Genomic DNA, 56,504 nt, shown 5'->3' with positions numbered 1-56,504 from the left:
GCGGAATTGGATGTCCTTTTTGTTTCATTTTTCCTTCTAGTAAAGCTACAGAATTAATTTGCTCCTGCTTTTTATGATAGTGCCAAGCAAGTGTACGATAAGTTAACAGAAATACTTGTTTGGAGGTTCCGATAAAATCTTTATCTTCTATGTCTTGAAATAAGGTTTTATCATGAAAGGAGCAGAATCCACTAAATGTAGTTGCAATTTTTCTCCCTTTACTTTGTGCATCCTGAAAAATTAAATTTGAATTACCATCCATTGATATTACATGACCATCAACAGCCAATTTACTTAATATGCGGTTGTTTTGAATCGCATGGGCTTTAATTATATTTGATGAACATTCACTTTTAATAGGATGGAGGCATTGTTTAATCTTAGCTTCGCGTTTTAATGTATCTGATGCCTCAAATAATGCTTCCATGTAATTTTGTTCGAGACAGCATTTTTTATATTTCTTGCCACTGCCACAAGAACATAATTCATTCCTTCTATTTTTCATATTTTGACCTCATTTATATATTATGTTCGGGCAAATAAATTTTTACTGAGAATAGATAATGTTTCTATTGCATTTACAAATAAAAAATTAATTAGCTACTTGCTTTAAAATTCCAGGTAAATTTAAGAAACAATTAACATACGTGACTAAATCTCTACCTGAATTATTCATTCGTATTCTACTAGCTGTAAAAAAGACTTGCTTCTTTGCTCTTGTAACGCCAACATAAAAAACACTTAACTCTTCTAAAAATTTAAATTCAATTCTACTATTAATATTTATTTTGCAATTTTCCCCATCAATCAAATTATGCTTAAAGTTACATATTCCGCATAAACTTGGATAGTTCGGGAAACAATATTGCTCCATATCTGCCATTATCACATATTCCCACTCAAGTCCCTTAGCGGCATGTATAGTTGATAAAATAATCCTATTAGAAACAAACTCCATGTTCTGTTTTAAAGCTCTACTTTCAAGAGTATCTTTAACAAATAAAATCTTTTCTTCAGAGGTCAAAAATGCGTATTCTGTTATAATACGGTCCAAAAATATTTTTAATAATTCATATAACGAACTTATAACCAAATAATCTTTGTCTGTAGTTTTAATATTTTTCTGGATATCGGCTAAATACTTTTCAAGTCGCATCTTAGTGATTCTTTTATCAATAAAACTTTTTTCAAATTCATATAGACATTGGTTATGAAACTGAATATAATCGAAATCGTCTTCTTTAAATAATCCGTAGAAAAAATTGACGTTTTTTTGTTTAAGTTCTTGTATTAAGATATCGGCATTAGCATTTCTACCTCGAAACAATATGGCAAGTTTTGCTTTTTTATCATCGTTTAGCAAATTATCTGTTTTACTAGAAATCCATTCACCCTTCTCAATTTGATTATTAAAAACTCCTAAATGTACCCGAGCATCTTCAATACATGATGGCTTGTATGGATTTTCGGCATTTAAACGTAAGTTTTTATCTAATAATAACATATCTTGATTATCATGAAATCTATAATTCTTCTCAAGAGTTATTTTTGTCATACCAAATTTATTTTGAGCTTTATACATCAAATTAGGAATCGCACCGATAAATCCGTAAATTCTTTGCAAAGAATCACCGATTAATATAACTTTTGTATCTTCTCCTATTAATTTAATTAACAAATTCCAACTTAATAGATTCGTATCTTGAAATTCATCTATTAAAATTACTGGATAATATTGTTGATAAAATTTAAGAATCTCTGGATGTTCACAAAATAATTCATATACTAACAGTAAAATTGCATTAAAAGGCAAGTAATTATTGGGTAAAAAATGGTTGAAAATATACTCTTTATATTTATTTTTTAAGTTTTTTGCCTCTTTTCCATGAACATTTTTAATTGCACTATTAAATTCCGATATTTCTTGTGCCTGGTTAACAGATAATCCTATTTTTAATTCATATAAATATTCAGCATCACTATCATCAATATTTTTTATGTTATCAATATTTTTTAGGTTTTCATTTAATAAATAACCGTATAATTTTAAAATTTTTCGGCAGAATCCATGATAATTTGAAATAAAAATTTTATCATTTAATTTAACTGGAGAATAACCATCTATATCCATCATCTTTGGTATTTGTTCCGCTACATCTTTTTTTATCTTATATGCTGCATTAACACTAAAAGTAAGAGCTAGTACCCTTTTAGGACTAGGTATACTTTTACATGCTAATAAATATGCAATTTTACTAATCATAGTTTTTGTTTTTCCATAACCTGCTGGAGCTTCAATAATTAACCTATTAGCTTCCGAGAAAACGGCTTCCAATTGCTTTTTATCTCCGTCATGCAGATTAGTTATTTTTTCTTTAATAATATCTTGAATATCCATCACTGAACTAACTCCTTAGCTCTGGTGATTGCGTCGGCATATATTTTCGGTATTTCACTTTCTTCAATTACACTGCCAATCGCACGCCCTAAAACTGTCGATTTATTAATGTCTAACCAACTTAAATACATAATTTTTAGCAACTCGACGTTTGTTTCTTCAACTTGAGCAAATTTTGTATCTTCAGTCAGTTCAGGACATTCTAATTCATATTCCTGTATAGTTTTATTTAATTTCTTGAATTGAAGACTTCTTTCCTCACCTTTATTATCATATAAAACTAAAATCTCTTTTAACGTTTTAAAATCTTTCTTATCGTAATAGTATTTAACCAACTCTTCTTCAAAATCCCATTGTGCTGTTGAATATAAATTTGGAAGACGACTTAGTTTTGCTTTTTTTTCTTCATATTTATCTTTATCTATAACTCCAACGCTCATAATTCCAAATTTATCAAATAAACTCATTAATGGCGAAATCGAATCCGCTCCAGATGCCTTAATTATACTAATTCCTAATTCATCTAAATCTATATTCATTTTTTCCGCGAATAGCGGAAAAGCTCCAAATTCACTTTCACCTTCTACGATGATAACGCACTTTGAAAAAAATGCTTCTTTTACGTAATGCATGTTCATTAATAAATGTTTTTCTTCTTGCTGTGGAAGCGCAATTTCGTTTCCACTTTTAACTGTTATATTTCCAGTACTATCTTTATAAAATCTTATTATTTGTTTATAATCATCCAATATCATATTAGGAGAATGGGTTACAATTACTGTTTGACCTATAAACTCGTCAATATCAAAACATTTTTTTATTACTTTACTAAAGTCTTCATCGAGATTTTGAATTATTTTCATTAAATATTTTACTAAAGTTCTTTGCATATAAGGATGCAAATGAATTTCAGGTTCATCAATACCTAATAAAACGGGCGTATATCTTTTCCCATTTTCGCCTTCAAAAATATTCTTCTGCAATCTATACTTACTCACTTTTAATAATCTCTCTAATATTGATAATGTCATTAAAGCTGTAAATTGAATTCCACAACATCCCGAACCACTTAAATCAAATTTCTTGTTCTCTGTCAGAACTAATAACTTTGATAATACATCTTCTTTTTTATCATCAATAGAGGCTTCTACTGAAAAATCTTTTAATGGTTTTATTTTATTCAAAACTTCATTTACAGATAGACATAATTTATCTAGTTTAGTATCATCAATAACTTTATTGTCTTGACTTTGATTTTCTTTTAAATATTGCAAAATTAAGAAATTAAGAAAAGCCCCTACCCCACGTTTTTTATCAAAATTCAATTCATTATTTGGGTTTCTGACAGAATTATAGCTTATATAAATTAACGATTTAACTATATTAGACGGAATATTAAGATTTGTTTCCTTGTGATAAAATTTTATAGGTTCTTCTATTGTTTCTTGCTTGATAAGTAAATTAATAATACTGCTGTCCGTTGGGTCAAATAAATCTTCAAATACTCCTTTTTCAATATCTAATAAGGATAGTTTTATATTTACACTAATTGGTTTATTTATATCAAAAAAATCATTTTCTTTAAAACCAGTAGTATTAAAAATTATTTCCAATAAATCTAAAAGATTAGACTTACCTAATCCATTTTCACCAACTATAAAATTATTAGTATCATTTAAAGTTATTTTTAGATTGTTTAGGTTTCTAAAATTATCAATATTTATTTCCTTTAATCTCATGTAGCACCCAAACCTTTCATTTACTATAATTCCACTTATTTACATTTTATATTAAAAATCATAAAAATACTACATTATATATAAAAAATTAGCAAGCTTACTGCTTGCCTAAAATGGAATTTCAGTTTCTATATCATTATTACGCTCCTTCGTATTATCCTTTTGTTGCTTATTCATAAAGAAGGTATTATAAACTGCCGCTAAATTAATTGCCAACTTCGCATATTCTTCACTTATTTCAACAACATCATTTCCTTGTCCGTGTCCCGCAAGCCTATTCCGAATAAAGCCTAATGCCGTGAAAACATTATCACCAAAGCCCTTAATCACATCTGGTGGTAAATCATCAAAATATCCTTTTTCTGTCGCTTTATCTACTAACTGTTTCGCAGTACCTTTTTGCTCACTAAGTACAATCTTTAAGGTACTTTCAAAACTTTTACATGCATTATGAATTGCAGATTTGTAATCTTTCGCCATCAACGTGTTTTGAGCTTCGTTAAATTCTTTGATTGCACCATCAAAACCTTTTATTCGCATTTCTTCAACCAAAGGTGGTATAATTTCTTTTTGTATAAAAGAAAAATCAATCTTTATCATGAATCCATCCAATAAACGCCACGGAAATATATTTTCTTTAAAAGTTTCATTAATGGCTCTTTGAAATTCCAGTTGTTCTCCATTCGATAACATATCATGCCAATATTCAAGAATATCAAATAATTCTATCCAATCGCATCGCCAATAATAATCAGTATCAAATTGAGGATAATTTTCTTCAGGAAATATATCCTTTTCTTTAATTATTCTTTCTCGAACTTTATCAAACATATCTACTGTTATCGTGAATGTTGGATTATATCGCATCGGACTCTCTAATGAAGGTTCGTTAAATTCATTTAACAAGCTAAAAATCATCCGCTTTAGCCTATGTGCATCATCCTGTGATAAAGTATCTATTTCTTCAACAGGTATATTGTATCTTCTAGAAAAAGGTTTCATCATTATCACTCCTACTTCACGCTGCTCGTAACTTTATTTTCAGCCACTATTGTTCTTTATCTTTGACATTACGATAATTAAATAAAACAAAATCATATCAATTTACTTTATCGCAAGACTTCCCTCATTAAATTCAAAATCACTCATATCAACACCTCTTTAGAAATTAAAAGAAAAGAAGTACTATTTGATGCATTAATGCACTTAGGTTAATTTGCGAGTTTGTTATAAGCATTATACACCGTATAGTCATACGCCTTCTTAAATACACATATGGCATATATTTATTCAAAGTTCTTGCACTTCACATTCAATCCAGGACAAATTAATACTTTCTCAATATACTTTTCTATCTGCTCTGAATAACCTTTTCGAAGTCCTGCTATTCTCTCTATTTTCCACTTTACTAATATCTCATTTTTTTCTAATATGCACTTTACTCCCCAGCTAATTCTACGCATTTGAAATTCTTGAACAGATTCTGTTACCAGCTTTATATATTTTTCCGTCATAGGCATTTTACTTAATTTTTTTTCAATCCACGAAAGCATTCCCGACAGTTTACCAATCTTTGTTTTTGTTATTCTGATAGGTTTGCCATCCATCGCGAGCAATTTTGACACTACTGACCTTATTTTACTGTAGGCTAATCTATCCCGCTGGTTCCAATTGACCAGTCTATTTTTATGTTTTCTGTTGGTTATCGGAGAATTTTCATTGAGCCATTCCCTGTCATGTCGGTAAAGCCAAATATATGATTTGGGAATTATTCTTCGTATTTGTGTCTTTGTCAGTGATGGCTTTGTTGTCTGTTCATGTAACCAAATTGCACGATGAGTTGCTCTAACAGTTTCATCGCCAATTGTGACAGTATTGTTTAGCGATTCTAGCATGGAATTATTTCCTTTTGTTAGTCTGATATATTTTATTGCTGTATTGGTATCAACCTTTAAGGTACGAGCAATCTGCCTAAAGCTCATCCCCCTCGAATGAAGCTCTAATAACTTATTATGCCACACCTGACCAAACTCCTTAATTCTTCCAATTTTAAATCTATCCGATTCACAAACATCGGGTCCTCTTCGCGAGTAGACAAAGCCGCAATCGCATAAAAACGTTCCAACAGGCTTTTTGGTATCTTTACAGTATGTTATCTGACACTTATGTACAACGGGTTGAAGATAGTGGTCTGCCGCTCCATTAAGGCAAAGCCACGGAGCATTTCCAAACGGTTGATAAGGCTTAGTGGAAGTAAAAAATCGTTCTACCGAACCAAACAAATATCGAATTACAAGCAAATGGCGAATTGGATGAAAAGCTTTCCGTGGATATCTCACAATATTGGATAACCAATTTGTCCCGTTGGATTTAATTAAACTTTGCGCTTGTCGAAGACATTCGTCAGAATAATAATTACTAAAATCAAGAAGAAAATCATTTTGAAAGACCCTACCTTTTGGAGTTGCGAATCCTTTTTGCATAAGTACCTCAATATAACGTTCCTTAAACCATGATAATTCTCGACTTGTGAGCTTTGTATTCATCACCCAAGCCACATCTTTTGATAATTGGCTTAGTTCCTGCATAGCTTTTGGGGAATAAACAACGGCATTAGGTTTAATTGAACATACTTCGGAGGTACAAGCATGGTAGTTGTGAGGGTTTATGTCATGAATCGGAGCAAGACTATCTTGTAGAAGCATTACATGTAGGGGACATACAACTATTCCAGGTATTTGGTGGACACGGTGCCAATAAGCTTCGCCAAAAGTCTGTTCATCATCAACAAAACATTGTGGGCAAAACCGCAAAAACTTTGGAGCTTTGACTTTGCTCGCCGTTACTCCAATTGTATTATGAATGCCGCGTCCACCATTTGAAATCATTGCAGTAATCGCATGTTGAATTCTCCCTGGCGGTAAAAAAGGCGCAAAAAATGGGAACAGGGTATGCTTAAAGATTATTTCATCTGCTACATACTCTGCTCCCATTGGTAGCTGCTGTAAAAAAGTGGATAGGTTAGTTGGCACATCTAAAATGCTTCTATGTTTTTTTGAGCCGAATAAGTCTCCAACCGTAGCTTTGGGGCTTATTATTCCGCTTCGAATTTTATATCTTGCCATGAGGCTATAGAGTAATTCATCAGGATAAGGGGTAGGAAAGAAACCTAGCAAGTCAATTTCTCCTCTCTATAAAAACTCCTCTACGATATTCTTTATGTACCCCTGCTCATTTAGATATTCATAAGTAGGTCGCTGATTCGCTTTTGCCTGTTGTCCAATAAATCGCAGGTCGTTAACGTCTACTATTGGAGAGTGTTTTTTTGCTTTAGGCTTGTCCTTTTTACAGGTAGTCGAGTTACTAACACCTAAAGCAATTTTAAATGCTTCAATGACAATAGCGTTAATATCATCCGATTTGATGGATGTCATCACTTCTTGCGCCGCTTTTACGGCTATTTCAGGGGCGATACCTAACTTCATTAATTCAGAAATCACCTGTGTCGAAATTGATTGGGTATTTTTCGGCGTTATTATTTGGGGTTTTCCTTGCCCATTCAGACGTTGAGCTAACGCCCCTTTATAACGCTCGTAGAAATCTTCATATTTGAGAGGCTTTATATCTCCATACTTTGCGATTTCGTTTAAATCACCAGATTTTAATGCGTCTAGCATTGGGCGTACCAACGTTAAACTATCTTTAGATACCTCTCGTATAAGATTGGGGGTAATTATTTCATCGCCACCAATAGATATAGCTCTTAGTTGAGAAATAGTATATAGCTTTACTGCGATGTCAGTAATACCCTGGCTTTCCATATACAATGTATCCACCAGTTCTTGCGTTAGTATCGTCTTTGTCTTCGTCCACTGAAACGACCAAATTGCCTCCATAAGTATTTCCCAAAGTTCGTCGTTTTGCATACGTTCCCACACCATATCCCCTTGACCACTACCGCGCCGTGCTTGACGGAACTCACCTTGCAAGATGGGCATTGCTTTATTTGTCCCAATGAGAATTACTGGTACTCCGATGGTATTTACAAGGGTTACGAAGAAGTTTAGCATCTCCTCTGCTCCACCGCTTTTGGCTCGGCTTAGATGCTGAATTTCGTCAATGATTAATGCTCCTAAACAATGGTCTTGTGCAATTTGCCCCATGATAGGAAGCATGGTATTCACAGCAAAATTCCTTTTCGAACCATGTTTAGCAAAATAATTGGTTCCAAGTAGTCTGTCGATAGCCATAAAAAAATTTGTACATAATGCTCTTGTAGAACCGTCATGCGGACAATCAAGCTTGAGCCAACTTATCTGATAGAGGCTGAACGGTTGTTCCTTGTATTTAGAATGAATAATAATTTGTGGGTAAGAAGATAGAATTCGATTTATAGCTGTGCTTTTACCGATACCAGATATCCCGATAATGGTAAAGCCAGATGCTATATTTCTGGTGTTGAATGGTAATTTAGTGGGGATTTTTCCCTGCTTAATAGATTCATAACCTTGTTGGAGCCGTCTGGCGTAATCTGGGGTAAAAGGATTTCTTGAAACATATCCCTGTCTAATTGCCATCGAAAATCTTTGTTCCAAATCAAAATGCCTATCAAGAGGTTGAAAAACAGAAAAAATTCTTTGCACACAATGCAGCCGCAGATGTGGTTCCAGCAGTCGCTCCTCATCACTATAGTCAGCAGTGACGGCAAGCAAATCAAAAACTTCTTCGTAAGAGAAAATAGGCGGTAATGCCTCAATCAATGGGTTATTGCTATACTCTTTCAGAAATTGAGGAGAATATACGGCTCTTACCACATCTTTCCTTTTCGATAGATTAGTGTCTTCACTTATCTCCATCTTTTCTCTCCCGCATCTTTCGTTTTAGTAAATCGAGTTTTTTAGGAAAAGCATAACTTTTCTCGATACTTTCTTTCGAAGGGGATAAATTAATTATACTATCAATAGAACCTGATTTTTCTGCTGTTCCTTTAACTTCTTTCGGTACAAGCGAAAATTTTTCGGTTTTTCTATTTAGTTCCTTTTCATTTTTTCTGTTTTCTCGTATATTTCGCACCTGTGCCGCTTTGCTTTTATTAGTTTTCGGGACTTTATTCTTTGCTTCATGAATGATATGCCCAACAATAGCGTTAAGGTCTGACTGTGATTGCCGTGTTTCCTGCTCTAATTGAGTACGTTCATATTCTCTAAGGTCAAATAAATAATCAAGTTCATTTAAATCTTGATTATAATAATTCTTTTGGGATGGTGCCAGATTACAAATTTCAAATTCACTAGAACCAATATTCCAAATGTAAAGGTTATTCATGTTTCTTGGGTCATAAGAAATATTCACTTTCCAAGAACCTTTAATATTGGCTTTCAAATACCACTCTTCTCTAATTGCCTTTTCACAAGTGTAAAGAAGTTTTTTAAACCTTATCCCGTCTGCGGTTACAGTCGCGGTATCTCTTGGCATGAGACTCAAAATAATTCGTTTTTCATCGAACACTCTCGGAATACTTCTTTTTATGCTCCAATTCCATAACTCTCTCGGAATTGGGTTTACATCTTCTGCGATTAACTCGGTATTACGAGTGTAATTCTCCATGTAGTTATTATTGTTATAATGTAATATTAATTCAATAATGAGCCGATTAAAATCATACAGGTCTAACTTTGCATCAAGCCTATAATCTTGTCCCATACGAGTATTAAAATCAGGCAATACCGCGCCAGGAACTCGCCGCTTGATATATTCGTTAGTAGTTCTAAAATAACGCTCCACAATTCCTTTCCAATCAGCACGATAAGGCGCGGCATTTTCAATTCTGATATTCAAAGAGTGACAAGCTGTTTCAATAGATTTGCTTTCCCCTTCTCCTCTGTCACACATGAGAGCTTCTGGTACGAAATGACATGCCCACTCTTCTCGCGTAATTTTTTTTTCGTATTTAGCACAAAATGACACTTTGTCCGTCATGGCATTTGCAAGTGCCATTGCCATGCCAATCCACGAAGGCCCCTCCAATCCAACGTAATAACCAACAATCATTCTACTAAAAACATCAATCACAAAATAAATAACAGGACGACCTATGATTTCATTAGGATTATAGGCACTCCGTAAATAGATATCACCGATGGTCGCGTCAATTTGGTACTTATACGTCGCCCACAACCCCTCTTCGGCAGAAGAATTTAATATAGGTCTTTCATTTAGTTCAAAATTTCTGTCACCTTTTCTCGACCTTAAACTGCGCTCAATATCCAGTTTCTCATCAAACCAATACAAAAATTGGCGCAAGGAAGGAACATTGTTCACTTGTTTTAAAACAGGCAATTTCACCCCTTGGTCGTTATATCGAAAGTCATCAGAATAAAAGTCAGCTAATAATAAATTGTAGACTTCTTTTGGTGAGTAGCCCTTCTGGGCATAGTAGTATTTATCCAAGGCTTTCATAAATTTCTCAATGTCTCGGCTAGTAACATTTACTCCTTCACCCAAAGAATCTTTAAATTTTCGTGGTCTACCACGTTTTTTCTCACCCGCTTTTCTTGTTTTACCATTGGCTCCAGAGTTGAAATAATCAGGCAATAGAGCATTGAGAGTTCTGCCACGTTGCCAGTATTTTCGGAGATACTTATATACTGTCTTTCTTTGCACACCATGTCTTTCGGCTGTCTGATTGATAAGCTTACCTCTGGTACTACGATGATAAATTTCGGGTTCATTTTGTGGAGACACCAATTCTTGTATTACTTCCCATGCAGAACTACGAACCATTTTATAATTATCAGGTATTTTATCTTCTGGATAACTTCTTGCCATAGGGTCTTGTTCCACTTTTATGACCCGTTGCTCTTCTATTCCAAGTAGATACTCAGATATTGTTTTCTTCATGGGAATTCCTTTATTGGCTAAAACGTTAATAAAATATCCTATTTCTCCATCTGTCCACAATAAGCGTTCCGTTGTACCATCTGCCCATTTAAATATATCATTAGCGTATAACATGTTTAGTTTCTCCCGATTCTATATTTGGAACGTAACCAAATTTAATGAGCGGCACATGTATATCAATTTTTGTTTGTATGTTTACTTTGATTTCTTTTCTAGCTACCAAATAGCGAAATAAACTCATAGATGTACCGCTTTGTAGATTTTGGTTTATATCAAAACTATTGCAAACTTGCTGGATAGATATTTGATTGTCTATAGCAAATTGTCTCTTAAAAAGTGAAACTAACATTTCAAAGTCTGAACTACTTACGCCTTCTAATTCAAAATTATAAAGTGATTGAAACCATTGTATATTTTGAACCAATTCTAGTTGTATCTCTTTTTCAGTCACAATCCCCCAATCTATATTGCGCTCCGCCCAATATCGCCGTTCAATCTCGAATTTTTCCATAACCCGCTTTTTGTCAAGCTCAGAAGATGGTTTTACAGTCCTTGCAACATAACATATACCATCTTCATTCTGTATAGTTAAGAGAAAGTCCGTTGTCATGACTATTGGAAAATCAGTTTCACGGTCACGCGGATACGTAATACCGATTTTTTCCGCGATTTTTATAGTTTCTTCGAATTCCAGTAACGGAAACTGTTCTCGTATATCAATTTCTTTATTACTCCAATCAAAGATATAAAAACATCTTGTTTCAAGGTCAGAGAACAAAGAATGCACTCTTTGGGTTTTGATACCAGAAACTCTGGAAACTCTTCCGCGAGATGGGAAATCTTGAATTTTAAGCCAAGGAGTATAGTGATAACCTTCTCCCCGCCCTCTATTTTCTTTGATAAATCTATTATACTTTGATTCATTCCATCCGAAGGACCGTTTACTCACAGAAAAACCACCTTTCTGGTATCCTATGGAAATAGCATACCAGAAAGGTGGTTAGTGTACAACTTTATTTGTCGTGTACAACTTTATTTGTTTTTAGTGTACAACTTTATTTGTTTTCTACATTAAAAAATCAAACTCTATCTAATTCAACCTACTCAACCGTAACGCTCTTCGCCAGATTCCTCGGCTTATCAACATCAGCACCTCTGGTTACTGCTGCATAATAGGCCAGCAACTGAAGCGGAACGACGGCAAGGATCGGAGTGAGGAATTTGTCGGTGGCTGGTATATAGATGGTGTGATCGACATATTTCTCAATTTGTTTATCACCTTTGAGACCGACACCGATTACTACGGCGTCACGCGCTTTTACCTCTTTGATATTGCTGAGGGTTTTCTCATATACGTCATGCTGAGTAGCAAGCGCTATTACCGGTACCCCTTCGATAATTAGGGCTAAGGTACCGTGCTTTAGTTCGCCGGCGGCATAAGCTTCAGCATGGATATAAGAAATCTCTTTTAGTTTGAGCGAACCCTCCAAAGCGACTGCATAGTCTAAGGAACGGCCAATGAAGAATACATCTTCACAGAAGCCGTACTGCTGGGCAAAGGTTTTGATAGGTTCAACGTCTTCTAATACTTCATGAACTTGGCCAGGGAGGTTCCGTAAAGCCTGGCACAATTCCTTAGTTCTTTCTGGAGACAGTGTGCCTTTGATCGAGCCCATATAAATAGACAGTAATGCCATAACGATTAGCTGGGTTGTATAGGCTTTGGTGGAGGCAACTGCGATTTCCGGGCCAGCCCAGGTATAGATAACCTGATGGGACTCCCGGGCAATCGAAGAACCAACCACGTTAGTTACCGCCAAAGTACGGGAGCCTAAATTTTTAGCCTCTTTTAAAGCTGCCAAAGTGTCCAGGGTCTCCCCGGATTGGCTGATGACAATCGTCAGGGTTTGATCGTCAATAAGCGGCGAACGGTAACGGAATTCGGAAGCAACATCTACCTCAACCGGAATACGGGCCAGGTTTTCAATCATATATTTGCCGACAATACCGGCATGGTAGGCCGTGCCGCAGGCTACTATGGCGATTTTTTTGATTCCGGCTATATCATCTTTATTCCACTTTAATTCATCAAAGATAATACCGCTGTCATCTTTGGCCACACGGCTGGTCATGGTTTCGCGAACGGCTTTAGGCTGTTCATAAATTTCTTTGATCATAAAATGCTCATAGCCGCCTTTTTCGGCTGCTTCAGCATCCCAATTTACTTCGAATACTTTTTTGGTTACCGGTACGCCCTGGCGATTCATAACCCAAACCGAATCTTTAGTAACGACAGCCATTTCTCCGTCGCTTAGGATATAGGTTTTACGGGTATGGCTGATGATGGCCGGAATGTCGGAGGCAATGAAGTTTTCGCCGTCGCCCAGTCCGATAACCAGCGGATTATCCTGCTTGGTGCAGATAAGTTTATCAGGCTCGTCCTGGCACATAAATACCAGAGCATAGGAGCCTTCGATTTTCTCCAGCACTTTTTTGACCGCGGCTTCAAAATCTCCCTGGTAGAACTCTTCAACAAGATGAGCTACTACCTCGGTATCGGTTTCGGAAGTAAATTTGTGCCCTTTGGCACTAAGCTGCTCTTTGAGATGCAGATAGTTTTCGATAATACCGTTATGCACGACGACAAATCTACCGGTGCAATCGGTATGAGGATGGGAGTTGGCATCAGACGGACGGCCATGAGTTGCCCACCGGGTATGGCCAATGCCGACATGACCGTTAAGCGGGTGAAGTTCTACTTTTTTGGCAAGCACGTTGAGCCGGCCAACACTTTTATCTACATTTATGCCATTGCCGTCAAATACGGCAATACCTGCTGAATCATAACCACGGTATTCAAGCTTACTCATTCCATCCAAGAGAAAGGGAGCCGCTTGATCAGGGCCGATATAGCCTACAATACCACACATATATATAAGCCTCCTAAAAATCTTCGATTGTTCGTATGGGTTTTTATCCTGCCTGCTGCCGTTTTGTTCCGCAGGTCACCCTGCGGGTTTGTCGGCAAGCTTACGGTTAGCAGCAACCGAGAGGTATCCGCTGACTGCTCGATAAACCTCTTCCTCGTCTGCTTGGAACACCCAAGCACCAGCGCTTTTTAGACTAGTTTTTGTTGTATAGATAATTCTTATCCGGCTTTACTTGTCATTCCCACCTCCTTATATACTTAACCCATACATATGCAAAGGAGCACTGTTTAGTGCTCCTTCACCATATTCTATCTTATTGTAATATAGTTTACCATATTGGTCAATAACTCTTTAGCCCTGTTCTTGCTTAATAACGTCGGCAATTGTTGCCACAATGCGCTCAAGGTCAGGCAGAGACGGACCTTCGGCCATAACCCGGATAAGGGGTTCTGTTCCGGAAGGCCGTACCAGAATACGACCATTATCACCTAATTCATCATCGCTGGCCTTGATAGCTGCAGCTATCTTAGCATTCTGCTCCCAGCCCTCTTTGCTCTTCACTCGTACGTTAACCAGCAATTGTGGGAACCGGGTCATTACTTTAGAAAGCTCAGACATCTTTTTGCCGCTTTGTTTTAAAGCTGCCGCCAGTTTCAGGGCAGTAATCAGTCCGTCACCGGTTGTGCTGTACTGGCTGAAAATAATATGGCCTGATTGCTCGCCGCCAAGCACCAGGTTATGTTTAAGCATAGCCTCCAGTACATAACGGTCACCTACCGGGGTAACAAGAACCTTACCACCGGCTTTTTTCATTGCCTGGTGCATGCCAAGATTGCTCATGACAGTAGCTACCAGTGTTTTCTCCGGTAATGTATTTTGTTTAAGCATTTCGAGCGCACAGATGAGCATCATCTGGTCGCCGTCGATGTCTGTGCCTGTTTCATCAACAGCCAAACAACGGTCAGCATCGCCATCATTGGCCAAGCCTAAATCAGCATTATGCTGAAGGACAACAGCCTGTAGCTGCTCCAGGTGAGTTGACCCACAGCCTGCATTAATATTGGTACCATTCGGCTTGTCATTGAGGACAACCACTTCTGCCCCTAGCTTTCTTAAGGCAGCCGGTGTCGCTTCATAAGCGGCGCCGTTAGCGCAGTCAACTACTATCTTAAGTCCCTGCAGACTTGTTTCGACCGTATTTATCGCGTAATCTATGTATTCGTTCAACATGTCATGCTTGTTGGTAATAAAACCAACACCATCAGCCGTAGGTCTTGGCATGGCATCAGGCTGAGCTTCGATTAATTTTTCCAGTTCATCCTCTACTGCATCGGGCAGCTTGTAACCTGTACCGGCAAAAAACTTAATGCCATTATCAGGGAAAGGGTTATGGGACGCCGAAATAACAACACCGGCTTGAGCTCCATGCTTACGGGTCAGATAGGCAACTGCCGGAGTAGGTACAACCCCTAACAATACTGCCTCGCCACCGGCCGAACAGATACCTGCCGCTAAAGCCGCCTCCAGCATTTGGCCGGAGATACGGGTGTCCCGGCCAATATAAAAGGTAGGACGTTGATGCTCTTTGCCAAAATAATAGGTAGCAGCCCGCCCCATTTTAAAAGCGAGTTCGGGATTAAGTTCGGCGTTGGCCAAGCCACGCACACCGTCAGTTCCAAATAATCTTGCCATATATAGTAAAAGCTCCTTTCACTTGTACAGTAACACTATGCTTTGTATTCTTTGATAAAACTAATGGCTGCGTTCATTCCGTCGAGTGCGGCGCTCATAATGCCGCCGGCATAACCGGCACCTTCGCCAATCGGATACAGACCGGCAGTGCTGATCGAAGTAAAGTCCTGGCCGCGGATTATTCGAACAGGTGCGGATGTTCTGGTCTCCACACCGGTAAGCACAGCCCCCGGATGATCAAAGCCGCGAATCTTGCGGCCAAAATCAGGCAACGCTCTGGCCAATGTCGTTGTGACAAAGTCGGGTAAACACTGCCTAAGATCAGCAGGCTGTACCCCTGGTTGATAGGTAGGCGTAACAAGATATTTCCTGCTGCCCGTCTTATTGTTTAAAAAGTCTCCTACGGTCTGGGCCGGTGCGTTGTAGTTTTTGCCGCCCAGCGCAAAGGCCAGTTGCTCGTAACGGCGTTGAAACGCAATACCGTCAAGCACATGAGGCCCAAAATCAGCTGGATTAACCGTAACCGCCAAGGCACTGTTGGCAATACCGGAATCACGGCTAAATAAGCTCATACCGTTGGTGACTACCCCGCCTTTTTCCGAAGCAGCCGCAACCACCAGGCCGCCCGGGCACATGCAGAAGGAATATACCGCCCGTCCGGCCGCCTTATCTTGATATACCAGCGCATAGTCGGCCACTCCCAGTTGGGGATGACCGGCGCTAGCACCATATTGCGCCTGGTCAACCAATTCCTGCGGATGTTCGATCCGGACGCCGATTGCGAAGGCTTTGGCTTCCATCGCAACATCACTATGGTACAGCATTTCGTACGTATCGCGGGCACTATGGCCGATAGCTAAAAATAACGCCTCACAAGGCACATAGCGATCGTCATTAATTGTTATGCCGCTAAGCCGTCCATTCTCTGTCTTGACCGCGGTCAGCCTAGCCTCAAATTCTACCTGACCGCCCAGTTCCACAATCCGGGTACGGATATTTTTGACAACTTGCCGCAGCTTATCGGTCCCGATATGGGGCTTATGGAGATAGGCTATTTCCGGCGGAGCCCCGGCTTCTACCATGATTGCAAGCACTTCGGCCATCCGTGGATCATTAACCCTTGTAGTTAATTTGCCATCCGAAAATGTTCCTGCGCCACCTTCACCAAACTGGACATTACTGATCGAGTTGAATTGACCGGTCCGCCAAAAGTCGGCTATATCCCTGGCTCGTTGCTCGACATCCCGCCCCCGCTCGATTAACAGTGGCTTGTAACCGTGCTTCGCCAGCATAAATGCAGTAAACAGACCAGCCGGGCCGGCCCCAACTACTACCGGGCGATTTATTAACGGTTTAGTACCTGGAGTCAATTCCTCCGGCGTAACGGGAGTTAGCAAGGCAACATCTTTATCACCTGCCAGCCGGCTGAGCGTCTGACCAGGTGGGGTCTTAGTCTCAACTTCCAGAGTGTATACGAAGTTAATGTTATTTTTACGGCGGGCATCTACAGCCCGCCGGACAATCACCAATTGTTTTATTGCATCAGGCGGCAGTTTTAGCCGCCTGGCCGCCAGTTGCCTGAGCGGCGTAGCGTCGGTTAACGGTACACGAAAATTACTGATCTTAAGCAAAAGCTCTTATCTCCTTTAACGCGGCCCGACTTTGATGCTAACCGTTACGCTGGTGGTATTGCTTGTCAGACCCTCCGGTAATTGTAGTTTAACCTCTTTTTCCGTATTTGCTACAATGTCTTTTAAAACAATCGGTTCGGTATAAATTGCATCAATATTTTCGATACCTTTCCCGGTCTTGACTTCACGAACTTCTACTTTATCTGGGCGGGTAACGATACCCTTAATGGCAAATCCGGTCGGCAATTCTCCTTGCGTAACCGGCTTGATATCAATCATTTTTTTGGTTACGCCTTCTATTATGCTGACAGTTACCCGTGTTTTTTCCGGATAGATAGTAAGCCCTTCGACTTCCCGGCCATCCTTATTAATAGGAACAAGTGCAGCATCTGCGGTTATATCGGCAGTTTTTCCTGATAAATCAACAACAGCAATTACTTTTTCCACTGTCCCGACAACATTCTTGGGTCCCTCAATAGTAACAAGCTCGTTTCCGGCAGCTGATTTTCCTGCCAGAAAACCCTTGGCAAGCGTACCACTGAAGCGCACCTCAATCGGTATCTGCCGGGCAATAGTCGTATCAAGCCGTACGGGTACACTATCAGGGTTAACCTCGACGAGTTCCAGGCTAGTCGGCAAAGATGCCAAAACCTTAAGATTGTGCCGGCCTTCGGTCAAACCTTTGACATCTACATATGCCTTAAGATCGCGGGTAAGTATGCCGGCAACAACGCTGCGCGGCCCGCGCACCTTGACCTTGACAGTCTCGGGAACATCGGCAATTACAAAGCTTGTCGCCGCGTTGCGAACCTCCAAGGGTATCGTGAAGGACGATTCAATGGGCGGGTTCTGTTCATTCATCACATACAGCCATAATACCACAGCCAACACGATCGCAAAGATTTTAGGCGCTATATTTTTAGTTTCTCCCGTACCTTTAAAAAAGTTGTGAAACATTACGACGGCCTCCAGCTAAACAACTCATTAAGTGAAGAGGTTTTGGCCGCAAATAGTGGTACAAGTTGTTCTTTAAGCTTATCGGCATCCAAATATCTATGCAGCCTGCCGCCTCTGGCTAATGAAATAATTCCGGTTTCTTCGCTAACGATTATAACGACACAATCAGTCTGCTCACTGATACCAATAGCCGCCCGATGCCTTGTGCCGAGTTCCTTGGTCAGCGTCCTGTCGTCAGACAGCGGCAATAGGCATCCTGCCGCCTGCACCCTGTTGCCACGGATAATAACAGCGCCGTCATGCAATGGTGTATTTGGTATAAAAATATTAATCAAAAATTCGCTTGATACCAAACCGTCGACCTTAATACCGGTTTCAATATAGTCATTGAGTCCGGTTTCACGTTCCAGCACTAACAGCGCACCAATTTTATTCTTGGACAGCGCGGTTACCGTAGCGGCTAATTCTCCAAATAAAGTTGCTTTTTCTTCAGCATTTAATTGTGCACCATTATGGAAGAAGCGACCTCGCCCGAGCTGTTCAAGCGCACGTCTAAGCTCAGGCTGAAAAACTACCGGCAGCGCTACCAGCACCACGGTCATGGTTTTCTGCAGCAGCCAGTTGATAACATTAAGTCCCAGCCACTTGCTGACAAGAGTGGCTAGCAAAAGAACAACAAGTCCTTTTAACAAAGCAACGGCCCGCGTATCCCGAATCATGACATAGAGTTTATATAAAAAGTAGGCAACGATTAGTATGTCAACAATATCAAGGAAACTAATGGTCGAAAGTATTCCCCGTACCTGTAAGATCATCTGTACACCTCAAAAAAACAAGTAAAATTGCAGTCTAACCTATATCATTATTCTACCCAATAATAGGAAAACCTTTTAAACAAAAACGAAATATAAAAAATTATTTATAAGAGCAGAAATATTAAATTAGGCTTGTGCCCAGGGCACAAGCCTAATAGTTACCAGATGTCTGAGTTACAGTTTTGTAACTTCGCCAATCCAACCAAATTTATCAGCAACTCGTCCTTGCTGAATGCTGGTAATATGGTCAAACAGTTTCTGCGAGGTCTCGCCTGTTTGATTGTTGTTAACAACGATATTCCTGCCTTTCCAGGACAACTCACCCACCGGCGAAATAACCGCCGCTGTACCGGAACCAAATACCTCTTGCAACTTGCCTTGTTCGTGAGCCGCGAACACTTCATCAATAGAAATGCGGCGCTCAGTCACTTTCATACCCCAGTCTTTGGCTACCTGAATAACCGAACGACGGGTAATACCATTCAAAATACTGCCATTGAGTTCCGGAGTAATAATCTCATTGTCAATTTTGAAGAAGATGTTCATGGTGCCGACTTCTTCAATGTATTTTTGTTCTATAGCGTCAAGCCACAGCACTTGGGTAAAACCTTCTTTTTTAGCAACTTCTGAAGCTTTCAGACTTGCGGCATAGTTAGCCGGAGTCTTGGCTTCGCCCAAGCCGCCTTTTACCGCGCGGACAAAATGATCTTCAACCTTAATCTTGACAGGTTTGAAGCCTGAGGCGTAGTACGCTCCAACAGGCGAGGTAATAATAAACATAGTATACTGGTCGGCTACTTTAACGCCAACATACGGATCTGTTGAAATTACAAACGGACGAATGTACAGAGAAGTGCCCAAGGATTTCGGTACCCAATGCTTATCAATTTCGATCAGTTTGTTCAAACCAGCATTTAGTACTTCCGAATCCATTTGCGGAATCGACAAAATGTCTGCCGAAATGTTAAACCGTTTCCAGTGATCCATTGGGCGATACACTACAATTCTGTTATCGTCTGTACAGAACGCTTTCATACCTTCAAAAATTGCTTGTCCATAATGTAAAACCATGGCCGCCGGTGAAAGGTCAAAATCGCCGTACGGAACTATACGGGCATTATGCCAGCCTTTACCGCTAACATAGTCCATGACAAACATGTGGTCAGTAAAAATTTTACCAAAACCCAGTTTGTCTTCTGCCGTTAGTGTGCCTCGTTTTTCAGCCAGTGTAACCGCAATGTCAGTCATGTTAACAGGCCTCCTTGGATTGTATATTTATGGTTATTATAGTTTGCTTTTTGTATACATGTCAAGGCGTTTTTGTTGTTTTTCTAGAATTGACCTAGCAATATTCACTGATTGTCCAACCTGGGTGGGCGAAGTTCCACCCAAAGAGTTACGGGCAGCTACACACGTTTCGATAGTAATGGCATCAAGGATATCGCTATCGAACAACTGTGAAAATTCTTTAAACTCATTTAAACTTAACTCAGCTAAGGTTTTTTGCTCACTTAAACAATAGGCTACACATTTTCCGACAACTTCATGCGCCTGGCGGAACGGCAAACCTTTTTTCACAAGATAATCGGCCATATCGGTAGCGTTAGAGAAGTCGGTTTTGAGCGCCTGGCGCATGGCGCCGGCATTCACCTTCATACCGCGCAACATGGCCGCGTATACTGTCAGACTGAATTTCACAGTATCGATGGTGTCAAACAGACCTTCCTTATCTTCCTGCAAGTCTTTGTTATAAGCAAGTGGCAAGCCCTTGGCGATAGTCAACATGGCCATCAGGTGGCCAAATACTCTGCCGGTCTTACCCCGTACCAGTTCGGCAACATCCGGGTTTTTCTTTTGCGGCATTATGCTGGAGCCGGTGCAATGGGCATCATCGAGTTCAATAAAAGAAAACTCGGTGGATGACCAGAGAATGATTTCTTCACTTAGACGGCTTAAATGCATCATAAGAATAGACGCAAAGGACAGAAACTCCAAAATGTAGTCGCGGTCGCTGACAGCGTCCAGACTATTTTCATAGATACGGCCAAACTTCAATTCATGGGCCACAAACTCCCGGTCGATCGGGAAAGTCGTACCGGCTAACGCGCCCGCCCCCAGCGGCATAATATCGGCAGACTCCCATACCCCGCCCAACCGGCGGAAATCACGTTCCAACATGAAGAAGTAGGTCATCATATGGTGGGAGAAGAGAATGGGCTGAGCCCGCTGCAGGTGAGTATAGCCAGGCATAATGACATCAGGATATTTGTTCACAGTATCAAGTACAGCCTGTTCCAGGTCATACAGCAGTTTGCCGATCTCGGCTACCTGCTCTCTAACATACATATGGGTATCAAGAGCTACCTGGTCATTACGGCTGCGGGCTGTATGCAGCCGTCCACCGGCAGCGCCGATGCGCTCAGTCAGGCGTTTTTCAATATTCATATGAATATCTTCCAGAGACACTTCAAAGCTGAAGTTGCCGGCTTCGATGTCGGCTAAAATGCCTTCGAGGCCATCGATAATTAGTTTGGCGTCTTCCTGGCTGATAATACCGCACTTGGCAAGCATCTTGGCATGGGCAATACTGCCGGCAATATCCTGGCGGTACATGCGATTATCAAAAGAAATGGAGGAGGTAAACTCCTCCACCATTACATCCGTGCTTTTGGCGAAACGTCCGCCCCACAGTTTAGTCATTGTTTTTCTTGGCCTCGGCTTTCATCATGGCACGTACTTTGAGCGGCAGACCAAACAGGTTGATAAAGCCCTCTGCGTCGCCATGGTTATATAATTCTTCACTGTCACCAAAGGTTACGATTTTTTCGTTGTAGAGGGAGTATGGGGATTGGGAACCTGCACTCATGATGTTCCCTTTATACAGTTTCAAACGGACAGTACCGGTAACATTCTCTTGCGTGGAGTTAACGAAAGCATCAAGCGCTTCTCTGAGCGGAGCAAACCACATGCCATCATATACCAGCTCGGCATATTTGATAGCTACTTGCTCTTTATAATGCAAGGTAGCGCGGTCAAGGGTCAAATACTCCAGCTCGCGGTGAGCGTAGTACAGGATAGCTCCACCGGGATTTTCGTAAACGCCGCGGGACTTCATACCCACAAGGCGGTTTTCTACAATATCGGCAATACCGATACCGTTAGCGGCACCAATGTCGTTAAGCTTGGTTAACAGGGACACAGCATCCATTTTTACGCCGTCAACCGTTACGGGAATACCTTTTTCAAAACCAACTTCGATGTATAACGGAGCGTCGGGAGCTTTCTCCGGCGGAGTTGTAATCATATAAACGTCATCTTTTGGCGCATTAGCCGGGTTCTCCAGGTCAGCCCCCTCATGGCTCAAATGCCAGATATTACGGTCCATGCTGTACGGACGGGATTTGGTTACCGGTACTGGGATACCATGTTTTTCGGCATAATCAATGGCATCTTCCCGGGAACGGATATCCCACACCCGCCAAGGAGCAATGATTTTGAGGTGAGGTGCCAACGCCTTAACGGTAAGTTCAAAACGAACCTGGTCATTGCCTTTACCGGTAGCGCCATGACAAATAGCGTCTGCGCCTTCTTTAAGAGCAATGTCAACAAGTGCTTTGGCAATAATTGGCCGGGCAAACGAAGTACCTAACAGGTATTTGCCTTCATAAACAGCGCCGGCTTTAAGTGTCGGCCAAACATAACCTTCCACAAACTCAGCGGTTAAATCTTCAATATATACCTTGCTGGCGCCGGATTTAATCGCCTTTTCCCGTACAGGAGCCAGCTCATCGCCCTGACCAACATCAGCACACATTGCAATAACTTCACAACCGTAGTTTTCCTTAAGCCAAGGAATAATAACCGAAGTGTCGAGGCCACCGGAATAAGCCAGGACAACTTTTTTAATGTCACCCATTATATATTTCCTCCTTAAATTAAATAACTAATAAAAATACCAAAACAATGGATACTTATACCTATTCGCCCACTAGCAAGTTTTTCCTGCAAAGTTCCGCATAAGCGATTAATCACGCTCTAGCATTTCTCGAACTTCGTACTCCATACTCCCGTCACTCCGTGACCCAAAAAGTCACGAACTGCAGGAACTTGTTAGAAATGTCCAGATGCGAGGCACGACGAGGAGGCGCAGCGCGGCGTACGTCCGTACGTTAGCAAGCCCCCGCAGGAGTAACGAAACCGTCGCCTATGAGACTGCGATACGGCGATTTGTGGCAGTAAGCTTGTTGTAACAGCATCGCACAGATGGGCGTTTATAACAAGTTCTAATGCATCAGTCGGCCATAACTAAAGCCATGATGGCCTTTTGCACGTGCAGTCTATTTTCAGCCTCATCAAACACTACTGAATTTGGCCCCTCCAGGACATCCTCAGTAATCTCCTCGCCACGATGGGCCGGCAGACAATGCATAACAATAGCATCCTTCTTTGCCACTTGCATAATAGTACTGTTAATCTGGAAGCCGGCAAAGGCTTGTTTCCGGATTGCTTGTTCGCCTTCCTTGCCCATGCTTGCCCATACATCGGTATATAGCACATCGGCATCTTTGGCGGCGGCAAACGGGTCATCCAGAATGCTTATTTTGCTGCCGGACGTCTTAGCAGCGGCAGCCGCCTGCTCGACAATAGTAGCATCCGGCGCATAGTTTGGCGGTGTGGCAACACTGATATCCATACCGACTTTAGCGCAAATGTGCAGCAGGGAGTTGACCATATTGTTACCGTCACCGATATAGCACAGTTTGCGGCCTTTTAAATCACCTTTATACTCAATGGCGGTAAATATATCAGCCATCGCCTGACAGGGGTGCAAGAGGTCTGTCAGGGCGTTAATAACCGGAATTGAGGAATACTCTGCAAGTTCTTCCACTTCCAGATGGGAAAACGTCCGAATCATAATGCCGTCAAGATACCGGGACAGTACCCGCCCTGTATCTTTAACCGGTTCTCCCCGGCCGATCTGCAGGTCGTTGGAGGATAAGAACAAGGCCGAACCGCCAAGCTGGTACATCCCCACTTCAAAGGATACTCTGGTGCGGGTAGAAGATTTTTGAAAAATCATACCCAGTGTTTTCCCTTTCAGGAGTTGATGTGGTTCGCCGGCTTTTTGTTTTGCTTTTAATATTTTGGTAAAGTCCAAAATCTGATATATTTCATCAACACTTAAATCATGTATTGATAGAAAGTCTTTTCCTTTAAGACTCATTCCCTAACACTCCCCCATAAGTAAAGTTATAAAGTAGACTTAGCTTCAGGTGGGGTTTTAGCCCCATCTGAAGGTTAGTCGCCCTTATCCTGTGACTTAGTCGCTCGCCTGTGCCCGTAGGGGTATAACTCCCACTTATAAAAGATGGGGGTCTTAGAGCGTCTTAGTCACAGGGCACGGCCGCAAGCGTTTTATCTAATATTGCGATCATCTCGTCCACATTCTCTTTGGTAACGATAAGCGGCGGCACAAACCGGAGTACATCGCCGGCAGTGCAGTTAATAATGGCGCCTTGATTCATGCATTCGTTAACAATGTCTCGTCCCGGCTGAGTCAGTTTGGCACCGACCATAAGACCTTTGCCACGTACATTGCTGATCAGTGAGGGATATTTATTCTTAAGCTCTCCGAGTTTGGCGATAAGATATTCGCCAACAACTTGTGCATTCTCAAGCAGCTTCTCGTCTTCCATGGCTTTCAGAACCGCGTTGGCAGCGGCACAAGCCAGCGGATTTCCGCCAAAGGTCGAGCCGTGGTCGCCGGCGTGGAACGCTGCAGCGATTTTCTCCGAGGTTATAAAAGCGCCGATTGGTACACCGCCGGCCAACCCTTTAGCCAGAGTAACAATATCAGGGTTCACGCCGAAATGCTCATAGGCAAACATTTTTCCTGTGCGACCAATTCCTGATTGGATTTCATCCAGAATTACTAGCGCCCCATGCTTCTCGCATAAAGCTTTAACCTTGGCCAGATAGTCCTGGTCTGGAACATTAACGCCGCCTTCCCCCTGAATTGTCTCCAGCATTACGGCACAAGTCTTGTCAGAAATAGCGTTTTCCAGAGCGGCAATATCATTGAAAGGAATATAGCTGAAACCGCCAGGCAAAGGCTCATACCCTTTTTGGTATTTCGGCTGGGCAGTAGCCGTTAAAGTAGCTAAGGTCCGGCCATGGAAAGAGTCAAGGGCGGTAATAATTTCTACCTTGTCAGCGGCAATGGTTTTACCATATTTACGGGCAAGTTTGATAGCGCCTTCATTGGCTTCCGCACCGCTGTTAGCTATGAATACCCGGTTGAGGCCGCTAAGCCCGGCCAGAGTTTTGGCCAGAGTGGCCTGTTCCTCGGTGTAATATAGATTAGAGCAGTGAATTATTTTTCCGGCTTGCTCGGACACGGCTTTAACCAGCTTGGGATGAGCGTGGCCAAGCACGTTGACGGCAATACCGGCAAGAAAATCTATATATTTTTTACCTTCATTGTCATAGATATAGGGTCCTTCCCCATGGGTAAGGACAATCGAGTACCGTGCAAAGACCGGCAAATAGTTTTCCTGATCAAGATTAATTACAGTTTGTTTATCCACCGATATACCTCCTATATTTAACCACTTCAGTGCCAATGCCCTCGGTAGTGAAGATTTCTAACAGTAAAGAATGGGGCTTACGTCCGTCAATAATATGAGTTTTGGCCACCCCGGCAGCCAATGCCTTAACGCAAGCCTCGATTTTCGGGATCATACCGCCGTCGATGGTGCCTTCTTTGATCATCTCCTGAGCTTCGGCCAAAGAAAGGGTTGAAACAAAGGTACTCTTATCGTTGTAGTCGCGATAAATACCTTCAACATCAGTAATAAGTGCCAGTTTTTCAGCTCCCAGGGCTGCGGCCACTTCACCGGCCACATAATCGGCATTAATGTTGTAGGTGGCACCGTCCTTACCTACGCCAATTGGTGCAATAACAGGGATGTACCCTTCGTCTAACAGCTTTTCGACAATGCCGGTGTTTATTTTGAGAACGTCGCCGACAAAGCCGATATCGACTTCTTTGATTTCGCCATTTTCGCGAACTTTGGCCAGATGTTTGGAAGCAATAATTAGGTCGGCATCTTTGCCGCTCAATCCTATCGCTTTAGCACCAAGGAAGTTTAAGAATTTAACAATCTCGCTGTTGATCTTACCGACAAGCACCATTTCAGCAATTTCTACTGTCTCCTCGTCGGTCACTCTGAGACCGCTGACAAACGACGATTGTTTGCCAAGTTTTTTGAGCATACCGGTGATTTCCGGACCACCGCCATGAACAACTACCGGCCTAATACCGGCATATTTAAGAAAAATAATATCTTGTATAACGCTTTTTTTGAGTTCATCGTTAAGCATAGCGTTGCCACCGTATTTAATAACAACAGTGTTACCGGAAAAGCGCTGCAGATAAGGCAATGCCTGAATTAATACTGCGGCTTTTTCTACTGAATTAGTCATACAATCATCCCTTCCCACATGAAAATCTGTATTGTTCACCTATCAGGTGGTATATTCGCCGTTAATCTTGACATACTCATATGAAAAATCGCAAGTCCAAACAGTGGCCGAAGCTTCGCCCATTCCTAAGAAAACTGTTATTGCTATATCTTTGGCTGCCATGACTTCTTTCAGCTTATCAGTATCGAAGCCGGCTGCCCCCTGTCCGTTACTTACGATTGTCAAGCCGCCGATATCGAGGGAGGTTTTTTCCGGCTCAGATTTCGCGCCGGAATAACCAACAGCACACAATATCCGGCCCCAGTTAGGATCCTGACCGAAAAAAGCGGTCTTAACAAGTGGTGATTTAGCGATAGCCATTGCTGCCAGCTTAGCGTCAGCAAACGAACCCGCACCGGTAACGTTAATCTCCAGGAACTTGGTTGCGCCTTCGCCATCACGGACGATGAGCTGTGCCAGTTCAGTACACACCACTTTCAGGGCTGCATAAAACTCCTGATAAGCCGGGCTGTCCGTAGAAGTAATGAGTTCATTACCGCCCTGTCCGTTGGCTAGTACAGTCACCATATCATTGGTACTGGTATCGCCGTCTACGGAAATCATGTTAAAGGATAATTCCACCGCTTCGCTAAGCGCTTTTTTTAGAATTGCCGGCGCAATGGCGGCGTCGGTAGTAATAAAGCTGAGCATGGTTGCCATGTTGGGGTGGATCATTCCCGCCCCTTTAGCAATCCCGGCAATTTTGCAAGTTTTGCCATCTAGCTTAAATTCATAGACACAGGATTTTTTAAAAGTATCTGTTGTCATAATAGCCGCTAAAGCCGCCTCATGTCCGTTTTCAGAGAGAGCGGCGGCAGCCTGCGTAATCCCTGCTTTGACTTTATCCATTGGCAAAGGTACGCCAATTACTCCGGTTGAAGCCACTAGCACTTCGCAGGCGTCAATATTTAGCGCTTTGGCTGTCTCCAGCGCCATGACCTGAGCGTCCTTCAAGCCCTGTTCGCCGGTACAAGCATTGGCGCAGCCGGAATTGACGATAATGGCGCGGGCAGCGCCTCGCTCAATCGCCTGCCGCGAAACCTGAACCGGTGGGGCAGCCATCTTGTTAGTTGTAAACATGGCCGCGCCGGCGGCCGGAACTGTACTATATATAAGACCTACATCTTCGTTGCCATTCTTTTTAATACCGGCGTGAACACCGGCGGCTTTAAAGCCTTGCGGTGCGGTAATACCGCCTGCGATTTTGGTTAGCATTGCGATTCCTCCATAACTTGTATTAACCATGTCTGTTGTCGCGGTTAAGTGCTATCTCATGGATAAAGTGGTGCGTTATTTAATCCTGTCTTTTCCTCTATATTAAACATTACGTTCATATTTTGTACTGCCTGCCCTGATGCGCCCTTGACGAGATTATCAATGGCGGAAATAGCAATTACCCGGCCTGTACGCTTATCAACATGCCACCCTAAATCACAGAAGTTGGTGCCCCGTGTGTTTTTCGTAAGCGGGTAGCCGCCCCGCCCTAACAGACGGATAAAGTATTCCTTGCCATACAGGTTGTTATAGGCTTCATCAACAGCCTCCGCACTAACCCCATCCTTTAGTTTGGCGTAGCAGGTGCTTAATATGCCTCTGGCAACCGGAATGAGATGAGGGGTAAAGTTTATGATAAGTTCCTGACCTGCCAGCTCGCCAAGTACGCTTTCGATTTCCGGTGTATGGCGGTGACCGGCCACATTATAGGCCTTAATGTTTTCGAAAACCTCGGTAAAATGCGAACCCAGGTTGAGTCCCCGCCCGGCACCAGACACCCCGGATTTAGCGTCGATAATGATTGACGTTACATCAATTAATTTTTCCTTAACTAACGGCGCCAACGCTAAAATACTTGCAGTAGTATAGCAGCCCGGATTACCTATTATGGAAGCCTCTTTGACTTTAGTACGGTTTAATTCGGTAAGACCGTATATTGCCTGCGCTTCCTTGTGGGTATGGGGCAATTTGTACCATTGTTCATAGACGGCATGATTCTTGAACCGGTAATCGGCACCAAGATCAATGATTTTTACCTTCGGATTGATGGCTGTGGCTTTACGGCCCACTTCCATCGCGTGTCCATGTGGTAAGCCAATGAAAATAACCTGGCTTTCCGCAGCTATCGTTTCCAAATCGGCCATACTTACCAGCTTATTGGTATAGAATTTTGTAAGATGAGGGTAAATCTCATTAATAGCCGTACCCGGCTGACTCTCAGAGGTTATGTACAAGATCTCGGCTTCCGGATGAGTCGCCAGTATCCGGAGCAGTTCTGCGCCAGTATATCCAGTGGCTCCAACAATGCTAATTTTCATGGACCTCGCTCCTTTTTTAATAATTATACAATATAGTTGTATAATAATTCAAGTGTTTTTTGTGCATATGTATGCATAATTTTTATTGGATAGAATCCAATGTTTATTGTATTTCATATAGTGTGGTAAATACAGAGCAAGATTTGGATACCGTGGGATATACTGGATATATCAGGCTAAAAAAGAAAAAGAGAGGCCACAAATAATTAGTGACAGCCTCTGTTTAAAAATTAACTTTTCCAATAATATATATACTACGCCCACATTGGGGGCAGTTTTTTCCGGACCCATTTTCTGCGTCCTCCGCTAAATAGCTGTAGCCGTTTAGACGATCAATGACTTTATACCCGCACTCGGGGCAGTACGTGTTGTTAAATTCGCCGCCGATATTACCGATATATACATAGTGAAGATATTTTCTCGCTGTGTTATAAGCCATTGTAAGTGTGCTTACAGGAGTCGGCGGTTCATCCATTTTGTAGTTAGGGAAATACCGGGAAAAGTGCAGCGGTATATCGGCATTAATATTTGCCAGCCATTCGGCCAATGCCAATAGCTCTCTTTCTGAATCATTAAGTCCCGGCACAACAAGCGTAGTTATCTCTACATGGCAGTGCTTGGCCGCTTGCTCCACCGTACGTTTGACTTGTTCGAGTTGCCCGGCACACACTTTTTGATAAAAGTTGTCGCTATACGCCTTGATATCAATGTTCATGGCATCAATAAACGGCAGCAGCTCGGCTAAAGGCTGTTCATTGATAAACCCGTTGGAAACCAAGACATTTTTAAGGCCTGCGGCTTGTACCAGCCGAGCCGTATCCAGAATATATTCATACCAGACACTGGGTTCGGAATAGGTATAGGCTATCCCGATATTGCCGCGGCCGGTAAGTTGTGTTGCTAAGTTGGCAGCCTCTTGGGGCTCAAGCGAACCTGTTTGCGGCTGTTCCTGCGCAATATGCCAATTCTGACAAAACTTGCAGGCAAAGTTACAACCCCAAGTTCCCAGTGACAAGATGGTACTGCCGGGATAAAAATGATATAACGGTTTTTTTTCGATAGGATCAAGCGCCTGCGCAGTAGTTTGCGCATAATTTAAGCTATACAGCTTTCCGCCCGTGTTGGTGCGAGCCCGGCAAAAGCCGGTCCGCCCTTCGGCAATAGTGCAGCCTTTAGGGCATAGCCTGCACATGACGGCTTGTCCCTGCGGTTCGTAGTAGAGTGCCTCATGCATCTTAGCTCACCTGCTTTAGCTTACTTATACCGCGTTACCGTAAAGCGATACAAATCTACCTCTTCCTCAGGCCGGATACCGGCTTTTTGCATAGCAATACTAAGCTGTTCGTCAATCGTATCTACCCCTTCGAGATCAGGCAACAGCAAGCCGGAACGCCGCCCTTTACGAACAATGACTCCGTATTTTTTCGGATCAAGCTCATTAACGCTGTCAATTTGTTCCGGTGCACCCAGCACATCAACCGAGACTTCCAGGTCCGGCAATTCATCCAACTCAATTGGCCAAAAGCGCGGATCTTCTGTGCCGGCACTTACAGCATTGCGAATGATTTCTTCGGCTATTGTCGGTTGGGTAGGAGCAAAGGTTCCGATACAACCGCGCAGCTCGCCGTTTTTTTTAAAAGACACAAATACGCCTGCCCGTCCAGGTAAGGGTTCCGGGAGTTCTGCCGGTTTAGCAAGAAAAGCACCCTGTTTTAAATAATATGTAAGACTCTCCCGGGCAAGCAATGTTGGTGTTAGTGCACCCATAAGTAAGCTCCCCCCCTACTTCTTGCCTTTTACTTTATAAAGAGTAACTGCATAGCCTACTCCAAACGGGCCTTCATACGAAGACAGTATGGTTTCGGCATCCAGCCCGCCCATTACACCCAGCAAGAAGAAAATTGGCCTGAGACCACATTCTCCGGCTTCCTCTATCAGGTTTCTGTCCATGTTAAGCAAGGCTTTAACATCAATACGTTTAAGTGCCTCTACTACCTGCCGGTCAAATTCTGCCCCTTTCGGGCTGTAACCGGCCGGTGCACCTGGAATAAGACGGTGCGACAAATCACCGGAAGCGATAACGGCCACCCGCTTGTCCACATTACCAATCGCCGCTTGGACGGCTTTACCAAAGGTATACATCTCTTCGTAGGGCAGTATCCCCATTGTCAAATGTACAATTTGCCCCTTGAACCCGGCCTTAGATAAATAATATAAGGGCACAAAGGCGCCATGATCCAATCGTAAAGCGACCCGGTAGTTTTTGGCAATATCATCCGTTAACTCTTGCAGATTTATTCCCAGGCGCTGACAACTCCGAATTATGTGCTTAATTAATAAATTATCTGTCTCAAACCCGAGAGTTACATCCGGAGCACCAAACTGTGCCATATTCCCTTTAAGGCGGGGATGAATACTGACAGTTACGGAATCTTCAAACACCGGACCATGCGGTGTGATAATAACAACCGTTTGCGGATTGCCTTCTCTAAGAAGCTCGGCCGCCTGGGTAACGGCTGAAACAGTAGCCTTAACCTGATCAAGTTCGTTTTTGCCTACTTCCGGGACCATAATCGGCGGATGCGGCATAAGCGCACAGCCAACCAAATTGTCCATCAAATCGCTCCCTTCAGTTAGTGGTGCGTACTAACTACGCTTTATCTTCCCACATTCTGGCTGAAATGATACGCGATTGCTTTCGCTATATATTCGGCCAGTTTCTGCTGATAGTCTTGACTGTTTAAGCGTGCGGCTTCAGCAGGATTGCTAATAAACCCGGCTTCAACAAGGACACCAGGAACATTTACAAATTTCAAGACAATAATATCAGAATCCTGCTTGGTTTGCCGCTTGTTGCCAGGGGGGAAATTTTTAAGGGCTTGCTGCATAGTATCAGCCAGCCGCTTATTTTCTTCTACTTTGGGATTGTAAAAAACCTGCGCCCCCGACCAGTTATTGCCTTTGATGGCATTGCAGTGAATGCTGACAAATAAATTGGCCCCAGAATTATCAATAATTTCGACACGTTTTAGTAAATCATTCTTCTTGCCGCCCTTACCTTTGGTATAATAATCTACATCACCTTCACGAGTCATTACCGGTGTTGCCCCGTTAGCGGTCAAAACCTCGGCAAGCTTTTGGGCAATCGCCAAATTTATATTTTTTTCGTCAAGGCCATGCCATTTGGCACCATCATCGATACCGCCATGCCCGGCATCTATGGCTATCGTCTTGCCGTTAAGTACGGCTAAATTGACCTTTTCAATATCATCAAGCACAAGATATCGCAATGTAAGCAGATTTAGCACCACTACCGCAATACTAACCATTGCTACACTGAACAATCTCCGGCGCCGTACCGCCAATACCCGCACATTCATCCCCTGCCTTTTTATTAACGGTCTGCTACTGCTATTTAAACTGTATTCTCTATTTCGCAATTAAATGCTAAAATTAATACGTAAAGCCTTGCTTTAAGGAGTGATTTGCTTGAAAACTATGCGTTTACGAACAGGGCGGGTTGTGGTCTTATTACTAATAATTTTTCTTGTAGCTTTTATGTGGGCTGGCGGCGGATTGTTACTCCGTTCCTATACATCTAAGATTCAAGTGCCAACAGAAGCAGTTACTACGGTAACAACCGTCAGCAGCACCTGGGAACGGATACATAGAATTATCTTTCTCAAAAAAGCCGTTACCGCCAAGCTTGACAAAAAAAATTATATCCGCTTATCAGATGTTCCTCTGGCTATGCAGCAAGCCATTATTGCGGTGGAAGACAGCCGGTTTTATCAGCACAGCGGCTTCGATGTTGAAGGTATCTTACGCGCAACTTTAGTGAATGTGCAAACAGGTTCGTTTGCCGAAGGCGGCAGTACAATTAGCCAGCAGCTGATAAAGAACCTTTTTCTATCGCAAGAACGCACCCTTGGGCGTAAAGCCGAAGAGTTTATCCTGGCTATCGATATTGAAATGAACTATTCCAAAGAAGAAATTTTGGAAATGTACTTAAATACCATTTACTTTGGCTCTGGAGCTTATGGTATTGGTGAAGCATCAAACATATATTTCGGCAAACCGCCGTTCCACCTTAACCTAGCTGAATGTGCCATGCTTGCCGGTCTGCCCAACGCGCCCTCCCTGACCTCCCCGTATGTTAGCTTCGAGGCCGCCAAGCAGCGCCAGGCCGTAGTCCTTGCCGCCATGACCCGCAACGGTTATATCGGCCCGGCCCAAGCGCAGGATGCTAAATTAACACCGATATTACTGGCAAAATAGACTGTTAAATTAAGAGGAGGCTGTGCTGAAAAATATGCTTCAGCACAGCCTCCTGTCCGTGGAGATGCTAGGCTAGCATCTCCTTATCCTTTTCGGTTTGAAAAGAAGGACCATAAATCAATATTCCTAACGCCGTCAGGGTAATGTTGATTGCACAGAATTCGTCATGATCCTGCAGGCGGCAGTTATCACAAATCTTGCTGACGGCGTCATAAGCTGCCAGAGCTTTAAACCGATCAACCCGGCCATCAACAACCGGCAAAGAACGGATTAGATCCAAAATATCTTCCGGAATTTCGTCATTAAATTTCGCACCTGTCTGCGACATATACATTAAAGTATCTTTAGCGATCCCCACATGACAGCGACTTTTAGCACAGTTTTTACAATTGCCGCACGCTTTGTTGGTGCCGACAAACGCTACAAATGCACTTTCTTTGGAAAAGCTCATGCTTCCACCTCCTCTTGTACTGCAGTAATAAACTTGTCTATACCTGCTTTCGCAATTACGTGATATAGACGCGAATGTTCCGGCAGATCGCCACCGGCCTTAAGCTGAGCAGCCAAGTCCATATACAACGCCAGAAGCCGCATAATTACCGGCACCACTTTTTCCCGCGGAACTTTGACCGGTAATACCTGCCCGTGAAGGGGAGTTGTACCGCTTTCTTTGCCACCCAGGGCAATAGTAAACTTCCCCCGTGGTTCGCCAATCAGGCCAATACACTGACACAAGGCCGCCGAACAATTACGCGGACAGCCGGAAATTCCGACTTTAAAATCCCACGGCAGTTTTGTGCCATACACTGCATCGTTAATTTCTTTGGCCAGTCCCAAGGTTTCCTGGCGAGCATGAACACACAGGCCTTTTCCAGGACAAGCTACAATGTTCCTGACACTGCCATGAACGTTAGCCACTTTTAAACCGCCAGCCGTCAATTTTTCCAATGCCCCTGTCACTTTATCCTTAGGCACTAGCAAAATTGGCAGCTGACGTCTGGTAAATTTAACAGCAACACCGCCGTCAGCCATTATGTTAGACAATACGGCAAATTGTTCGGCTGTTAAAACACCACCCGGTGCATCCACCAAAATTGCCCATGCTCCGTTGGCTTGTTCAACAATTCCCCACAAAGCATCTTTTTCTTCTGCAAATACAACCTGTTCACCATTCCAGCTCCAGGTATTTGTTCTGCTAAGCTGTTTCATTCTACCCGCTCCTCATTCTATGCGATACTAATATTGTGTTAATATTTATTATTAATTAGCATTCTGCCTTAGATGAAAAAATCCTGCTAGTTTATGGAAGAATTTTATATCATTTAATACAAAAAACGAATGAAAACTATTTGCTTTTTTGGGCATAACAAAGCCTCCTATAGTAGGTAGTGCTTAACCTAGCATAGGAGGCTCACCTAACAATATGTATTCTAGCCGCCTTCGGAGACTTATCCGTTTTCGGTATAATTAAAACTTAGTATTTAGCATAATGAACTTTCGTAAAATCAAGATTCGACTCGTCATAAGCTTTTAATGTCTCATCCTTATGACCTATAGCTATCATGCTTAAAACCCCATAGTGAGCAGGTATGCTCAAGATTTTTCTAACCGCATCTTCGGAATTCTCTCCTGTTTTGCTTTTTCTTTTGTTGCATTGTATCCAGCAAGAACCAAAACCCAAGGCTTCCGCTTCTAGCTGGATAAGTACGGAAGCAATGGAGGCATCCTCTATCCAGGTATCACTTTTTTCAGGATCACCAATAACCACAATAGCCAAGGGAGCTGTTTTCAGTGCAACTGCCCCAGGCTGCTTACAAGTTTCTAGTTTTAGCAGAGTTTCCTTATCTTCAATAACGACAAACTCTAGCGGCCTTATATTTTTTCCGGAAGGGGCAAGCAAGGCTGCTTTTAGAATTTTATCGAGTTCTGTTTTGGCTACCGGCAATTCTTTATATTTCCGGGTACTTCTTCTTGTCTTTAATAATTCTAGCATAGCAATCATCCTCCCAAAGTAATTTAATTTTATATAAAAACCCTGCCGGATACCCGGCAGGGTTTTGAACAATATAACACATGGAGAACCGGACACCCTTTAAATCCGGGGGTTAACCCCTCTCCCCGGCTACTGCTGGGGTTCTTTTATTCTTTGCTCGAAGTGGATTCAACCACAATAGTTTTAATCTGCCATCGACCATTAACGTACTCAATGTATTCAGCATTCTTGAAATGTTGCAAAACCTGGTTAAGAGCTTCTTTAGCCGCGAATAACTGCAGTTCCCTGGCCGATGCCGTGCTGGGATGATTGATTTCCTTATCAAGAGCATAATAATCATTTATCATTGCTTGCAGAGCTGTTTTTAACTTTCTATCCATAGTCACCCCTCCCGCTTTTTCCAAATGATTTCATAGCCACATATACTGGCAATCTTCTCAGCTTCCGTGTATTTTAATGTTCCCCGGCTCAATTTCTGACTAAGGTTTTGTAAGCTGCCGAAATCATCTTGCCGGTTTAATTCCTCTACTACCTGAGACATGGTTTTACCGGATTCAATTATTTTGGCTTTGACTATATTAATCGCCACATCCACCACCTCAATATCATAATAACACTAATTTAATTATATGGCAATATTATTAATTATATAGTTAAAAATTATTATTTAAATCAATTATGAAGCTTATAATTTAATTATATAGTTAAATAAATGCAGACGACAACGATGCTACAAAGAGAATTTCAGGAATTGATTGGCCGGAAAACACCGGCAGAAGTCTACACAAGATGTTTGATTTTTCACCAGACGAAAACGGGATAAGGGTTCATGTGCTCTTAAGTAAATATGATTCGCAGAGTAAGCCGGGAAACCGGCTTATTTTTCTGCCCAAAAAATATAAACACCCAGCAGCTACAGCCACTGGGTCTCACGGCTAAAAGCAATAAGTTTAAAGTAATAGCCTTGTACAGCGTGGCATACAGTGATGTCTATGACAGCAGCCCACTTTCAACACCTCCGTAATACATTATATGTAAAATAATGACAAAATAAAAAAGCCCCACGGTTGCAGGGCTGTGAATAAGACATCAATCCCCTTGGCTCTCTCCCTCTCCCTCTTCTCTTCTACGAACTATTCGGAGAATCTCGCTGACATTTCTATCTATTTCTCCGATTTGATTTTCCAACCTTTCCAACCGCTTTTTAAATGCGCCAATGACATCACGATTTTCTTCAGACACAATTCCACACCTCCTTTTTTACATAATATGTTATGCAATGTAGTAAAGTGACAAAAAATGCCGCCCAGGTTTCCCGGAGCGACAAAATAGAAAAGCCCATCCCTCAACTAGTGAGAGATAGGCTTTTTATGATTATGCAATTTAACTCCTGCATTCCCTATTGCATATTATGTTATATATAAATCTAAGGAGCAAACATATGAAACGTAAAAGCAATAAAATAAGGGAGTATCCCGAACTAACGGAATGGGACGAACAGCACAATACACGCCAGTGTTGCATTCCTTTTAATTGCGGTCCATTCCATTGTAGGCCATACTATTGCCGGCCATACCGCTTATGCCGACCATATGACTGTTGTAATCCGCACGTTATCTTATGGCCAGCGCCATACAGAAGATAGTGCTCATTTATTTCCTTCTTTAGCCGCTGGACCGCTTGCTTGCACTGCTCTAAGTATATTGATATTTAGTCAATTCTGTTGAAGTTGCGTCACTTGCTCTTTGAGTATTATCGAGTTGTCGAGCAAAACGACACAGCAAGTAGCTGAGCACAATAAATTTAATATAATATTTGTTACTAGTGTGTTACTAATGAATATGTTTTTAGCCATTTTTAGACGCTTTTAAATAACAAAAACCCCTGCAAACACTGAGTCTGCAGGGGTTCCGCTTTTGATAAAATTAACGTTTGGAGAACTGAGAAGCTTTACGAGCTTTTTTGAGGCCGTATTTACGACGCTCTTTTTCGCGTGGGTCACGAGTTAAGAGACCGGCTTTTTTCAGCGGCAGACGGAATTCACCATCTACTTTTAAAAGAGCGCGGGCAATGCCGTGACGAACCGCACCAGCTTGGCCGGATACGCCGCCGCCCTCAACTTTTGCTAATACATCATATTTTCCGACAGTGTCGGTGATGTTAAGAGGTTGAGTAACGATAAGCTCAAGAGTTTTTAAACCAAAATATTCGTCCAGCGGACGCTGATTCACGATGATCTTGCCTTCTCCCGGAACCAGACGAACTCTGGCAACCGAGGTTTTTCTGCGGCCTGTGCCGTAGTAAGTAACCAATGCCATATATATGTTCCTCCTTTCCGGTATTACCTAATATTAAGTTCCAGCACTTCTGGCATTTGAGCCTCGTGCGGATGATTAGGGCCGGCATATACGTTAAGTTTGCGATACATTTGACGACCAAGGCTGTTCTTAGGAAGCATGCCTTTTACTGCCATTTCAATCACACGTGCAGGCTTTTCAGCAAGCATTTTGCCAGCAGGAGTGAAGGTGGTGCCACCAGGATATCCTGAATGACGAAAATATTCTTTTTGCTCCAATTTTTTACCAGTTAATACAACTTTGTCAGCGTTAATCACAATTACGTGGTCGCCGGTATCAACATGGGGAGTGAAGATCGGTTTATTTTTGCCGCGAAGAACTTTCGCGACTTCAACGGCCAATCTACCAAGGGTTTGACCCTCGGCATCCACAACATACCATTTACGCTGGATGTTGGCCGGGTTTGCCATAAAAGTTTTCATTGTCTATCCTCCTCGTACAAGCTAAAGGACTATCTTAACTATCGATACATACTATGATGTTTAACCTTGAATTCCGGGGCTAATGGAATACATGGCAAAAATCTCATAAAGTTATTGTAATAAATTAGTTGATTGATGTCAAGCGTTATACCTTGGCAGATCGAAAATATTTTGGACAATCCGCATTTAGTATTTCACTTCCATTAAATAGAGACCTTGCGGCGGCGCGGTAATACCTGCTGCTTTACGGTCACGGCTCGCTAGCACGGTGGCAAACCCTTCCAGGCTCATGCGGCCTTGCCCGACTTCTACCAGTGTTCCAACCAAATTCCGTACCATATGATACAAGAACCCATTACCGTAAAATTCCAATTCCAAAATGGCGTTACCCGCTTCCCGGCATGCCGCAGACATAATTGTCCGTACCGGGCTTACCGGTGCGCCGCCAGCTGCCCGGAATGCGGAAAAGTCATGAGTGCCAACAACAATCTGAGCGGCTTCATGCATTAGCTTGGGTTCAAGGCTGGCGGGAAAATGCCATGCATAATTTCGTTCAAAGGGATTGGCTAACCGCGTATTTAATAGCCGATAGCGATACACCTTTCCTTTTGCCGCACATCGCGAATGAAATTCCGTGGACTCCTCGCTGGCGCTTACCACTACGATATCAGGCGGTAATAACCCTTTAGTCGCCAAAGGAATACGCTCAGTGGGAATTGTACCATGGCTAAAGAAGTTGACTACCTGCCCATACGCATGAACCCCGGTATCGGTACGGGCTGAGCCAGTAAGTTTTAATTCATGTCCAAAGATTTTAGCCAGCCGTTCTTCTACTAGCTGCTGAATGGTCATGGCATTGGCTTGGCGTTGAAACCCGTGATAAGCGGTGCCATCGTAGGCCAGTATGAGTTTAATGTTTCTCATATCGTGATATTGTATGCCTTTACGACTGCCAATACAGCTATTAATATGGCGAAAGTTCCGGCGACAACAAGATCGCGTGACCCCATTTTCAATTCTTTCATGCGGGTACGGTTTTCGCCTCCACGATAGCATCTGGCTTCCATAGCTACGGCTAATTCATCTGCCCGGCGGAAAGCGCTGATAAACAACGGTACTAACAGAGGAACCATATTTTTGGCCCTGTTTAACAGATTACCGGAAGTAAAGTCAGCTCCCCGTGCCATCTGGGCTTTCATTATCCGGTCGGCTTCTTCTAACAAGGTAGGTATAAATCTAAGCGCAATTGTCATCATCATAGCCAGTTCATGGGCTGGTACACCCAGTCGCCGAAAGGGGTTTAATAACCGTTCAATGCCATCCGTCAGGGCGATGGGGGAAGTAGTAAAGGTTAATAATGAGGACACAGCAATTAAGAGTATCAGTCTTAAAGACATAAGTATACCCATTCGGCATCCTTCTTGTGTAGCTGTAAGAGGCCCTAGCTGAAGAATGACCCTGCCAGGGGTACTAAAAACATGAATTGCCAAGGTTAATAAGATGATAACCCATAGCGGTTTTATTGAGCGAGCTACCATCCGGAAGGGAATACCTGATATGCCGACAGCAAGCGCGGCAAAAGCGATCAATATGGAATACGCCAGATAGTCTTCCGCTAAAAAGATTGTGCAGATATAGGCGACAACACCTAGTATCTTAGTGCGGGGATCAAGAAGATGGATGGGTGACTTTCCGGGAAAGTACTGACCCAGAGTAATGTCATTAAGCATGCTTGTGCCCCCTAACGGCTTTAAGGATTTCCTTAACCGCGGCCTCCGTCGTCATAGCACCATTTTCTATCGGCAGGCCGTTAGCCTGAAGCTTATCAATGAGCGCTGTTAAGGGTGGCACGTCTACGCCGGCGCCCTGAAGTTCCTTGCGTCCGCTGCCAAATATTTCACTCGGCGGCCCATCGAGGCTGACTTGACCACCGTTCATAACTAATACCCGACTGGCAAAGCGGGCTACATCCTCCATATTGTGTGACACGAGGATAACGGTAATGCCTGTTTTCTGGTGCAATTTAACAATTTGCCCAAAAATCTCGTCACGCCCCCGGGGATCAAGCCCTGCAGCTGGTTCATCAAGAGCCAGGTAATCGGGTTCCAGTGCAATCACACCGGCGATAGCTACCCGCCGCATTTGTCCGCCACTTAAGTTAAAGGGTGAGCGGTCTTTGAAGGTTTCAAAATCAAGTCCTACAAAGTCCATAGCCCGACGGACTCGTTTTTCCATTTCCTCTTCTGGCACACCCAGGTTCTTGGGGCCAAAAGCAATGTCTTGATAAATGGTTTCCTCGAATAACTGGTGTTCAGGATACTGAAAAACCATGCCAACCCGCCGCCTGGCATCACGGGCTGCCTGGTTTTTTAGTTTTAAATCGACTCCATCTACTGTTACTTGTCCGGAAGTCGGGTTAATTAAGCCGTTCATATGTTGAACTAAAGTCGATTTACCCGAACCGGTGTGGCCAATTATGCCAACGAACTCGCCTTTATTAATAGTTAGATTGATATTTTGGATAGCTGTTCGCTGGTATGGCGTATTTGGCATATACGTATAAGTAACGTTTTCAAAGATTATGGACATAACGCCACCACCAGTTGTTCATCACTTATTATATCCTGCTCAAGTTTTATTCCTTGCTCACGTAAGCAAGCGGCCACTTCGGCGGCTACGGGAACGTCAAGCCCCATTGCCTTTAGTCTGTCTACCTGGCTAAATATCTCCACCGGTGTTCCCTGGGTAACAATTTTACCCTGTTCCATGACAACTACCCTATGAGCAGTAACTGCTTCTTCCATAAAATGAGTAATATATATGACGGTAATTCCTTCTTGGTTTAGGCGACAGACGGTTTCCAACACTTCTTTACGGCCACGCGGGTCAAGCATGGCCGTTGGCTCATCCAGGACTAAGCACTTAGGGCGCATTGCCAATACGCCGGCAATGGCTACTCGTTGTTTCTGTCCGCCTGATAAGAGATGCGGACCATGATGGCGGTATTCTTCCATGTTAACAAGTTGCAATGCTTCTGTTACCCGCCTAACAATTTCTGCTGGTTCAACACCAAGGTTTTCGGGACCAAAAGCTACATCTTCTTCTACAATGGCGGCAACTATTTGATTGTCGGGGTTTTGAAACACCATACCGACTTGTTGGCGTATCTCCCATACCTTATCAGAATCTGCAGTATCCATACCTGCCACTATGCATTTGCCGCCTGTCGGCAAAATAAGGGCATTAAGATGTTTGGCCAAGGTAGATTTGCCTGATCCATTTGTACCAATAACAGCGACAAATTCTCCTTGGTTGACTGTCAGATTAATATCAGTAAGCGCCGCAACTTCCTGTCCGTCATAACCAGGATACGTATGACGCAAGTTTTCAATTTTAATAAGTTCTACCATGGTGAGGCTTAATGCACCCCCGTAAGAATAAAGGCGACCCGCCGGGCCGCCCTCGTCTTTTACTTGTTACACTAATTCGATAATCGCCATAGGTGCCGCATCACCACGACGCGGACCAAGTTTCAATACCCGAGTATAACCGCCTTGGCGCTCGGCATATTTAGGAGCAATTTCATCAAACAGCTTTTTCACAACTTCTTCGTCGTAGAGGCTTGATAACACTTGGCGGCGAGCATGCAGGTCGCCACGCTTAGCCAAAGTAATCATTTTCTCGGCAAGGCCGCTGATTTCTTTTGCCTTAGCTTCCGTTGTTTCAATACGCTCATATGCAAAGAAGGAAGTTAACATGCTACGAAACAATGCTTTACGAGCACTAGTGTCCCGTCCTAACTTTCTGTAGGCCACAATTCTTCCCTCCCTTTACTCTTCGTGTTCTGCTAATTCCAAACCCATCTCTATAATCTTCTTCTTAACTTCTTCCAATGACTTACGGCCTAAGTTGCGAACTTTCATCATATCTTCTTCGCTCTTTTGTACCAATTCAGCCACGGTGTTAATTCCGGCCCGTTTTAGACAATTGTAAGAACGCACTGAAAGATCAAGATCTTCAATGGTCATTTCCATTGTCCTGTTCTTTCCTTCAGCTGGTTCTTCAGATACTAAACCCTGACCCTCATCCTCTTCGGGAGGTTCTCCGGCAATATTTTGAATCAATTTCAGGTGCGACACCATTATGCCAGCAGCTTTGCTGACCGCTTCCTCGGGACGCATACTGCCATCTGTCCATACTTCTAATGTTAGTTTGTCGTAGTTGGTTACGTTACCAACACGGGTGTCGGTAACATTGTAATTGACACGTACTATCGGTGAGAAGATGGAATCAATAGGAATAATCCCGATTACATGGTCGGGTTTTTTGTTTTTGTCAGCCGGTACATAGCCTTTGCCCTTTTCAACCATTAGTTCCATGCGGAGCTTGCCACCAGCACCTACTGTCGCCAGGTGGAGTTCAGGGTTTAAAATATCAATATCGGCGTCAGCTTTAATATCGCCTGCTTTGACGTCGCCTTCTTCAAACGCCTCAATCAGTAAAACTTTGGGCTCGTCACTATGCATTTTAAGACATAATTCTTTTAGGTTCAGAATAATGTCGGTGACGTCCTCCCGAACACCAGGAATAGTAGCAAATTCATGAAGAACACCATCGATTTTCACTGAGGTTACAGCTGCTCCCGGCAAAGAGGAAAGGAGTACGCGTCTTAGACTGTTACCTAGTGTAATACCAAAGCCCCGGTCTAACGGTTCCCATACAAATTTGCCATATCGGCCATCTTCACTTACTTCCACTACTTCGATTTTCGGTTTTTCGATTTCAATCATCCGGAAAAACCCTCCTCATTTGCGCAAACTCTTGAGTTACGCCATCGCCACGGTTTGAGGGCAGATTATCTCGAGTACAATTCTACAATTAGATGTTCCTGGATAGGAATATCAATTTCCTCCCGGGTGGGGTAGCGCATAACTTTACCACTCATATCAGCAGCAGTCATTTCAAGCCAAGCCGGAGCTGTCTTGTGACCAAGTGCCTCAGCGATTTTTTTCATGATTGGTGATTCTTTTCTTTCTTCCCGTGCGGCAACTACGTCGCCAGCTTTAACCAGGAAGGAAGGAATATTTACACGGCGGCCATTTACGTTGAATAAGCCGTGACGAACCAGTTGTCTTGCTTGGTTGCGGCTTTCAGCCAAACCCATGCGGAAAACAACATTGTCAAGTCTTCTTTCCAACATAACTAAAAGGTTTTCACCGGTAATGCCTTTTTGGCGTTCAGCCTTCTCAAAGTAGTTACGGAATTGGCGCTCAAGCACACCGTAAATACGGCGGGTTTTTTGCTTCTCACGAAGCTGAATGCCATATTCAGAAACTTTTTTACGGGCTTGACCGGCACCATGTTGGCCGGGAGCAAATCCGCGCTCTGTGAAGGAGCATTTATCGCTATAGCATCTGTCGCCTTTGAGGTATAGTTTTGCACCCTCACGACGGCATAATCTGCAAACAGGACCTGTATATTTTGCCATTCTTATCAAACACCTCCCAATTCCTTAAACTCTTCTTCTTTTTGGCGGACGGCATCCATTGTGCGGAATGGGTGTTACGTCTTTAATCATATTAACTTCAAGGCCTGCAGCCTGAAGGGAGCGGATAGCCGCTTCACGGCCAGCACCAGGACCTTTAACAAATACTTCGATTTGTTTCAGGCCATGCTCCATGGCAGCTTTCGCAGCGGTTTCGGCAGCCATTTGAGCAGCGAACGGAGTGCTTTTTCTGGAGCCTCTAAAGCCCAGTCCACCGGCGCTTGCCCAGGAGATGGCATTGCCTCTGGTATCAGTGATTGTTACGATGGTGTTGTTGAATGTCGATCGAATGTGAGCAACACCATGTTCTATATTTTTACGTTCTTTACGTTTTGGTCTTGCAGCTTTCTTTTGAGCCAAAGGTTAACCCTCCTTTACTTTTTCTTTTTAGCGCCGACAGTCTTTTTCGGGCCTTTGCGGGTACGAGCATTGGTCTTTGAACGTTGTCCACGTACAGGAAGACCCATGCGGTGCCGCTTGCCACGATAAGAGCCGATCTCAATGAGCCGCTTAATGTTAAGTGCTTCTTCACGACGAAGGTCGCCTTCTACGCGATAGTTTTTATCAATGTTCTCACGCAGTTTAGCAACTTCTTCTTCTGTGAGGTCACGAGTTCTGGTATCAGGATTAATTCCGGTATTTTTTAAGATTTCTTTGGATAATGTCAAACCAATACCAAAAATGTATGTTAATGCAATTTCGATGCGTTTGTCACGCGGTAAGTCTACACCGGCAATACGTGCCATGTATTAATCCACCCCCTTGTTCTTAGCCTTGTTTTTGTTTATGTTTAGGATTTTCGCAAATCACCATTACTCTGCCATGCCGTTTGATGATTTTGCATTTTTCACATATAGGCTTAACTGATGGCCTTACTTTCATAATTAAACCTCCTTATCGTGCGTCCGGTAGCCCGTCAGTCCGCGTTCGCTCATCGACTTGACTAACGAACTTACGAACCCACGAACACAAGCTATTTAAACCTATAGGTAATACGGCCGCGTTTTAAATCGTACGGTGTCAGTTCAATCGTAACTTTATCGCCCGGTAAAATCCGGATGAAGTTCATGCGAATCTTACCCGACACATGAGCCAGTACAATATGACCGTTTTCCAGTTTAACCTGGAACATGGCGTTTGGCAATGCCTCAATGACCGTACCTTCCACTTCAATTACATCTTGTTTGGACATGAGCTATCCCTCCTCGTCCGCTTTTAAGCATATCCGGTCACCTCGATTTGGGCGAGGGCCTGACGGATATTTTCGTCGGTAGGGTTTGTTCCTCCGGCTAGTATCTCCGCCAAATTAGCAGCAATAGAATGCCTTGTGACGTGCTTAACGTTTTTTTTCTTAGGACTAGCGACTTTACGTCCGCGTCCGTCAGCTACCAGAAGAGTTTGCGGCTTATTCCACCCGAGCACCACATAAGCGTGGCCAGCATCACGTCCTGCTGTTGATCTTACAATCTGCCCAGGGGTAATAGTTCCATTAGGCACCAGCCGTCTCCTCCTATAGTTTTGTTAATATCTCCGGACCATCGGCCGTAATGGCAATGGTGTGTTCAAAATGGGCCGAACGCTTGCCATCAGCGGTCACTACTGTCCAGTTATCGCCCAAAGTCTTGACCTCATGAGTCCCTGCGTTAATCATAGGCTCTATTGCTAAAGTCATACCAGCTTTTAATCGCGGGCCGCGTCCGGGAAGTCCATAGTTGGGTATCTGTGGGTCTTCGTGCATGTTTCTGCCAATGCCGTGCCCAACAAAGTCGCGCACGACACCAAAACCATGCTCCTCGGCGTAGGCTTGAACGCTATGGGAGATATCGCCTAAACGATTACCCTCCACAGCTTTTTCAATCCCTTTATATAGTGACTGTTCGGTAACTTCGATAAGTTTCTTGAGTTCTTCGTCGACTTCACCAACCGGCACTGTAATTGCAGCATCGCCGCAATAACCGTTAATGAAAGCGCCAATATCAATACTTACATTATCTCCATTTTTTAACCTTTTTAATCCAGGAATGCCATGTACTACCTCTTCATTTACCGAGGCGCAAATACTTCCGGGAAAGCCATGATAGCCTTTGAAGGCGGGTGTGGCTTTCTTGCTTTTTATATATTGCTCGGCAATCCTGTCTAGTTCAAGCGTAGTGACTTCAGGTTTAACCGCTTTTTCAACTTCTTTTAGCGTTTCGGCCACTATTCGCCCAGCATCACGCAGGTAATTTATCTCCCTTTGTGATTTTAATATTATCATACTTGCCCGCCTCGCAGGCTGTTGATGATATCCTTCAGAACGGCATCAATGGGTTGAAGTCCATTGATTTCGGTATAAAGGCCTTTATCCTGATAGTATTCAATGAGCGGTTGCGTCTGCACTTGATATACCGACAAGCGGTTAACGACTGTTTCTTCTGTGTCGTCATCGCGTTGGTAAAGTTCGCCGCCGCATTTATCGCAGACACCGCTTTTTTGCGGAGCATTAAACGCTACATGGTAGGTAGCGCCGCAGCCTCTGCAAATTCGGCGGCCAGTCATACGACCTACCAGTTCTGAACTTGGGGCAGTAATGTTAACAACCCGGTCCAGTTTGATAGCAAGTTCTGCCAACGTTCGATCAAGAGCTTCGGCTTGGATAGTGGTGCGAGGAAAGCCGTCAAGGATAAATCCTTTTTTGCAATCCTCTTTAGCCAAGCGCTCTTTTACGATACCGATTGTAACGCTATCAGGTACCAATTGTCCGGCATCCATGCAGGCTTTAGCTTGTTTGCCAAGTTCAGTGCCTTCTTTAACGGCTGCGCGGAACATATCCCCGGTTGAGATATGGGGGATATGAAATTTTTCTACCAGTTGAGCCGCCTGAGTACCTTTACCAGCACCAGGCGGTCCCATTAACAGAATGAACATGACCACTACCTCCTACTTCATGAAGCCTTGATAGTGACGCATTAAGACCAGCGCCTCGATCTGCTTCATGGTATCCAGAGCCACACCTACTACGATTAAGAGGGCAGTACCGCCAAAGTAAACACCTTGGAGATTAGTCGCTGCACCAACAAAATTCGGCAGTATTGCGATGATGGCCAGGAAGATTGATCCGGCCAGGGTAATTCTGGTCATCACTCGGTCTAAATAATCGGCGGTAGGTTTACCCGGTCTAATTCCGGGAATAAACCCGCCGTGTTTTTTCATGTTCTCTGCCATATCTGATATGTTCATAGTAACCGCAGTGTAGAAATACGTGAAGAATACGATTAGGAGCGCATACAAAGCTGTTTGCAGCGGCGTACCCCACGCAAACCACCCTGCCACTGTTTTTACCCAGGGAACATCAATAAACTGGGCAATGGTTACCGGGAACATCAGCACAGATGACGCAAAGATTATTGGAATAACGCCTGCCTGGTTGACTTTAAGCGGGATATGTGTGGAATGACCACCATACATTTTCCGACCAACAACCCGTTTGGCGTATTGTACTGGAATTCTGCGTTGGCCTTGCTGTATTGCGATTACGAATACAATCATGGCAACTGCAATTATTAAGAATAACAGCACGTTGAAAACGTTAATTGTTCCGGCTTGCATATACTCATAAATGGTATACATGCCACTCGGAAGTCTTGAGACAATACCGGCAAAGATTATCAGAGATATACCATTGCCAATACCTTTTTCGGTTATCTGCTCACCAAGCCACATCAGGAAAGTTGTTCCTGCGGTCAAAGTAAGCGCGATTAGTAAGATTGAACCAATTCCAGGGTTAATTATCGCAACTTTTAAGCCAAATGCCATGCCGAGTGCTTGGATAAAACCAAGTACTACAGTACCATAGCGAGTAATTTTGGTTATTTTTTTGCGACCTTCATCGCCTTCTTTGGCCCACTGTTCTAATTTCGGCACAACTACAGTAAGTAGCTGCATGATAATCGAGGCGTTGATATATGGCGTAATACTCATTGCAAATATTGAAAACTTGCTCAAAGCGCCGCCGGAGAACATATCCAGAAGCCCAAACAGATTACCTTGTGTAAACAGCTGCTCGATGACAGAGGCATTTACTCCCGGTACCGGGATATGTGTGCCCATTCTGAATACCAAAAACATAACTAAGGTGAATACAACCTTCTGCCTTAGCTCTGTAATCTTTAGAACGTTCGAGAGCCCTGCCAGCAATTAAATCACCTCGACTGAACCGCCGGCTGCTTTGATTTTTTCAGCGGCCGACTTAGTAAAGCCATTAGCTTTAACTGTTAAAGCCTTGGTAAGCTCGCCATTGCCTAAGATTCTAAGACCGTCAAGAACTTTCTTAATTACGCCGGCTTCTACCAAAGCTTCAAGATCTACAACCGCGCCGTTATCAAAGCGATTGAGCTCAGCTACATTAACTTCGCTGTATTCTTTGGCAAAGATATTGTTGAAACCGCGCTTGGGCAGTCTTAAGTACAAGGGCTTCTGGCCGCCTTCAAAACCTGGACGCACACCGCCGCCTGCACGGGCTTTTTGACCTTTGTGACCTTTACCGGAAGTTTTACCTAAACCGGAACCAAGACCACGGCCTACACGAGTGCGTTCTTTTTTTGAACCAGGCGCTGGAGCTAATTCATGTAATTTCATTAACAGCACCTCCTTGAACTAGTTTATGGGATATTTCTGCAGCAAATTATTCTGCAACTTGTTCTACAGTAACGAGATGCTCGACTTTGCGAACCATGCCTCTGATTACTGCATTATCTTCTTGAATTACCGAGCTGTTGGTTTTTTTGAGACCTAAAGCCTTAACAGTTGCGCGTTGGTCTTCTTGTCTACCAATCAAGCTACGGGTAAGTGTAATTTTAATTTTAGCCATATTAATTTCCTCCTTAGCCCAACAGTTCCTGAACTGTTTTGCCACGCAGACTGGCAACTTCTTCAGCCCGCTTGAGTTGGCTTAAGCCGGCGATGGTAGCACGAACCATATTGTTGGCATTAGATGAACCGAGCGATTTTGTGAGGATATCATGAATACCAGCAAGTTCAAGCACAGCACGAGCTGGGCCGCCAGCGATTACGCCAGTACCTTCGGAAGCAGGTTTTAAAAGCACTTTGCCTGCGCCAAATACACCCATGATTTGATGAGGGATGGTGGTGCCGACAATAGGAACTTTTATTAAGTTCTTTTTAGCGTCTTCTACGCCTTTACGAATAGCTTCTGGAACTTCACCAGCTTTGCCGAGGCCGAAACCTACGTGGCCGTTGCCGTCACCAACAACTACCAGTGCACTGAACGAAAAGCGTCTACCGCCTTTAACAACCTTAGCAACCCGGTTAATGAATACAACTTTTTCTTTTAGGTCAAGACCGGTGTGATCAATTCTAGCCATTAATTTCCCTCCTTTTCTTAGAATTCAAGACCAGCTTCGCGTGCAGCAGCTGCAAGTGCAGCCACGCGGCCGTGATAGATATAACCGGCGCGGTCAAATACTACTTTAGTGATTCCTTTTTCGAGGGCCCGTTTAGCGATTGCCTCGCCTACAGCTTTGGCTGCATCAATATTTCCACCGTACGAAAGCTTAGCACTGATTTCTTTATCCAGTGTGCTGACTGCTACTAAGGTAGTACCAGTTTTATCGTTGATAATTTGAGCATAGATATGCTTCAAACTGCGAAATACGTTCAGACGCGGGCGTTCAACGGTGCCAATCAGAGTTTTCCGAGCTCTTAACTGCCGCTTTTGGCGCGCGATGTTTTTGCTTGGTTTACGCAGCAAGGTGTTCACTCCTTTCGCTTGAATTACCTTTTATGAGTTTATTTCTTGCCTTTACCGCCAGCTTTACCAACTTTGCGGCGGACAACTTCGCCTTCATACTTGATGCCTTTACCTTTATACGGTTCTGGTTCACGATAGCCGCGAATCTTTGCAGCCAGTGCGCCAACTGCTTCTTTATTAATACCGGAAATTACGATCCGGTTAGGTTGCGGGACATCAATTGTGATACCTGTAGGCGGCTCAACTTCTAATGGATGTGAGAAGCCTAAGGTTAATGCGAGTTTTTGACCGGATTTAGCGGCACGATAGCCTACGCCGGCAATCTCCAGAGTTTTGGAGAAACCTTGGGTTACACCTGTTACCATGTTGTTAACAAGGGTCCGGGTTAATCCATGGAGCGAACGGTGTTCTTTGTTATCTGTAGGCCGTTTAACGTTAATGACATTGCCTTCCATTTCGATAATCATATCTTTATGGAGCTGGCGGGTCAGTTCGCCTTTAGGGCCTTTAACTGTTACGACATTGTCATTACCGATTGTTACGGTAACGCCAGCAGGAACAGTGATGGGACTCCTACCAATTCTAGACATATTGCACCTCCTGTATCACTAGATTACCAAACGTATGCGATTACTTCGCCGCCAAGACCAGCTTTGCGGGCGGATTTGTCGCTCATAATACCTTGGGATGTTGAGATAATCGCAATACCAAGACCTCCAAGTACGCGAGGTAACTGCTCTTTTTTAGCATATACTCTAAGACCAGGCTTAGAAATACGCTTAATACCAGTAATTACCTTTTCGCGGTTCGGTCCATATTTTAAACTTACACGAAGCATTCCTTGTTTGCCATCGGCAACCATGTCGTAGTCTCTGATGAAACCTTCTTCTTTCAGGATCTGAACTACGGATTGCTTAATTTTCGATGCCGGAATTTCGACTTTATCGTGAAAAACCGAGTTTGCGTTGCGAATGCGAGTAAGCATGTCGGCAATCGGATCGGTCATTACCATGTGTTGTAAACCCCCTTCCTATATGTTGCTGCTACTACCAGCTGGCCTTTGTTACTCCAGGAATGGCGCCTTTGTAGCTCAGTTCCCGGAAACAAATCCGGCACATTTCAAATTTACGCATATATCCATGCGGACGTCCGCAGATTTTGCAGCGATTGTACTTACGTACTTTAAACTTAGGCTCGTTTTTCCATTTTTCTATTAAAGCCTTCTTGGCCACCGAATTCCCTCCTTTTCTTACTATCCAACTTTAAACTGTTCTGTAACTGGACAGTTTTGACTAGGCGCTGAAGGGCATGCCCATCAGTCTTAACAGCTCGCGTGCCTCTTCATCAGTCTTTGCAGTGGTAACAATGATAATATCCATACCACGGATTTTATCAATTTTATCGTATTCGATCTCCGGGAAAATCAGTTGTTCTTTAATACCAAGGGTGTAGTTGCCGCGACCGTCGAATGCTTTCGGGCTTACACCGCGGAAGTCACGCACCCGGGGCAAGGAGATATTGAACAGTTTATCAAGGAATTGATACATCCGCTCTCCACGCATGGTAACTTTGGCACCAATCGGCATTCCTTCACGAATCTTGAATGCGGCGATTGATTTTTTTGCTCTAGTTACAACCGGTTTTTGACCGGCGATTAAAGTCATATCGTTTACTGCCGCATCGAGAACTTTGGGGTTGCCAACTGCTTCACCAACACCCATATTAATTACAACTTTCTCGACTTTGGGAATTTCCATGACGTTTTTGTAGCCAAACTTTTCCATCATAGCTTGAGCTACTTCTTGTTTATATTTCTCTTTTAATCTTGCAGCCATGAGTTAACCTCCTTTCAGGAAAGAATGGTTTTACTTATCTTTATCAATAACTTCGCCGCATTTTTTGCAGGCACGGGCATATGTGCCGCTAGCTATCTGTGATTTTTTAATGCGGGTAGGTTTGTCACATGCAGGGCACACCAGCATAACTTTGGAGGAAGCTAAAGGAGCTTCTTTAACCAAAATGCCGCCTTGCGGGTTCTTTTGGCTCGGCTTGGTGTGACGCTTAACTTTGTTTACACCTTCTACAACAACTTTGCCTTTTTTCGGCAGAGCTTCAACAATTTTGCCTTGTTTGCCTTTATCCTTGCCTGACAGCACGACAACTTTGTCGCCTTTTTTTACATGCAATTTTTCAGCTTCTGACACTTAAGGACACCTCCTTAATCTAGATAACTTCCGGTGCCAGTGAGATAATTTTCATGAAATCTTTGTCCCTAAGCTCTCTAGCTACTGGTCCAAATATCCGTGTACCTCTCGGGCTTTTATCTTCTTTAATAACAACTGCGGCGTTTTCATCAAACCGGATGTACGAACCGTCCGGACGGCGCAGTCCTTTACTTGAACGAACAACAACGGCTTTAACTACATCGCCTTTCTTGACAACGCCACCGGGTGTAGCGTCTTTAACGGCTGCTACGATAACATCGCCTATGTTGGCATAGCGGCGGAATGAGCCACCCAGTACGCGGATGCACATAATTTGTTTGGCTCCGGTATTGTCAGCAACATTCAGGATGGTCTGTTGTTGAATCATAGTGCTTATCCTCCTTCCTCATAGGGCTCGCTGCCAAGCTTTGGCCGTCGAGCTTTAGAAGCTTGCTTTGGGTTTTAACGCTATCCTATTTTGCTCTTTCGAGAACTTCGATTACACGCCAGCGCTTTTCTTTGGAAAGCGGACGGGTTTCCATAATTTTAACGGTATCTCCGTTATGGCTTTCGTTATTCTCATCATGAGCTTTGAATTTCACTGTTTGCTTAATAGATTTATGATACAACGGATGACGTACTAAGCGTTCAACCGCTACTACTACAGTTTTGTCCATTTTATCGCTTACTACTTTACCAATACGGACCTTGCGCTCGTTTCTTTCAACGGTCACTTACATTGCCTCCCTTCATACTCACTACATTTGGCCAATTATTGAGCCTTAAGTTCACGCTGACGCTGAACAGTTTTGATGCGGGCAATTGTTTTTTTGACGGCAGGAATCCGCATAGGGTTATCCAATTGGCCGGTAGCATGTTGGAACCGTAAGTTAAACAGCTCTTCTTTCAGCTTGTTCAGTTTTTGGTCAAGTTCGGCTGCACTTAAATCGCGGATATCATTAGCCTTCATTTACTTCACCACCCAGTTTAGCATTGACGCCCGGTGCGTCCATATCCAAATGAGCGGTATCCTCCCGCTTAACGAACTTGGTTTTAATCGGCAGTTTATGAGCTGCCAGACGCATAGCTTCACGGGCTACTTCTTCAGCGACACCGTCCATTTCAAACATAACGCGGCCTGGCTTAACTACGGCTACCCAGTACTCGGGTGAACCTTTACCACTACCCATGCGGGTTTCAGCCGGTTTTGCAGTAATCGGCTTGTCAGGGAATATTTTAATCCAAACTTTACCGCCCCGTTTGATATAACGGGTCATGGCGATACGGGCTGCTTCGATTTGACGGTTGGTGATCCAAGCCGGCTCGAGAGCAACAAGACCGAACTCGCCGTGGGATACAACGTTGCCTTTTGTGGCTTTACCAGTCATACGTCCGCGGAATTGTTTGCGATGCTTTACTCTTTTTGGAATAAGCATTATTGTTCGCCCCCTTCAACGGCGGCAGCGGCTACAACAGTTTTCTTGGCTTCAGGCAGAACTTCGCCTTTGTAAATCCAAACTTTTACGCCGATACGGCCATAGGTGGTGTGTGCTTCTGCAGTACCATAATCGATGTCGGCACGCAGTGTGTGAAGAGGAATACTGCCTTCACGATAGCTTTCGCTACGAGCAATTTCAGCGCCGCCTAAACGTCCGCCTACCATTACTTTAATACCTTTTGCACCCATACGCATGGTACGAGTTACGGATTGTTTCATAGCCCGACGGAAAGCAATACGCTTTTCAAGTTGGGCAGCAATGTTTTCAGCAACTAAAGTTGCATCCAACTCAGCTTGTTTGATCTCGGCAATGTTAACATCGATGTTCTTGCCAGTAAGATCTTTCAGGGATTTTTTAATATTTTCAATCCCGCTGCCGCCACGGCCAATAACCATACCCGGTTTGGCAGTGTGGATGGTAACTTTCACCCGATTAGCCGCACGCTCAATAATGATTTGCGACACATTGGAAGTGTAAAGTTTTTCTTTTAGCATTTCACGGATTTTGATATCTTCATGCAGATTTTTAGCATAGTCTTTATCGGCATACCATTTGGCGTCCCAGGTTTTGATAATGCCAAGACGGAGACCATGCGGATTAACTTTTTGACCCACTAAATTTCCCTCCTTCGTCCGAGCTTATCTTTCTTTAACAACCAGTGTTACGTGGCTGGTGCGCTTTAAAATTTTGAAGGCCTGTCCGCGTGAACGCGGGTGAATGCGTTTCAAAGTTGGACCTTGATCAACAAACGCCTGTGAAACAAACAGGGCATCGGTATTCAGGTCATAGTTGTGTTCAGCGTTAGCAACAGCTGATTTTAATACCTTTTCCAGAACTTCAGCTCCGACTTTCGGAGTATGTTTCAAAATTGCAAAAGCCTCGCCCACGTTCTTGCCGCGAATTAAGTCGATAACAATGCGGATTTTGCGGGGAGCAATGCGAATGTGTCTGGCAATTGCTTTAGCTTCCATTTTTTTAACCCCCTTCCGGCTGAATTACCCGGATTTATGCTAAGAGTATTATCTTACCCCAGTAGACCGTTCTGAACCACCGTGGCCTTTGTAGGTCCGGGTCGGCGCAAATTCGCCAAGTTTATGGCCAACCATATCTTCGGTAACATATACCGGCACATGCTTGCGGCCATCATGAACAGCAAGTGTGTGTCCAACAAAAGTCGGTAGAATGGTGGAGCTGCGTGACCATGTTTTAATAACTTTTTTATCGTTTTTAGCATTAAGCGCATCAATTTTCTTGAGCAGGCTCTCATGCACATAAGGTCCTTTTTTAATGGATCTTGACATCTAAATAGCCTCCTTTCGTGTGTTCGCTTGCGTTCGTTTATCGGCTACCGCGGCTAGCCCGTCTCTTAACAATGAGTTTGTCAGAAGCTTTGCTCTTACGGGTTTTCGCACCCATAGCGCATTTGCCCCAAGGAGTAACAGGATGTTTGCGGCCAACAGGTGAACGACCTTCACCACCACCATGCGGATGGTCGATCGGATTCATAGCAACACCGCGGTTAGCAGGACGAATGCCCAGCCAACGGGAACGACCGGCTTTACCGATAGTAATATTTTCGTGTTCAAGATTGCCTACCTGACCAATGGTAGCCCGGCAGTTAATATGAACTTTTCTAAGTTCACCGGAAGGAAGTCTTAAGAGTGCATGGCTGCCTTCTTTGGCCATAAGCTGAGCAGAAGCACCAGCAGAACGAACCATTTGACCGCCTTTACCGATTTTCATTTCAATGTTGTGAAGCTGAGTACCTACCGGAATGTTCTTAAGCGGCAGTGCGTTACCTACTTTGATGTCGGCTTCAGGGCCACTCATGATGGTATCGCCTACTTTAAGTCCGTTAGGAGCTAGAATATAACGTTTCTCGCCATCAGCATAGCTTAAGAGAGCAATCCGTGCTGAACGGTTAGGATCATATTCAATGGTAGTCACTTTTGCGGGAATACCGTCTTTAATACGTTTGAAGTCAATTACACGGTACAGACGCTTGTGACCGCCGCCTTGATGCCGTACGGTTAATCGACCTTGCTGGTTACGACCGGCGTGTTTTTGCAGGCGCTCGGTCAGGGAACGCTCGGGACGATCTGTGGTGATATCCGAAAAATCGGCTACCGTCATAAATCTTCTGCCAGGAGCGTATGGTTTAAAACTTTTAACTGGCATGTGTGCCCCTCCTTTTTAGGAAATTCTGTTATACGCCTTCAAAGAATTCAATGCGCTCGCCGGGAGCCAGTTTTACAATGGCTTTTTTAAAGTCCGGACGCTTGCCAATGTTCTTGCCCATGCGCTTAGTCTTGCCCATTACACGGATGGTGTTAACGTCAAGTACTTTTACTTTGAAGATTTGCTCAACTGCTTGACGGATTTCAACTTTGTTGGCTGTAAGAGGCACAACAAAAGTATATTTATTTTCAGCCATCATCGCTGTAGTTTTCTCAGTGATGTATGGTCTAAGAAGTACGTCGCGTGGATTTGCCATTATGCCAGCACCTCCTCAATCTTGGCGACTGCCTCTTTGGTTACCAGCACTTTGTCATGATGGAGAAGGTCGAAAACGTTCAATCCGATGGTTCCAATAGCTTTTACGCCAGGAATATTACGGGATGATTTTTCAACAGTCTCATCGTTGTCTGCGGTGATGATAAGAGCTTTTGCCTCTTGCGCTTCAAAGTTACCAAGGAGTTTAATTACATCTTTGGTTTTAGGAGCCGCAAAGTTGATGTCTTCGACAACCACCAAGCCACCCTCATTAACTTTTGCAGTAAGCACTGATTTGATTGCCAAACGACGTGCTTTACGAGGCATACTGAATTTGTAGCTGCGCGGATGTGGTCCAAACGCAACACCGCCACCAACCCACAACGGAGAGCGAATGCTGCCAGCCCGTGCCCGGCCGGTACCTTTTTGTTTCCAGGGTTTTCTGCCGCCACCGCGTACCATTGCTCTGGTCTTGGTTGCGTGAGTGCCTTGACGCTGGCTTGCCAGTTGCATAACAACAGCCTGATGAACCAAGGCTTCGTTTATTTCTACGCCAAATACGCTATCATTAAGTTCCATTTCACCGGTTTGTTTACCGGTCATATCATATACTGCCACTTTCGGCATATAGCACATCCTCCTTTCGATGCTCGCAACCCACTCTTTGCGTCTTGTCGCAAAGCTGCAAGCTGCGATTACTTAATGGGTTTTACTGTATTTCTAACAATAACGAAACTGCCTTTAGGTCCGGGGATTGCACCTTTAACCAAGAGCAGGTTACGGGGTACATCTACACGAACTACTTGCAGACGTTGAATAGTGACTTTTTGTCCACCCATACGTCCAGGAAGTTTCTTACCTTTAAATACTTTACCGCCGCCACCGCTCATCCGGGAACCGATGGTACCAGGCTCACGATGGGATTTGGAACCGTGACCCATAGGTCCACGGGCAAAGTTGTGGCGTTTAATGCCGCCAGCAAAACCTTTACCTTTTGCAGTTCCGGTTACGTCAATAAGTTCACCTTCGCTGAACACGTCAGCGCTCAGAACTTGACCTACTGTAT

69 protein-coding genes (2 of these 69 cut by a window edge) are annotated in these 56,504 nt (G+C 43.4%); 1 reads left to right on the top strand and 68 read right to left on the bottom strand.

All coding sequences use genetic code 11. The features are described from left to right. The 25 genes from SRRS_RS02555 to SRRS_RS02435 all read right to left on the bottom strand — a co-directional run. Positions 1-505, bottom strand: the beginning of a protein-coding gene (locus tag SRRS_RS02555; RefSeq protein ID WP_371365942.1) for an SEC-C metal-binding domain-containing protein. 566 nt of this gene lie to the left of the window's left edge; 505 of the gene's 1,071 nt are visible here — the first part of the coding sequence; the start codon lies at positions 503-505; the stop codon falls past the left edge of the window. Positions 506-592: 87 nt separating this feature from the next. Continuing rightward, a complete protein-coding gene (locus SRRS_RS02550; RefSeq protein ID WP_371369700.1) occupies positions 593-2,398 on the bottom strand; it encodes a UvrD-helicase domain-containing protein in 1,806 nt (601 codons plus the stop codon). After that, positions 2,398-4,137: an ATP-dependent endonuclease gene (locus tag SRRS_RS02545; RefSeq protein ID WP_371365940.1), complete on the bottom strand. Its 1,740-nt coding sequence runs from the start codon at positions 4,135-4,137 to the stop codon at positions 2,398-2,400. The genes SRRS_RS02550 and SRRS_RS02545 overlap by 1 nt, the downstream gene beginning before the upstream one ends. 108 nt (positions 4,138-4,245) lie before the next feature. Beyond that, complete coding sequence (locus SRRS_RS02540) at positions 4,246-5,142, bottom strand: AbiJ-NTD4 domain-containing protein (protein WP_371365938.1); 897 nt, start codon at positions 5,140-5,142, stop codon at positions 4,246-4,248. Positions 5,143-5,423: 281 nt separating this feature from the next. After that, complete coding sequence (locus tag SRRS_RS02535) at positions 5,424-7,313, bottom strand: TnsD family transposase (protein WP_371365936.1); 1,890 nt, start codon at positions 7,311-7,313, stop codon at positions 5,424-5,426. A gap of 15 nt (positions 7,314-7,328) precedes the next feature. After that, positions 7,329-8,993 (bottom strand): ATP-binding protein, encoded by a 1,665-nt coding sequence (locus SRRS_RS02530; RefSeq protein WP_371365934.1) that lies wholly within the window; start codon positions 8,991-8,993, stop codon positions 7,329-7,331. After that, positions 8,980-11,151, bottom strand: a complete 2,172-nt coding sequence (locus SRRS_RS02525; RefSeq protein ID WP_371365932.1) for a Mu transposase C-terminal domain-containing protein — start codon at positions 11,149-11,151, stop codon at positions 8,980-8,982. Before SRRS_RS02525 ends, SRRS_RS02530 begins: the two co-directional genes overlap by 14 nt. Further along, entirely contained in the window at positions 11,138-11,986 is an 849-nt protein-coding gene (locus SRRS_RS02520) for a TnsA endonuclease N-terminal domain-containing protein (protein WP_371365930.1), read from the bottom strand. Before SRRS_RS02520 ends, SRRS_RS02525 begins: the two co-directional genes overlap by 14 nt. A gap of 151 nt (positions 11,987-12,137) precedes the next feature. Next, positions 12,138-13,967 carry a glutamine--fructose-6-phosphate transaminase (isomerizing) gene (glmS, locus tag SRRS_RS02515; protein ID WP_371365928.1) on the bottom strand — a complete coding sequence of 610 codons (1,830 nt, stop codon included), beginning with the start codon at positions 13,965-13,967 and terminating at the stop codon, positions 12,138-12,140. A gap of 351 nt (positions 13,968-14,318) precedes the next feature. Continuing rightward, on the bottom strand, positions 14,319-15,659 hold the full coding sequence (gene glmM / locus SRRS_RS02510; RefSeq protein ID WP_371365926.1) for a phosphoglucosamine mutase: 1,341 nt from the start codon (positions 15,657-15,659) through the stop codon (positions 14,319-14,321). A 35-nt stretch (positions 15,660-15,694) separates the two neighbouring features. Then, positions 15,695-17,290 carry an NAD(P)/FAD-dependent oxidoreductase gene (locus SRRS_RS02505; protein ID WP_371365924.1) on the bottom strand — a complete coding sequence of 532 codons (1,596 nt, stop codon included), beginning with the start codon at positions 17,288-17,290 and terminating at the stop codon, positions 15,695-15,697. Between the two features lie 15 nt (positions 17,291-17,305). After that, positions 17,306-18,247, bottom strand: a complete 942-nt coding sequence (locus tag SRRS_RS02500) for a YbbR-like domain-containing protein (protein ID WP_371365922.1) — start codon at positions 18,245-18,247, stop codon at positions 17,306-17,308. Then, complete coding sequence (cdaA, locus tag SRRS_RS02495; protein ID WP_371365921.1) at positions 18,247-19,062, bottom strand: diadenylate cyclase CdaA; 816 nt, start codon at positions 19,060-19,062, stop codon at positions 18,247-18,249. Before cdaA ends, SRRS_RS02500 begins: the two co-directional genes overlap by 1 nt. A gap of 174 nt (positions 19,063-19,236) precedes the next feature. Then, complete coding sequence (locus SRRS_RS02490) at positions 19,237-20,310, bottom strand: branched-chain amino acid aminotransferase (RefSeq protein ID WP_371365919.1); 1,074 nt, start codon at positions 20,308-20,310, stop codon at positions 19,237-19,239. Between the two features lie 36 nt (positions 20,311-20,346). Continuing rightward, the gene (gene argH / locus SRRS_RS02485) at positions 20,347-21,762 is read right to left on the bottom strand and encodes an argininosuccinate lyase (RefSeq protein ID WP_371365917.1); all 1,416 of its coding nucleotides are present in this window, start codon (positions 21,760-21,762) and stop codon (positions 20,347-20,349) included. Next, positions 21,755-22,978 carry an argininosuccinate synthase gene (locus SRRS_RS02480; protein WP_371365915.1) on the bottom strand — a complete coding sequence of 408 codons (1,224 nt, stop codon included), beginning with the start codon at positions 22,976-22,978 and terminating at the stop codon, positions 21,755-21,757. Before SRRS_RS02480 ends, argH begins: the two co-directional genes overlap by 8 nt. 375 nt (positions 22,979-23,353) lie before the next feature. Beyond that, positions 23,354-24,286 (bottom strand): ornithine carbamoyltransferase, encoded by a 933-nt coding sequence (argF, locus tag SRRS_RS02475; RefSeq protein ID WP_371365913.1) that lies wholly within the window; start codon positions 24,284-24,286, stop codon positions 23,354-23,356. Between the two features lie 163 nt (positions 24,287-24,449). Further along, on the bottom strand, positions 24,450-25,649 hold the full coding sequence (locus SRRS_RS02470; RefSeq protein WP_371365911.1) for an acetylornithine transaminase: 1,200 nt from the start codon (positions 25,647-25,649) through the stop codon (positions 24,450-24,452). Beyond that, positions 25,642-26,547, bottom strand: coding sequence for an acetylglutamate kinase (argB, locus tag SRRS_RS02465; RefSeq protein ID WP_371365909.1), 906 nt, complete (start codon positions 26,545-26,547; stop codon positions 25,642-25,644). Before argB ends, SRRS_RS02470 begins: the two co-directional genes overlap by 8 nt. Before the next feature lie 42 nt (positions 26,548-26,589). Next, a complete protein-coding gene (gene argJ, locus SRRS_RS02460) occupies positions 26,590-27,801 on the bottom strand; it encodes a bifunctional glutamate N-acetyltransferase/amino-acid acetyltransferase ArgJ (protein ID WP_371365907.1) in 1,212 nt (403 codons plus the stop codon). A gap of 56 nt (positions 27,802-27,857) precedes the next feature. Next, on the bottom strand, positions 27,858-28,898 hold the full coding sequence (gene argC / locus SRRS_RS02455) for an N-acetyl-gamma-glutamyl-phosphate reductase (protein WP_371365905.1): 1,041 nt from the start codon (positions 28,896-28,898) through the stop codon (positions 27,858-27,860). A 223-nt stretch (positions 28,899-29,121) separates the two neighbouring features. After that, positions 29,122-30,132: an AmmeMemoRadiSam system radical SAM enzyme gene (amrS, locus tag SRRS_RS02450; protein ID WP_371365903.1), complete on the bottom strand. Its 1,011-nt coding sequence runs from the start codon at positions 30,130-30,132 to the stop codon at positions 29,122-29,124. 20 nt (positions 30,133-30,152) lie between these two features. Beyond that, on the bottom strand, positions 30,153-30,665 hold the full coding sequence (gene amrA / locus SRRS_RS02445) for an AmmeMemoRadiSam system protein A (RefSeq protein ID WP_371365902.1): 513 nt from the start codon (positions 30,663-30,665) through the stop codon (positions 30,153-30,155). Between the two features lie 15 nt (positions 30,666-30,680). After that, positions 30,681-31,514, bottom strand: coding sequence for an AmmeMemoRadiSam system protein B (gene amrB / locus SRRS_RS02440; protein WP_371365900.1), 834 nt, complete (start codon positions 31,512-31,514; stop codon positions 30,681-30,683). A 41-nt stretch (positions 31,515-31,555) separates the two neighbouring features. Continuing rightward, positions 31,556-32,278 carry an N-acetylmuramoyl-L-alanine amidase gene (locus SRRS_RS02435; protein WP_371365898.1) on the bottom strand — a complete coding sequence of 241 codons (723 nt, stop codon included), beginning with the start codon at positions 32,276-32,278 and terminating at the stop codon, positions 31,556-31,558. Positions 32,279-32,396: 118 nt separating this feature from the next. On the opposite strand from SRRS_RS02435, the gene SRRS_RS02430 reads away from it, so the two are divergent. Further along, positions 32,397-33,176: a transglycosylase domain-containing protein gene (locus tag SRRS_RS02430; protein ID WP_371369699.1), complete on the top strand. Its 780-nt coding sequence runs from the start codon at positions 32,397-32,399 to the stop codon at positions 33,174-33,176. Between the two features lie 67 nt (positions 33,177-33,243). Here SRRS_RS02430 and SRRS_RS02425 read toward each other — a convergent pair whose 3' ends face one another. The 43 genes from SRRS_RS02425 to rplC form a co-directional block, all read right to left on the bottom strand. After that, the gene (locus SRRS_RS02425) at positions 33,244-33,627 is read right to left on the bottom strand and encodes a hypothetical protein (RefSeq protein ID WP_371365896.1); all 384 of its coding nucleotides are present in this window, start codon (positions 33,625-33,627) and stop codon (positions 33,244-33,246) included. Continuing rightward, the gene (locus SRRS_RS02420) at positions 33,624-34,385 is read right to left on the bottom strand and encodes a hypothetical protein (protein WP_371365894.1); all 762 of its coding nucleotides are present in this window, start codon (positions 34,383-34,385) and stop codon (positions 33,624-33,626) included. The genes SRRS_RS02425 and SRRS_RS02420 overlap by 4 nt, the downstream gene beginning before the upstream one ends. A 265-nt stretch (positions 34,386-34,650) precedes the next feature. After that, entirely contained in the window at positions 34,651-35,169 is a 519-nt protein-coding gene (locus tag SRRS_RS02415; RefSeq protein WP_371365892.1) for a nitroreductase family protein, read from the bottom strand. Between the two features lie 146 nt (positions 35,170-35,315). Continuing rightward, positions 35,316-35,549: a hypothetical protein gene (locus SRRS_RS02410; RefSeq protein WP_371365890.1), complete on the bottom strand. Its 234-nt coding sequence runs from the start codon at positions 35,547-35,549 to the stop codon at positions 35,316-35,318. A gap of 2 nt (positions 35,550-35,551) precedes the next feature. Beyond that, entirely contained in the window at positions 35,552-35,758 is a 207-nt protein-coding gene (locus tag SRRS_RS02405) for an LLM class flavin-dependent oxidoreductase (RefSeq protein WP_371365888.1), read from the bottom strand. 500 nt (positions 35,759-36,258) lie between these two features. Then, a complete protein-coding gene (locus SRRS_RS02400) occupies positions 36,259-36,411 on the bottom strand; it encodes a hypothetical protein (RefSeq protein WP_371365886.1) in 153 nt (50 codons plus the stop codon). A gap of 683 nt (positions 36,412-37,094) precedes the next feature. Then, a complete protein-coding gene (gene rpsI / locus SRRS_RS02395; protein WP_371365884.1) occupies positions 37,095-37,487 on the bottom strand; it encodes a 30S ribosomal protein S9 in 393 nt (130 codons plus the stop codon). A gap of 23 nt (positions 37,488-37,510) precedes the next feature. Then, the gene (gene rplM / locus SRRS_RS02390) at positions 37,511-37,948 is read right to left on the bottom strand and encodes a 50S ribosomal protein L13 (RefSeq protein ID WP_371365882.1); all 438 of its coding nucleotides are present in this window, start codon (positions 37,946-37,948) and stop codon (positions 37,511-37,513) included. Positions 37,949-38,134: 186 nt separating this feature from the next. Then, complete coding sequence (gene truA, locus SRRS_RS02385) at positions 38,135-38,872, bottom strand: tRNA pseudouridine(38-40) synthase TruA (protein WP_371365880.1); 738 nt, start codon at positions 38,870-38,872, stop codon at positions 38,135-38,137. Continuing rightward, positions 38,869-39,678, bottom strand: coding sequence for an energy-coupling factor transporter transmembrane protein EcfT (locus tag SRRS_RS02380; protein WP_371365878.1), 810 nt, complete (start codon positions 39,676-39,678; stop codon positions 38,869-38,871). The genes truA and SRRS_RS02380 overlap by 4 nt, the downstream gene beginning before the upstream one ends. Next, positions 39,671-40,537 (bottom strand): energy-coupling factor transporter ATPase, encoded by an 867-nt coding sequence (locus SRRS_RS02375; protein WP_371365876.1) that lies wholly within the window; start codon positions 40,535-40,537, stop codon positions 39,671-39,673. Before SRRS_RS02375 ends, SRRS_RS02380 begins: the two co-directional genes overlap by 8 nt. Beyond that, positions 40,528-41,358 (bottom strand): energy-coupling factor transporter ATPase, encoded by an 831-nt coding sequence (locus SRRS_RS02370; RefSeq protein ID WP_371365874.1) that lies wholly within the window; start codon positions 41,356-41,358, stop codon positions 40,528-40,530. The genes SRRS_RS02375 and SRRS_RS02370 overlap by 10 nt, the downstream gene beginning before the upstream one ends. Before the next feature lie 66 nt (positions 41,359-41,424). After that, positions 41,425-41,763, bottom strand: a complete 339-nt coding sequence (gene rplQ / locus SRRS_RS02365) for a 50S ribosomal protein L17 (protein WP_371365872.1) — start codon at positions 41,761-41,763, stop codon at positions 41,425-41,427. A gap of 15 nt (positions 41,764-41,778) precedes the next feature. Next, positions 41,779-42,738 carry a DNA-directed RNA polymerase subunit alpha gene (locus SRRS_RS02360; protein WP_371365870.1) on the bottom strand — a complete coding sequence of 320 codons (960 nt, stop codon included), beginning with the start codon at positions 42,736-42,738 and terminating at the stop codon, positions 41,779-41,781. Between the two features lie 65 nt (positions 42,739-42,803). Further along, a complete protein-coding gene (rpsD, locus tag SRRS_RS02355; protein ID WP_371365868.1) occupies positions 42,804-43,436 on the bottom strand; it encodes a 30S ribosomal protein S4 in 633 nt (210 codons plus the stop codon). Positions 43,437-43,460: 24 nt separating this feature from the next. Next, complete coding sequence (gene rpsK / locus SRRS_RS02350) at positions 43,461-43,853, bottom strand: 30S ribosomal protein S11 (RefSeq protein ID WP_371365866.1); 393 nt, start codon at positions 43,851-43,853, stop codon at positions 43,461-43,463. A gap of 14 nt (positions 43,854-43,867) precedes the next feature. Then, positions 43,868-44,239 carry a 30S ribosomal protein S13 gene (gene rpsM, locus SRRS_RS02345; RefSeq protein ID WP_371365864.1) on the bottom strand — a complete coding sequence of 124 codons (372 nt, stop codon included), beginning with the start codon at positions 44,237-44,239 and terminating at the stop codon, positions 43,868-43,870. Positions 44,240-44,261: 22 nt separating this feature from the next. After that, positions 44,262-44,375 (bottom strand): 50S ribosomal protein L36, encoded by a 114-nt coding sequence (gene rpmJ / locus SRRS_RS02340; protein WP_028971919.1) that lies wholly within the window; start codon positions 44,373-44,375, stop codon positions 44,262-44,264. A 91-nt stretch (positions 44,376-44,466) separates the two neighbouring features. Beyond that, positions 44,467-44,685 carry a translation initiation factor IF-1 gene (gene infA / locus SRRS_RS02335; protein WP_084577080.1) on the bottom strand — a complete coding sequence of 73 codons (219 nt, stop codon included), beginning with the start codon at positions 44,683-44,685 and terminating at the stop codon, positions 44,467-44,469. Between the two features lie 23 nt (positions 44,686-44,708). Further along, the gene (locus SRRS_RS02330) at positions 44,709-44,990 is read right to left on the bottom strand and encodes a hypothetical protein (protein WP_371365862.1); all 282 of its coding nucleotides are present in this window, start codon (positions 44,988-44,990) and stop codon (positions 44,709-44,711) included. A 13-nt stretch (positions 44,991-45,003) separates the two neighbouring features. Continuing rightward, on the bottom strand, positions 45,004-45,750 hold the full coding sequence (gene map, locus SRRS_RS02325) for a type I methionyl aminopeptidase (RefSeq protein ID WP_371365860.1): 747 nt from the start codon (positions 45,748-45,750) through the stop codon (positions 45,004-45,006). Next, positions 45,747-46,400, bottom strand: coding sequence for an adenylate kinase (locus SRRS_RS02320; protein ID WP_371365858.1), 654 nt, complete (start codon positions 46,398-46,400; stop codon positions 45,747-45,749). Before SRRS_RS02320 ends, map begins: the two co-directional genes overlap by 4 nt. A 12-nt stretch (positions 46,401-46,412) precedes the next feature. Beyond that, a complete protein-coding gene (gene secY / locus SRRS_RS02315) occupies positions 46,413-47,669 on the bottom strand; it encodes a preprotein translocase subunit SecY (protein WP_371365856.1) in 1,257 nt (418 codons plus the stop codon). Further along, positions 47,670-48,110, bottom strand: coding sequence for a 50S ribosomal protein L15 (gene rplO / locus SRRS_RS02310; protein ID WP_371365854.1), 441 nt, complete (start codon positions 48,108-48,110; stop codon positions 47,670-47,672). Positions 48,111-48,156: 46 nt separating this feature from the next. Then, a complete protein-coding gene (rpmD, locus tag SRRS_RS02305) occupies positions 48,157-48,342 on the bottom strand; it encodes a 50S ribosomal protein L30 (RefSeq protein WP_371365852.1) in 186 nt (61 codons plus the stop codon). A 13-nt stretch (positions 48,343-48,355) separates the two neighbouring features. After that, complete coding sequence (rpsE, locus tag SRRS_RS02300) at positions 48,356-48,856, bottom strand: 30S ribosomal protein S5 (RefSeq protein ID WP_371365850.1); 501 nt, start codon at positions 48,854-48,856, stop codon at positions 48,356-48,358. A gap of 17 nt (positions 48,857-48,873) precedes the next feature. After that, positions 48,874-49,242, bottom strand: a complete 369-nt coding sequence (rplR, locus tag SRRS_RS02295) for a 50S ribosomal protein L18 (protein ID WP_371365848.1) — start codon at positions 49,240-49,242, stop codon at positions 48,874-48,876. A 38-nt stretch (positions 49,243-49,280) separates the two neighbouring features. Further along, positions 49,281-49,832: a 50S ribosomal protein L6 gene (rplF, locus tag SRRS_RS02290; RefSeq protein WP_371365846.1), complete on the bottom strand. Its 552-nt coding sequence runs from the start codon at positions 49,830-49,832 to the stop codon at positions 49,281-49,283. A 23-nt stretch (positions 49,833-49,855) separates the two neighbouring features. After that, positions 49,856-50,254: a 30S ribosomal protein S8 gene (gene rpsH / locus SRRS_RS02285; RefSeq protein ID WP_371365844.1), complete on the bottom strand. Its 399-nt coding sequence runs from the start codon at positions 50,252-50,254 to the stop codon at positions 49,856-49,858. 34 nt (positions 50,255-50,288) lie between these two features. Next, positions 50,289-50,474: a type Z 30S ribosomal protein S14 gene (locus SRRS_RS02280; RefSeq protein ID WP_075752846.1), complete on the bottom strand. Its 186-nt coding sequence runs from the start codon at positions 50,472-50,474 to the stop codon at positions 50,289-50,291. Positions 50,475-50,534: 60 nt separating this feature from the next. Further along, positions 50,535-51,077, bottom strand: coding sequence for a 50S ribosomal protein L5 (gene rplE / locus SRRS_RS02275; protein WP_371365842.1), 543 nt, complete (start codon positions 51,075-51,077; stop codon positions 50,535-50,537). Positions 51,078-51,107: 30 nt separating this feature from the next. Next, the gene (gene rplX, locus SRRS_RS02270) at positions 51,108-51,446 is read right to left on the bottom strand and encodes a 50S ribosomal protein L24 (protein WP_371365840.1); all 339 of its coding nucleotides are present in this window, start codon (positions 51,444-51,446) and stop codon (positions 51,108-51,110) included. Between the two features lie 19 nt (positions 51,447-51,465). Continuing rightward, entirely contained in the window at positions 51,466-51,834 is a 369-nt protein-coding gene (gene rplN / locus SRRS_RS02265; RefSeq protein ID WP_371365839.1) for a 50S ribosomal protein L14, read from the bottom strand. Between the two features lie 85 nt (positions 51,835-51,919). Beyond that, positions 51,920-52,180, bottom strand: a complete 261-nt coding sequence (gene rpsQ / locus SRRS_RS02260; RefSeq protein WP_371365837.1) for a 30S ribosomal protein S17 — start codon at positions 52,178-52,180, stop codon at positions 51,920-51,922. 38 nt (positions 52,181-52,218) lie between these two features. Beyond that, positions 52,219-52,416 carry a 50S ribosomal protein L29 gene (gene rpmC / locus SRRS_RS02255; protein ID WP_371365836.1) on the bottom strand — a complete coding sequence of 66 codons (198 nt, stop codon included), beginning with the start codon at positions 52,414-52,416 and terminating at the stop codon, positions 52,219-52,221. Beyond that, positions 52,406-52,882: a 50S ribosomal protein L16 gene (gene rplP, locus SRRS_RS02250; RefSeq protein WP_371365834.1), complete on the bottom strand. Its 477-nt coding sequence runs from the start codon at positions 52,880-52,882 to the stop codon at positions 52,406-52,408. The genes rpmC and rplP overlap by 11 nt, the downstream gene beginning before the upstream one ends. Further along, the gene (gene rpsC / locus SRRS_RS02245) at positions 52,882-53,559 is read right to left on the bottom strand and encodes a 30S ribosomal protein S3 (RefSeq protein ID WP_371365833.1); all 678 of its coding nucleotides are present in this window, start codon (positions 53,557-53,559) and stop codon (positions 52,882-52,884) included. Before rpsC ends, rplP begins: the two co-directional genes overlap by 1 nt. A gap of 24 nt (positions 53,560-53,583) precedes the next feature. Next, positions 53,584-53,916, bottom strand: coding sequence for a 50S ribosomal protein L22 (rplV, locus tag SRRS_RS02240; protein ID WP_371365831.1), 333 nt, complete (start codon positions 53,914-53,916; stop codon positions 53,584-53,586). Positions 53,917-53,964: 48 nt separating this feature from the next. Then, positions 53,965-54,246 (bottom strand): 30S ribosomal protein S19, encoded by a 282-nt coding sequence (rpsS, locus tag SRRS_RS02235; RefSeq protein WP_371365829.1) that lies wholly within the window; start codon positions 54,244-54,246, stop codon positions 53,965-53,967. Between the two features lie 37 nt (positions 54,247-54,283). Continuing rightward, entirely contained in the window at positions 54,284-55,123 is an 840-nt protein-coding gene (rplB, locus tag SRRS_RS02230) for a 50S ribosomal protein L2 (protein WP_371365827.1), read from the bottom strand. Positions 55,124-55,151: 28 nt separating this feature from the next. Then, positions 55,152-55,439: a 50S ribosomal protein L23 gene (gene rplW, locus SRRS_RS02225; protein WP_371365825.1), complete on the bottom strand. Its 288-nt coding sequence runs from the start codon at positions 55,437-55,439 to the stop codon at positions 55,152-55,154. Further along, positions 55,439-56,065, bottom strand: a complete 627-nt coding sequence (rplD, locus tag SRRS_RS02220) for a 50S ribosomal protein L4 (RefSeq protein WP_371365823.1) — start codon at positions 56,063-56,065, stop codon at positions 55,439-55,441. Before rplD ends, rplW begins: the two co-directional genes overlap by 1 nt. A 68-nt stretch (positions 56,066-56,133) precedes the next feature. Then, a protein-coding gene (gene rplC / locus SRRS_RS02215) for a 50S ribosomal protein L3 (protein WP_371365822.1) crosses the window boundary here: on the bottom strand, positions 56,134-56,504 show its 3' portion. The gene runs 271 nt beyond the window's last position; only the last 371 of its 642 coding nucleotides appear in the window; its start codon lies beyond the right edge, outside the window; its stop codon occupies positions 56,134-56,136.

It is taken from the genome of Sporomusa rhizae, assembly GCF_041428845.1.
Classification (GTDB): Bacteria; Bacillota; Negativicutes; order Sporomusales; family Sporomusaceae; genus Sporomusa; species Sporomusa rhizae.
The sequence above is the reverse complement of the archived record's forward strand: the minus strand, read 5'-3'. Positions and strand labels throughout refer to the sequence as shown.

Bases quoted from the DNA above. Each gene is read 5' to 3' on its own strand.
- SRRS_RS02425 (WP_371365896.1), bottom strand. From the start codon at position 33,627: ATGAGCTTTTCCAAAGAAAGTGCATTTGTAGCGTTTGTCGGCACCAAC.
- argF (WP_371365913.1), bottom strand. From the start codon at position 24,286: ATGAGTCTTAAAGGAAAAGACTTTCTATCAATACATGATTTAAGTGTT.
- SRRS_RS02550 (WP_371369700.1), bottom strand. From the start codon at position 2,398: ATGGATATTCAAGATATTATTAAAGAAAAAATAACTAATCTGCATGAC.
- rplD (WP_371365823.1), bottom strand. From the start codon at position 56,065: ATGCCGAAAGTGGCAGTATATGATATGACCGGTAAACAAACCGGTGAA.
- SRRS_RS02490 (WP_371365919.1), bottom strand. From the start codon at position 20,310: ATGACTGACATTGCGGTTACACTGGCTGAAAAACGAGGCACACTAACG.
- truA (WP_371365880.1), bottom strand. From the start codon at position 38,872: ATGAGAAACATTAAACTCATACTGGCCTACGATGGCACCGCTTATCAC.
- SRRS_RS02435 (WP_371365898.1), bottom strand. From the start codon at position 32,278: ATGAATGTGCGGGTATTGGCGGTACGGCGCCGGAGATTGTTCAGTGTA.
- rpsD (WP_371365868.1), bottom strand. From the start codon at position 43,436: ATGGCAAAATATACAGGTCCTGTTTGCAGATTATGCCGTCGTGAGGGT.
- SRRS_RS02420 (WP_371365894.1), bottom strand. From the start codon at position 34,385: ATGAAACAGCTTAGCAGAACAAATACCTGGAGCTGGAATGGTGAACAG.
- SRRS_RS02430 (WP_371369699.1), top strand. From the start codon at position 32,397: ATGCGTTTACGAACAGGGCGGGTTGTGGTCTTATTACTAATAATTTTT.
- rpmD (WP_371365852.1), bottom strand. From the start codon at position 48,342: ATGGCTAAAATTAAAATTACACTTACCCGTAGCTTGATTGGTAGACAA.
- rplN (WP_371365839.1), bottom strand. From the start codon at position 51,834: ATGATTCAACAACAGACCATCCTGAATGTTGCTGACAATACCGGAGCC.
- SRRS_RS02380 (WP_371365878.1), bottom strand. From the start codon at position 39,678: ATGCTTAATGACATTACTCTGGGTCAGTACTTTCCCGGAAAGTCACCC.
- SRRS_RS02525 (WP_371365932.1), bottom strand. From the start codon at position 11,151: ATGTTATACGCTAATGATATATTTAAATGGGCAGATGGTACAACGGAA.
- rplB (WP_371365827.1), bottom strand. From the start codon at position 55,123: ATGCCAGTTAAAAGTTTTAAACCATACGCTCCTGGCAGAAGATTTATG.
- rplO (WP_371365854.1), bottom strand. From the start codon at position 48,110: ATGAAATTACATGAATTAGCTCCAGCGCCTGGTTCAAAAAAAGAACGC.
- rpsE (WP_371365850.1), bottom strand. From the start codon at position 48,856: ATGGCTAGAATTGATCACACCGGTCTTGACCTAAAAGAAAAAGTTGTA.
- SRRS_RS02500 (WP_371365922.1), bottom strand. From the start codon at position 18,247: ATGTTTCACAACTTTTTTAAAGGTACGGGAGAAACTAAAAATATAGCG.
- SRRS_RS02410 (WP_371365890.1), bottom strand. From the start codon at position 35,549: ATGGATAGAAAGTTAAAAACAGCTCTGCAAGCAATGATAAATGATTAT.
- rplE (WP_371365842.1), bottom strand. From the start codon at position 51,077: ATGGCTGCAAGATTAAAAGAGAAATATAAACAAGAAGTAGCTCAAGCT.
- rpmC (WP_371365836.1), bottom strand. From the start codon at position 52,416: ATGAAGGCTAATGATATCCGCGATTTAAGTGCAGCCGAACTTGACCAA.
- map (WP_371365860.1), bottom strand. From the start codon at position 45,750: ATGATAATATTAAAATCACAAAGGGAGATAAATTACCTGCGTGATGCT.
- glmS (WP_371365928.1), bottom strand. From the start codon at position 13,967: ATGTGTGGTATTGTAGGCTATATCGGCCCTGATCAAGCGGCTCCCTTT.
- SRRS_RS02480 (WP_371365915.1), bottom strand. From the start codon at position 22,978: ATGGGTGACATTAAAAAAGTTGTCCTGGCTTATTCCGGTGGCCTCGAC.
- argJ (WP_371365907.1), bottom strand. From the start codon at position 27,801: ATGCTAACCAAAATCGCAGGCGGTATTACCGCACCGCAAGGCTTTAAA.
- amrS (WP_371365903.1), bottom strand. From the start codon at position 30,132: ATGCATGAGGCACTCTACTACGAACCGCAGGGACAAGCCGTCATGTGC.
- rplW (WP_371365825.1), bottom strand. From the start codon at position 55,439: ATGGCAAATCCACGCGACGTACTTCTTAGACCATACATCACTGAGAAA.
- rpsI (WP_371365884.1), bottom strand. From the start codon at position 37,487: ATGGCATTGGTTACTTACTACGGCACAGGCCGCAGAAAAACCTCGGTT.
- argB (WP_371365909.1), bottom strand. From the start codon at position 26,547: ATGACTAATTCAGTAGAAAAAGCCGCAGTATTAATTCAGGCATTGCCT.
- cdaA (WP_371365921.1), bottom strand. From the start codon at position 19,062: ATGATCTTACAGGTACGGGGAATACTTTCGACCATTAGTTTCCTTGAT.
- argC (WP_371365905.1), bottom strand. From the start codon at position 28,898: ATGAAAATTAGCATTGTTGGAGCCACTGGATATACTGGCGCAGAACTG.
- amrA (WP_371365902.1), bottom strand. From the start codon at position 30,665: ATGGGTGCACTAACACCAACATTGCTTGCCCGGGAGAGTCTTACATAT.
- rpsH (WP_371365844.1), bottom strand. From the start codon at position 50,254: ATGGTAATGACCGATCCGATTGCCGACATGCTTACTCGCATTCGCAAC.
- SRRS_RS02375 (WP_371365876.1), bottom strand. From the start codon at position 40,537: ATGTCCATAATCTTTGAAAACGTTACTTATACGTATATGCCAAATACG.
- SRRS_RS02370 (WP_371365874.1), bottom strand. From the start codon at position 41,358: ATGGTAGAACTTATTAAAATTGAAAACTTGCGTCATACGTATCCTGGT.
- amrB (WP_371365900.1), bottom strand. From the start codon at position 31,514: ATGGACAATTTGGTTGGCTGTGCGCTTATGCCGCATCCGCCGATTATG.
- rpmJ (WP_028971919.1), bottom strand. From the start codon at position 44,375: ATGAAAGTAAGGCCATCAGTTAAGCCTATATGTGAAAAATGCAAAATC.
- rplM (WP_371365882.1), bottom strand. From the start codon at position 37,948: ATGAAAACTTTTATGGCAAACCCGGCCAACATCCAGCGTAAATGGTAT.
- glmM (WP_371365926.1), bottom strand. From the start codon at position 15,659: ATGGCAAGATTATTTGGAACTGACGGTGTGCGTGGCTTGGCCAACGCC.
- rpsS (WP_371365829.1), bottom strand. From the start codon at position 54,246: ATGTCAAGATCCATTAAAAAAGGACCTTATGTGCATGAGAGCCTGCTC.
- SRRS_RS02415 (WP_371365892.1), bottom strand. From the start codon at position 35,169: ATGCTAGAATTATTAAAGACAAGAAGAAGTACCCGGAAATATAAAGAA.
- SRRS_RS02320 (WP_371365858.1), bottom strand. From the start codon at position 46,400: ATGTTCATTCTGTTAATGGGACCGCCTGGTGCTGGTAAAGGTACTCAG.
- argH (WP_371365917.1), bottom strand. From the start codon at position 21,762: ATGACTAAACTGTGGGGCGGACGTTTCGCCAAAAGCACGGATGTAATG.
- rplV (WP_371365831.1), bottom strand. From the start codon at position 53,916: ATGGAAGCTAAAGCAATTGCCAGACACATTCGCATTGCTCCCCGCAAA.
- SRRS_RS02530 (WP_371365934.1), bottom strand. From the start codon at position 8,993: ATGGAGATAAGTGAAGACACTAATCTATCGAAAAGGAAAGATGTGGTA.
- rplF (WP_371365846.1), bottom strand. From the start codon at position 49,832: ATGTCTAGAATTGGTAGGAGTCCCATCACTGTTCCTGCTGGCGTTACC.
- infA (WP_084577080.1), bottom strand. From the start codon at position 44,685: ATGTCCAAACAAGATGTAATTGAAGTGGAAGGTACGGTCATTGAGGCA.
- SRRS_RS02540 (WP_371365938.1), bottom strand. From the start codon at position 5,142: ATGATGAAACCTTTTTCTAGAAGATACAATATACCTGTTGAAGAAATA.
- SRRS_RS02545 (WP_371365940.1), bottom strand. From the start codon at position 4,137: ATGAGATTAAAGGAAATAAATATTGATAATTTTAGAAACCTAAACAAT.
- rplP (WP_371365834.1), bottom strand. From the start codon at position 52,882: ATGCTTATTCCAAAAAGAGTAAAGCATCGCAAACAATTCCGCGGACGT.
- rpsM (WP_371365864.1), bottom strand. From the start codon at position 44,239: ATGGCACGTATTGCCGGTGTAGACTTACCGCGTGACAAACGCATCGAA.
- SRRS_RS02360 (WP_371365870.1), bottom strand. From the start codon at position 42,738: ATGATTGAAATCGAAAAACCGAAAATCGAAGTAGTGGAAGTAAGTGAA.